42 protein-coding genes, 1 tRNA gene and 1 pseudogene (1 of these 44 cut by a window edge) are annotated in these 46,621 nt (G+C 73.6%); 16 read left to right on the forward strand and 28 right to left on the reverse strand.

Annotation, left to right across the window (positions count from 1 at the left end):
* The 6 genes from recF to ACK8OX_RS09160 all read right to left on the reverse strand — a co-directional run.
* Window positions 1-637, reverse strand: partial view of a DNA replication/repair protein RecF gene (gene recF, locus ACK8OX_RS09135; RefSeq protein ID WP_430663700.1) — the 5' portion only. Its footprint begins 599 nt before the window's first position; 637 of the gene's 1,236 nt are visible here — the first part of the coding sequence; its start codon is at window positions 635-637; its stop codon lies off the left edge, out of view.
* Between the two features lie 90 nt (window positions 638-727).
* Window positions 728-1,432: a DUF1194 domain-containing protein gene (locus tag ACK8OX_RS09140; protein WP_430663701.1), complete on the reverse strand. Its 705-nt coding sequence runs from the start codon at window positions 1,430-1,432 to the stop codon at window positions 728-730.
* A gap of 703 nt (window positions 1,433-2,135) precedes the next feature.
* Complete coding sequence (gene dnaN / locus ACK8OX_RS09145) at window positions 2,136-3,263, reverse strand: DNA polymerase III subunit beta (protein WP_430663702.1); 1,128 nt, start codon at window positions 3,261-3,263, stop codon at window positions 2,136-2,138.
* Between the two features lie 160 nt (window positions 3,264-3,423).
* Window positions 3,424-4,539, reverse strand: coding sequence for an NADH:flavin oxidoreductase/NADH oxidase (locus ACK8OX_RS09150; RefSeq protein ID WP_430663703.1), 1,116 nt, complete (start codon window positions 4,537-4,539; stop codon window positions 3,424-3,426).
* Window positions 4,536-5,345: a DUF2272 domain-containing protein gene (locus tag ACK8OX_RS09155; protein ID WP_430663704.1), complete on the reverse strand. Its 810-nt coding sequence runs from the start codon at window positions 5,343-5,345 to the stop codon at window positions 4,536-4,538. The genes ACK8OX_RS09150 and ACK8OX_RS09155 overlap by 4 nt, the downstream gene beginning before the upstream one ends.
* Window positions 5,342-7,258: a hypothetical protein gene (locus ACK8OX_RS09160; protein ID WP_430663705.1), complete on the reverse strand. Its 1,917-nt coding sequence runs from the start codon at window positions 7,256-7,258 to the stop codon at window positions 5,342-5,344. Before ACK8OX_RS09160 ends, ACK8OX_RS09155 begins: the two co-directional genes overlap by 4 nt.
* A 79-nt stretch (window positions 7,259-7,337) precedes the next feature.
* Between ACK8OX_RS09160 and ACK8OX_RS09165 the strand changes: the two genes are divergently transcribed.
* Window positions 7,338-8,786: an FAD-dependent oxidoreductase gene (locus tag ACK8OX_RS09165; RefSeq protein WP_430663706.1), complete on the forward strand. Its 1,449-nt coding sequence runs from the start codon at window positions 7,338-7,340 to the stop codon at window positions 8,784-8,786.
* A 263-nt stretch (window positions 8,787-9,049) separates the two neighbouring features.
* Here the strand turns inward: ACK8OX_RS09165 and ACK8OX_RS09170 are convergent, their stop codons facing one another.
* Window positions 9,050-9,757: a ribonuclease activity regulator RraA gene (locus tag ACK8OX_RS09170; protein ID WP_430663707.1), complete on the reverse strand. Its 708-nt coding sequence runs from the start codon at window positions 9,755-9,757 to the stop codon at window positions 9,050-9,052.
* Between the two features lie 127 nt (window positions 9,758-9,884).
* Between ACK8OX_RS09170 and ACK8OX_RS09175 the strand changes: the two genes are divergently transcribed.
* The gene (locus ACK8OX_RS09175) at window positions 9,885-10,187 is read left to right on the forward strand and encodes a hypothetical protein (protein ID WP_430663709.1); all 303 of its coding nucleotides are present in this window, start codon (window positions 9,885-9,887) and stop codon (window positions 10,185-10,187) included.
* 5 nt (window positions 10,188-10,192) lie between these two features.
* On the opposite strand, the gene ACK8OX_RS09180 is transcribed toward ACK8OX_RS09175, so the two are convergent.
* Genes ACK8OX_RS09180 through ACK8OX_RS09190 form a run of 3 tightly spaced genes read right to left on the reverse strand, consistent with a single transcriptional unit; the run spans window position 10,193 to window position 13,364 of the window.
* Window positions 10,193-10,480, reverse strand: a complete 288-nt coding sequence (locus ACK8OX_RS09180; protein ID WP_430663710.1) for a hypothetical protein — start codon at window positions 10,478-10,480, stop codon at window positions 10,193-10,195.
* Between the two features lie 56 nt (window positions 10,481-10,536).
* Window positions 10,537-10,929, reverse strand: coding sequence for a MerR family transcriptional regulator (locus tag ACK8OX_RS09185; RefSeq protein ID WP_430663712.1), 393 nt, complete (start codon window positions 10,927-10,929; stop codon window positions 10,537-10,539).
* Window positions 10,926-13,364: a heavy metal translocating P-type ATPase gene (locus tag ACK8OX_RS09190; RefSeq protein WP_430663714.1), complete on the reverse strand. Its 2,439-nt coding sequence runs from the start codon at window positions 13,362-13,364 to the stop codon at window positions 10,926-10,928. Before ACK8OX_RS09190 ends, ACK8OX_RS09185 begins: the two co-directional genes overlap by 4 nt.
* Window positions 13,365-13,515: 151 nt before the next feature.
* Between ACK8OX_RS09190 and ACK8OX_RS09195 the strand changes: the two genes are divergently transcribed.
* Complete coding sequence (locus tag ACK8OX_RS09195; protein ID WP_430663715.1) at window positions 13,516-14,520, forward strand: trypsin-like peptidase domain-containing protein; 1,005 nt, start codon at window positions 13,516-13,518, stop codon at window positions 14,518-14,520.
* 3 nt (window positions 14,521-14,523) lie between these two features.
* On the opposite strand, the gene ACK8OX_RS09200 is transcribed toward ACK8OX_RS09195, so the two are convergent.
* The gene (locus ACK8OX_RS09200; RefSeq protein WP_430663717.1) at window positions 14,524-15,573 is read right to left on the reverse strand and encodes a peptidase M14; all 1,050 of its coding nucleotides are present in this window, start codon (window positions 15,571-15,573) and stop codon (window positions 14,524-14,526) included.
* A 79-nt stretch (window positions 15,574-15,652) separates the two neighbouring features.
* On the opposite strand from ACK8OX_RS09200, the gene ACK8OX_RS09205 reads away from it, so the two are divergent.
* From ACK8OX_RS09205 to ACK8OX_RS09245, 9 genes are all read left to right on the forward strand, one after another.
* Window positions 15,653-17,236 carry an ABC transporter substrate-binding protein gene (locus tag ACK8OX_RS09205; RefSeq protein ID WP_430663719.1) on the forward strand — a complete coding sequence of 528 codons (1,584 nt, stop codon included), beginning with the start codon at window positions 15,653-15,655 and terminating at the stop codon, window positions 17,234-17,236.
* A complete protein-coding gene (locus tag ACK8OX_RS09210; RefSeq protein WP_430663721.1) occupies window positions 17,233-18,501 on the forward strand; it encodes a pyridoxal phosphate-dependent decarboxylase family protein in 1,269 nt (422 codons plus the stop codon). Before ACK8OX_RS09205 ends, ACK8OX_RS09210 begins: the two co-directional genes overlap by 4 nt.
* 25 nt (window positions 18,502-18,526) lie before the next feature.
* Window positions 18,527-19,558, forward strand: a complete 1,032-nt coding sequence (locus ACK8OX_RS09215; RefSeq protein ID WP_430663723.1) for an amino acid ABC transporter substrate-binding protein — start codon at window positions 18,527-18,529, stop codon at window positions 19,556-19,558.
* A 79-nt stretch (window positions 19,559-19,637) separates the two neighbouring features.
* On the forward strand, window positions 19,638-20,744 hold the full coding sequence (locus ACK8OX_RS09220; RefSeq protein ID WP_430663724.1) for an ABC transporter permease subunit: 1,107 nt from the start codon (window positions 19,638-19,640) through the stop codon (window positions 20,742-20,744).
* Entirely contained in the window at window positions 20,744-21,847 is a 1,104-nt protein-coding gene (locus ACK8OX_RS09225; protein ID WP_430663725.1) for an amino acid ABC transporter permease, read from the forward strand. Before ACK8OX_RS09220 ends, ACK8OX_RS09225 begins: the two co-directional genes overlap by 1 nt.
* 14 nt (window positions 21,848-21,861) lie before the next feature.
* On the forward strand, window positions 21,862-22,593 hold the full coding sequence (locus ACK8OX_RS09230; RefSeq protein ID WP_430663749.1) for an amino acid ABC transporter ATP-binding protein: 732 nt from the start codon (window positions 21,862-21,864) through the stop codon (window positions 22,591-22,593).
* Window positions 22,590-23,282: a GntR family transcriptional regulator gene (locus ACK8OX_RS09235; protein WP_430663726.1), complete on the forward strand. Its 693-nt coding sequence runs from the start codon at window positions 22,590-22,592 to the stop codon at window positions 23,280-23,282. Before ACK8OX_RS09230 ends, ACK8OX_RS09235 begins: the two co-directional genes overlap by 4 nt.
* A 370-nt stretch (window positions 23,283-23,652) precedes the next feature.
* Window positions 23,653-25,899, forward strand: a complete 2,247-nt coding sequence (pnp, locus tag ACK8OX_RS09240; protein ID WP_430663727.1) for a polyribonucleotide nucleotidyltransferase — start codon at window positions 23,653-23,655, stop codon at window positions 25,897-25,899.
* Between the two features lie 126 nt (window positions 25,900-26,025).
* On the forward strand, window positions 26,026-27,426 hold the full coding sequence (locus ACK8OX_RS09245; protein ID WP_430663728.1) for an NAD(P)H-dependent flavin oxidoreductase: 1,401 nt from the start codon (window positions 26,026-26,028) through the stop codon (window positions 27,424-27,426).
* Window positions 27,427-27,618: 192 nt separating this feature from the next.
* On the opposite strand, the gene ACK8OX_RS09250 is transcribed toward ACK8OX_RS09245, so the two are convergent.
* A tRNA-Gly gene (locus ACK8OX_RS09250) sits at window positions 27,619-27,693 on the reverse strand.
* A gap of 282 nt (window positions 27,694-27,975) precedes the next feature.
* On the opposite strand from ACK8OX_RS09250, the pseudogene metZ reads away from it, so the two are divergent.
* From metZ to apaG, 3 genes and pseudogenes are all read left to right on the forward strand, one after another.
* A pseudogene (gene metZ / locus ACK8OX_RS09255) lies at window positions 27,976-29,166 on the forward strand (O-succinylhomoserine sulfhydrylase); the annotation flags it as partial.
* 217 nt (window positions 29,167-29,383) lie between these two features.
* Entirely contained in the window at window positions 29,384-29,992 is a 609-nt protein-coding gene (locus ACK8OX_RS09260) for a LysE family translocator (protein WP_430663729.1), read from the forward strand.
* A gap of 57 nt (window positions 29,993-30,049) precedes the next feature.
* Window positions 30,050-30,457, forward strand: a complete 408-nt coding sequence (gene apaG / locus ACK8OX_RS09265; RefSeq protein ID WP_430663731.1) for a Co2+/Mg2+ efflux protein ApaG — start codon at window positions 30,050-30,052, stop codon at window positions 30,455-30,457.
* 6 nt (window positions 30,458-30,463) lie between these two features.
* Here apaG and ACK8OX_RS09270 read toward each other — a convergent pair whose 3' ends face one another.
* Genes ACK8OX_RS09270 through ACK8OX_RS09330 form a run of 13 tightly spaced genes read right to left on the reverse strand, consistent with a single transcriptional unit; the run spans window position 30,464 to window position 42,484 of the window.
* A complete protein-coding gene (locus tag ACK8OX_RS09270; RefSeq protein ID WP_430663732.1) occupies window positions 30,464-31,024 on the reverse strand; it encodes a DUF2585 family protein in 561 nt (186 codons plus the stop codon).
* Window positions 31,021-32,046, reverse strand: coding sequence for a cobalamin-independent methionine synthase II family protein (locus tag ACK8OX_RS09275; RefSeq protein WP_430663733.1), 1,026 nt, complete (start codon window positions 32,044-32,046; stop codon window positions 31,021-31,023). The genes ACK8OX_RS09270 and ACK8OX_RS09275 overlap by 4 nt, the downstream gene beginning before the upstream one ends.
* Window positions 32,043-33,035 carry an ABC transporter substrate-binding protein gene (locus ACK8OX_RS09280; protein ID WP_430663734.1) on the reverse strand — a complete coding sequence of 331 codons (993 nt, stop codon included), beginning with the start codon at window positions 33,033-33,035 and terminating at the stop codon, window positions 32,043-32,045. The genes ACK8OX_RS09275 and ACK8OX_RS09280 overlap by 4 nt, the downstream gene beginning before the upstream one ends.
* A 19-nt stretch (window positions 33,036-33,054) precedes the next feature.
* Window positions 33,055-33,858, reverse strand: coding sequence for an ABC transporter ATP-binding protein (locus tag ACK8OX_RS09285; protein WP_430663735.1), 804 nt, complete (start codon window positions 33,856-33,858; stop codon window positions 33,055-33,057).
* On the reverse strand, window positions 33,842-34,591 hold the full coding sequence (locus ACK8OX_RS09290) for an ABC transporter permease (protein WP_430663736.1): 750 nt from the start codon (window positions 34,589-34,591) through the stop codon (window positions 33,842-33,844). Before ACK8OX_RS09290 ends, ACK8OX_RS09285 begins: the two co-directional genes overlap by 17 nt.
* Window positions 34,592-34,600: 9 nt before the next feature.
* Window positions 34,601-35,566, reverse strand: coding sequence for a Bug family tripartite tricarboxylate transporter substrate binding protein (locus tag ACK8OX_RS09295; RefSeq protein ID WP_430663737.1), 966 nt, complete (start codon window positions 35,564-35,566; stop codon window positions 34,601-34,603).
* A 14-nt stretch (window positions 35,567-35,580) separates the two neighbouring features.
* Window positions 35,581-36,579, reverse strand: coding sequence for a Bug family tripartite tricarboxylate transporter substrate binding protein (locus ACK8OX_RS09300; RefSeq protein ID WP_430663738.1), 999 nt, complete (start codon window positions 36,577-36,579; stop codon window positions 35,581-35,583).
* Window positions 36,576-37,385, reverse strand: coding sequence for a sugar phosphate isomerase/epimerase family protein (locus ACK8OX_RS09305; protein ID WP_430663739.1), 810 nt, complete (start codon window positions 37,383-37,385; stop codon window positions 36,576-36,578). Before ACK8OX_RS09305 ends, ACK8OX_RS09300 begins: the two co-directional genes overlap by 4 nt.
* A complete protein-coding gene (locus tag ACK8OX_RS09310; protein ID WP_430663740.1) occupies window positions 37,385-38,560 on the reverse strand; it encodes a dihydrodipicolinate synthase family protein in 1,176 nt (391 codons plus the stop codon). The genes ACK8OX_RS09305 and ACK8OX_RS09310 overlap by 1 nt, the downstream gene beginning before the upstream one ends.
* 4 nt (window positions 38,561-38,564) lie before the next feature.
* Window positions 38,565-39,719, reverse strand: a complete 1,155-nt coding sequence (locus ACK8OX_RS09315; protein WP_430663741.1) for a Gfo/Idh/MocA family protein — start codon at window positions 39,717-39,719, stop codon at window positions 38,565-38,567.
* 14 nt (window positions 39,720-39,733) lie between these two features.
* Window positions 39,734-40,780 carry a dihydrodipicolinate synthase family protein gene (locus tag ACK8OX_RS09320; protein ID WP_430663742.1) on the reverse strand — a complete coding sequence of 349 codons (1,047 nt, stop codon included), beginning with the start codon at window positions 40,778-40,780 and terminating at the stop codon, window positions 39,734-39,736.
* 53 nt (window positions 40,781-40,833) lie between these two features.
* Window positions 40,834-41,472 carry a TetR family transcriptional regulator gene (locus ACK8OX_RS09325; RefSeq protein WP_430663743.1) on the reverse strand — a complete coding sequence of 213 codons (639 nt, stop codon included), beginning with the start codon at window positions 41,470-41,472 and terminating at the stop codon, window positions 40,834-40,836.
* Window positions 41,459-42,484, reverse strand: a complete 1,026-nt coding sequence (locus ACK8OX_RS09330; RefSeq protein ID WP_430663744.1) for an NAD-dependent epimerase/dehydratase family protein — start codon at window positions 42,482-42,484, stop codon at window positions 41,459-41,461. The genes ACK8OX_RS09325 and ACK8OX_RS09330 overlap by 14 nt, the downstream gene beginning before the upstream one ends.
* An 86-nt stretch (window positions 42,485-42,570) precedes the next feature.
* On the opposite strand from ACK8OX_RS09330, the gene ACK8OX_RS09335 reads away from it, so the two are divergent.
* Window positions 42,571-43,512: an SMP-30/gluconolactonase/LRE family protein gene (locus ACK8OX_RS09335; RefSeq protein ID WP_430663745.1), complete on the forward strand. Its 942-nt coding sequence runs from the start codon at window positions 42,571-42,573 to the stop codon at window positions 43,510-43,512.
* Between the two features lie 14 nt (window positions 43,513-43,526).
* Here ACK8OX_RS09335 and ACK8OX_RS09340 read toward each other — a convergent pair whose 3' ends face one another.
* From ACK8OX_RS09340 to ACK8OX_RS09350, 3 genes are all read right to left on the reverse strand, one after another.
* Window positions 43,527-44,699 carry a hypothetical protein gene (locus tag ACK8OX_RS09340; RefSeq protein WP_430663746.1) on the reverse strand — a complete coding sequence of 391 codons (1,173 nt, stop codon included), beginning with the start codon at window positions 44,697-44,699 and terminating at the stop codon, window positions 43,527-43,529.
* Window positions 44,696-46,192 (reverse strand): glycerol kinase GlpK, encoded by a 1,497-nt coding sequence (glpK, locus tag ACK8OX_RS09345; protein ID WP_430663747.1) that lies wholly within the window; start codon window positions 46,190-46,192, stop codon window positions 44,696-44,698. Before glpK ends, ACK8OX_RS09340 begins: the two co-directional genes overlap by 4 nt.
* Window positions 46,192-46,621 (reverse strand): hypothetical protein (locus ACK8OX_RS09350; RefSeq protein ID WP_430663748.1); only part of this gene is annotated, 430 nt, incomplete at its 5' end. The genes ACK8OX_RS09350 and glpK, both read right to left, overlap by 1 nt.

Below are 46,621 nucleotides of genomic sequence, written 5' to 3' on the forward strand. Positions count from 1 at the left end.
CCAGCGCCGCCAGCCAGCGGGCATCCCGCCGGCCCTCGGCCAGCAGGCGGTTGCGGCCGGCCATGGCGGTGTCATGCGCCGCCACCTCCCGCGCATGGCCCGGCTCCAGCGCCCAGACCAGGCGGTCGAGGAAGCGGCGGCGGCCGGAGGCGCCTTCCTGGAACAGCCGGTCCATCTGCGGGGTCAGCCAGACGGCCGCGGCGTGGTCCGCGAGGTCGGCGGCCGACCGCACCGGTTCCCCGTCGAGACGCCACCGGCGGCGGGCATCCGGCCCCTCCTCCCCCGCGGTGCCGGTGCCGATCTCGGCGCCGCCATGCGGGCCCTCGAAGCGGCCCCAGGCGGCCCAGGGCTGCGCGCCGGCGGCGGTGCGGCGGCCGATCTCGGATGCGCGCGCCCCCCGCAGGCCCCGCCCGGGGCCGAGCAGGCTGATCGCCTCCAGCAGGTTGGTCTTGCCCACGCCGTTCTCCCCGGCGATGGCCACGATCCGCCCCGCGAAGCGCCCGTCGAAGGCGGCGTAGGAGCGGAAGTCGGTCAGGCGGAGATGCGTCAGGCGCAGTGGCGGGGCGGGGGTCAGGGCAGCTTGTCCGGGCCGGTCGGCGCCACGCCATGCAGCGCCGCCGGCGCGGCGGCAAGCCATGGGACACGGGCATCGCCGCGGCGCCCCCCGAAGCTGGGCGAACGAAGACGGAACGTCAAGCCGCGGCGGGCCGGCCCGGCGGTGCCGCCCTCAACCCGTCGCGGTGTCGCCGCCGCGCCAGGCGATCTCCATCACCAGCTTGCGCCGGATCGCCATGTGGAAGGCGTCGAAGCCCTCGGCGGGCAGCGCGAAGGCGCCGGGGCCGCCGATCACCAGGTCGCGGTAATGCGCCTCCAGCGGGGGCGCGTCGGCGCCGGTGGAGGCGAGGTGCCGCGACGGGCCGCGCAGGATGGGCAGGCCGTTGATGGTGATCCCCTCCCCCACCGCCAGGTCGCGCTGGGCCTGCACCGGCTCGCCGTTGTTGTTCTCGCCGTCGCCGGAGATGTCGACCACCCGCCGTTCCGCCGCGAAGGGCGCGTCCCGCATCAGGCGGCGCGACGCGGCGATCGCGCCGGAGATGGAGGTCCAGCTGCCGACGCGCTGTGGCGCCGCGGCAAGGGCGGCCGCGAAGTCCTGCGCGTCCTCGGCCCCCGCGATCCGCGTCCAGGGCACCAGCACGCGCTGGTCCTCGGTGCCGGACCATTCGAGGTAGAGCATCGCGACCGCGCCGCAGGGGCCGGAGCGGATGGCGCCCAGCACGTCGCCGTCGCGCAGGGCGGCGACATAGCCTTCGCGCTGCATCCGCAGGTCGGCCGGCTGCATGGAATGGGAGATGTCGGCCGCGAGGATCAGCAGCAGGTCCACCTCGTCCGTCGAGGCGGCGGCCTGCGCGCGAGGCGCGCGATGGGCGAGCATGAGCCCGCATCCTGCACCGAGCAGGGCCCGTCGTCGCATTGGTTGTGTTCTCCCAGCGAGTCAGGTCCCGTTCATGGACCTGAACCCCCGGAAGCCGCGCGGGTTCACCGCGCTGTCGTGACGAACCTCCGCCCGCCGCGGAATCGCGGCAGCGTCACACCCGCATGGGCATCAGGACGTATAGGGCCTCGGGCTTCGCGCTGTCGGTCACGATCGTGGGGGCGGAACCATCCACTTCTGCCGCCCGACTCGTAGGTAGAAGTGGCTCTGTCTTGCGACAGAGCCACTCCCAATTATCTCCAGCTAGTCTGCTCGTGACGGCTCGGCGACGATCCAAACCACCATTGGCCAACCGCGCAAGCCGTAGTCATGTGCCTTCAGCACGCGACCACGTTGGGTTGTCCGTGTGGCTCGGAAAATCAGACCGAACCCTGGGAGCAGCTGCTGACGGGGCGATTTGCCCATACCAACCTCCGGGAGTCGTCCCCACCACAAGTGGCTTGACGGTGACTCGCAGACCGTTAGTGTCCGCGTGCTGTTTATAGCCAGCCGCTCACGCCACACTCCGCGCAACCGGGGACCTTGGTTGAGCGGCATCCTTGGGCGGTGCAGGGGGAATCGCCTGCACCGCTCTTTTTTCCTATATACTACGTCGCGACAGTACTCCTGTTTTGAGTAACAGCTTGCGACGTATGGGGCGGCATCAAACTCGCATAGGCATCAGGACGTACAGAGCTTCCGGCTTCGCGCTGTCGGTCACGATCGTGGGGGCGGAACCATCCGCGAAGCGGAATTCCACCTGGTCCACGATCTGGTCGGTGATGTCGTTCAGGTAGCGCGCCTGGAAGCCGATCTCGAGCGGGCCGGAATCGTAGCTGACCACCTCGCCGTCCAGCTCCTCCTGCGCCTGGCCGAGCTCGGCGCTCGCCGCGCTCAGCAGCAGGTGGTTGCGGTCCACCGACAGCTTCACCGGCCGCGACCGTTCGGAGCTGATGCCCGCGACGCGGGCCACCGCCTCGGCGAAGTCCTTCTTCTGGACCTTCAGCACCTTGTCGTTGCCGCGCGGGATCACGCGCTCATACTCCGGGAAGGTGCCGTCGATCAGCTTCGAGGTCAGCTGCACGGGGCCGAGGGTGAAGCGGATCTTGGTGTCGGACAGCGCGACCGCGATCTCGTCCTGCACTTCCTCGGCCAGCTTGCGCAGCTCGTTGATGGTCTTGCGCGGGATGATGACGCCGGGCATCCCGGACGCGCCTTCGGGCAGCGGCTCCTCGACGCGGGCAAGGCGGTGGCCGTCGGTGGCGACCGCGCGCAGCACCTTCGCGCCGCCGGCTTCCGCCGCGTGGATGTAGATGCCGTTGAGGTAGTAGCGCGTCTCCTCGGTGGAGATGGCGAAGCGCGTGCGGTCGATCAGTTCCCGCAGCTGGCCGGCGGGAAGCGCGAAGCGGTTGGGCAGCTTGCCCTCGGTCATGGAGGGGAAGTCCTCCACCGGCAGCACGGCGAGCTTGGCGTCGAAGCGGCCGGCGCGCAGCGTCAGCTGGGCGTCGCCGCCGGGGTGGTCCAGCTCGATCTTCGCGCTGTCGGGCAGCTTGCGCACGATCTCGTAGAGCGTCGCGGCCGGCGCGGTGGTGCGGCCGCCGCGCGCGACGGTGACGCCGGGCACCTCCTCCACCACCGCGATCTCCATGTCGGTGGCGGTGAGCTTCAGGCCGCCTTCCCGCGCCTCGAGCAGGACATTCGCCAGGATGGGGATGGTGTTCCGCCGCTCCACCACGCTCTGCACATGCGCGAGCGCCTTCAGAAGCACGGCCCTGTCCACGGTGAACTTCATGGCGCGCGATGTCCCGACGTGTTGGGGCGGTCCGCGCCGGCTCGCGCCGGCCCGGGCCGCCGCTGGCCCCGTTCCCCGCCTTCGCGGGTCGATCCTTCTAGCAGGCCGGAGTCGCGGTTTGAAGGCGGCGGCCCGAAGGAATTCGGGCCGCCCGCCCGTGCTACAGCGCGGGCATCGGCGCGCCGGTCTCGACCCGCATCCCCATCCGCGCGATGCCGCCCCAGCCGCGGTCATATTGCGGCGGGGTGCGGACCGCATCGGCCCGGCCCAGCGCCGCCGCGGCGCGCACCGGCCAGTAGGGGTCGCGCAGCACGGCGCGGGCCAGCAGCACCATGTCGGCCCGGCCCCCGGCGACGATCGCGTCGGCCTGGTCGGGCTCGGTGATCAGGCCGACGGCGGCCACCGCGACGCCCGCGCCCCGCTTCACCGCCTCCGCCCCCGGCACCTGGTAGCCCGGCGCCAGGGTGATCTTCTGCAGCTTCGGGTCGATCCCGCCCGAGGAGACGTCGACGATGTCGATCCCCGCCGCCGCGGCGCGGCGCGACAGCTCCACCGTCTCCTCCGTCGTCCAGCCGCCCTCCGCCCAGTCGGTGTGGGACACGCGCAGCGACAGCGGCATCGCGTCCGGCACCGCCGCGCGCACCGCGCGCACCACCTCGAGCGGCAGCCGCGCCCGGCCCTCGAAATCGCCGCCCCAGCGGTCGTTGCGGCGGTTCGACAGCGGCGAGAGGAACTGGTGCAGCAGGTAGCCATGCGCGGCGTGCAGCTCCACCAGCGCGTAGCCCGCCGCGACGGCGCGGCGCGCGCAGGCGGCGAACAGGCCGGGGATCGCCTCGACCTCGTCGGCCGCCATGGCGCGCGGCGCGGCGAAGCCCGACATCGCGATGTCGGAGGCCGAGCGCGTTTCCCAGCCAGGATCGGCCGGGCCGTCGAACCAGGCCGGCAGGCGCGAGCCCTTGCGCCCGGCATGGCCGATCTGGATCGCCGGCACCGCGCCCGCATGGGCGATGGCGGCGGCCAGCCGCGCATGCGGCGCGACCTGCCCATCCTCCCACAGGCCGAGGTCGCCGGGCGTGATGCGGCCCTCGTCGGTCACGGCGGTGGCCTCCACCATCACCATCCCCGCGCCACCGACCGCGCGCTGCAGCAGATGGGCCAGGTGCCAGTCGGTCGGCTTCCCGTCGTCGCCGGCGCAGTACATGCACATCGGCGACACGCCGATGCGGTTGGCCAGCGTGACCCCGCGCAGCGTCAGGGGCGAGAACAGGTCGGTCATCGGGCACTCCAGGGCGGAAGCCGGCCGAGCCGGCTTTCCATGATGAGAAGGGTGGGCGCGAAGCCCGGCGGCGGCGGCAGCAGCCGCCCGTCGGGCCCGGCGGGGAAGCGCGTCATCGCCACGGCGTCGGCCACGTTGCCGCCCACCGCCTCCACCGCGCCGGGGGGCGTGGCCAGGACGATGTCGCAATGCATCGGGCGGATCGCGCCGGTCTCGGCCAGGCGGTCCGTCCAGTGGCGAAGGGGCGCGCGGCTGCGGTCGAAGCAGAGCAGGTCGCCCGGCCGCGGCGCGTGTTCCTCCGGCGCGCGGGGGATGAAGGGCGCGGTGGCGGGGAAGCGGCGCGCATCGGCGATCAGCGCGTCGAGGTAGAGCGCATGGGTCGCGTTGGGCGGGAATTCCCGCGCATCCACCCCGGCGCTGCGGAACACCCAGGAGACGAAGGCGGCCGACCAGTAGGGCGTGGCCCAGAGGCCCGCCGCCCCGCCGCCCGCCAGCGCCGCGGCATAGCGGCGGCGGTTGTCCGGGATCGCGCCGAAATCCACCGGCACCGCCGTCCAGTAGGCGAGGACGCGGGGGAAGTTGGCCGGGTCGGATTCCAGGCCGGCCGGGGGCCCGGGCGCATGGGCCTCCCGCGTGACGGCGCCCCAGTCGCGCCATTCGGCCAGCGCGATGCGCAGCACGCGCTCCGCCGCGGCAGGGGGGTAGGGCAGCGGGGGATCGGCCTGCGGCGCCACCGGCGCGGCGCAGGCGGAGAGAAGGGCGGCCAGCGCGCCGAGGCCCGCCGCCCGGATGCCCCCCACCCTCACGCCCCGCTGGCGGCGGGGGCGGGGAAGGGCAGCGCCATCGTCACCGCTTCCGGGCACATCAGCGCCAGCGTCGCCGCCGACTGCGCCACCGCCCCCGCCGCCCCGCCGAGCGGCGAGGGCGCGACCTCCAGCACCATGCCGCGCGCCCGCACCAGCGGCCGCAGCAGGGCGACGCCCTGCCGGTGCAACTCCTCGGCCCGCGCGGCGGCGTCGGGCGACAGCGCCGGCGCGCCCGCCGCCGCGGCCAGCGCCACCGCGCCCGCGGCGCGCGTCGCCAGCGCCACGCCTTCCGCATGGTCGTCGATCGGCGCGGGCGGCGCGCCGGCCAGCGCGATGCCGTCCAGCGTCACGGTCCGCCCGCCGGCGAGCGAGGCGACCGGCCCCGGCCGGATGGCGCCGAGCGCGGCCTCGACCACCGGGCCGAAGCGCCGGGCATCCAGCAGCGCGCCGGCCCGCGCCAGGGCCAGCAGCGCCAGCGCATGCGGCACCAGCCGCGGCTCCCGCCCCTCCGCCTCGCGGAAGGCGCCGAGTTCGGTCTGCAGCGCCGCCAGCCGGGCGGCGAAGGCCGGCACCAGCGCGGCGCCGGCGCCGCCCGCCCGCGCCCAGGCCTCCGCCGCCATGATCGCATGGGCGAGCGCCGCCGCATCCGCCCCCGCCGCCTCCACCGCCCGCAGCCGCCGCTCAAGCCAGGCGGCGAGGTCGGCGCGGCGGTCCTCCGGCAGCGGGTCGGCATGGCCTCCGGCGGCGTCGTGCAGCAGCGCGGTCGCCACCGCGGTCAGCGCCGCCGGCTCCGGCGGCGCCGGTTCGAGGTCGAGCCCCGCGAGCCCGCCCGCCGTCATCCCCGCCGCCGCCGCTTCCGGCCCCGTGCCGGCCGCGAGCAGCCGGTCCTCCCGCACCACCAGCTCGCCCCCCGCGGGCAGGTCCACCGGGCCGTGGCGCAGCACCAGCCAATGCGCCAGCCCGCCGCTGCGCGAGACGACCTTCGCGCCCATCACCCGCGCCGGCTCCGCCGGGCGGAGATGCAGCGTCGGCGCGCCGGCCGGCCACCCCGCCTGGCCGAGCGAGAGCTGGGCCAACGCCGCGCCCTCGGTCCAGGCGAGCAGGCCGGGCTGCGGCGTCGGCCGCGCCGGCTTCCACGCGCCGCCGAGCAGCAGGCTCGCCTCGGCCAGTTCCAGCCCGGGCATGTCCATCCCGTCGAGCGCCGTCGTCAGCCGCAGGCGCGACAGGGCGTGGGCCGCACGGAAGGTGACCGTCAGGCGCAGCACCGGCGTGTCGGGCGCGATCGCGTAGCGGTAGGTGACGGTGCCCGCCTCCACCTCGCGCGGGGCCAGCCAGCCGGCGCGGCCGCGCAGCGTGCTGGTATGGCTCAGCACCACGCCGTCGCCGTCGCGCTCCAGCGCGAAGCCGGTGACGGCCTCCTCCACGTCGAGGCAGACGCGGTGCCGGCCGATGCGGAACTCCACCATGTTGCCGCTGTGGATCGCGGGGTGGCGGGGCGCGCCGGCGGACAGGCCCGCGGGGCCGCGCAGCTGCTGCTTCACCATCCCCGCGCCGAGGTCGCCGCTGAAGCGGTGGAAGGGGGTCACCACCTCGAAGTCGCGCGGATCGGCGCGCGTCACCTCGATGCCGCCGGCCGCCGCCGCGCGGCAGGGCACCGGCGCGTCCTGCATCGCGCGCACGAAGTCGAGCACGCCGTCGGCGAGGGCCGGGGCCCCGGCGCGGACCTCCGGCTGGAGCAGCAGCTCCGCCGCGCGGGCATTGGCGGCGGCGGCGCAGAGCCCGCCGCCCTCGCTCCCCTCACCTTCCGCCAGCGCCGGCAGGCGGCGGCCGCCGACCCGCACCTCGCGGAGCAGCGGGCCGGCCAGCAGCCTCACCAGGCGGTCACGGTCGGCGGCTTGGAGGAGGTTTCGCATGGCGGCGCTGGTATAGGGCGGCCGGCGGCCGGGCGTGAAGCTGTTGGGCGCCACCGGGCCGGGCGCTATGCTGCGGCCGATGGACAACCAGGATGGCGGCCGGATCTTCTTCCGGTCCGAGGTCTTCTCGCCGCGCGCCCCGGCGCGCCGCCGCGCCCCCACCGGGCTGACCGTCGCGGAGCCCGCGCGCGACATCCCCGTGCATGCCGCCTGCGACGTGCTGGTGGTGGGCGGCGGGCCGGCGGGCTGGGCGGCGGCGGTGGCGGCGGGGCGGCTCGGCGCGCGCACCATCCTGCTCGAACGGCACAACCACCTGGGCGGGCTGTCCACCGGCGGCCTCGTCGTCTGGATCGACCGGATGACGGGCTGGGACGGCAGCCTGCTGATCCGCGGCCTGGCGGAGGAACTGCTGGACCGCCTGCCGGGTGACGCCGTGGCCGGCCCCCCGCGGGAGGCCTGGGGATCGCGCGATGCCGCGACCGCCGCCTGGTGGGCGCTGCGCACCGCGGCCTTCCACGGCATCGTCACCCATTCCCCGACCGTCTGCCCCGAATGGCTGAAGGCCGCGAGCCTGGAGATGGCCGTCTCGGCCGGGGTGGAGCCGATCTTCCACGCCTGGGGGGCGGAGCCGGTGATGCGCGAGGGCGCGGTCGCCGGCGCGATCTTCGAATCCAAGCAGGGCCGCCGCGCCGTGCTGGCCAAGGTGGTGGTGGACGGCACCGGCGACGGCGACCTCTACGCCCGCGCCGGCGCCGCCTTCGCCGACGACATCGACGCGCGCGACATCCACCACTGCATGAACACCAGCTGGGTCTTCGGCGGCGTGGACATGCCCCGCTACCTCGCCTGGCGGGCCGCGCGGCCCGGGGAGTTCGCCGAGTTCATGCGGCGCGGCAAGGAGGCGGTCGGCTTCTTCGACAAGGCCTTCGCGAGCTGGCGGGACGACGTGGCGCTGTTCATGGGCCCGCGGCTGGCCGGCTATTCCGCGGTGGAGGTGGACGACCTGAGCGAGGTGGAGGTCCTGTCCCACCGGCTGATGTTCCGCCACCTGGACCGCTACCGCGCGGAAGCCCCCGGCTTTGCGGGCGCCTTCCCGATGCTGTCGGCACCGCAGCTCGGCGTGCGGCACGCCCGGCGGCTGCGCGGCGCGGAGCCGGTGACGCGGGCCTGGTGGGACGGGCGGGTCAGCCCGGCCGAGATCGGCGTCTCGCCGAGCCTCGGCCCGGCCTTCGCGCCCGTCTCGGTCCCCTATGGCGCGATCCTGCCGGAGCGGCTGGACGGGCTGCTCGCGCCCGGGCGGCACCTGGCCTGCGACGCGACCAGCCATTCCTTCCTGCGGGAGATCCCGCAATGCTGGCTGACCGGCCAGGCGGCCGGCGTCGCGGCGGCGCTGGCGGCGGGGCGCGGTGTGGCGCCGCGGGCGGTCCCGGTGGCGGAGATCCAGGCGGCGCTGCGGGCGCAGGGGGCGCATCTGCGGCAGGCGGAAGCCGCGCCTGCGACCATGGGCACGACGCGGCCCGCCACCTGACGCGCAGGGCCGGCACGGCTTTGGCAACGGCTTGCCAAGGCTTCATGTGGGGCTCACGTTTCCGTGATCCGGGGTCGCTTAGATTGTATTCCGTCAAGGCGGTGCCTCGACGTTTTCTCCCGGCGGTTCCGCACATGGTGTGCGGACCCAGACTTGGGGCCAGCGGTTCGCCGCTGGCCCCCTTTTTTTGTCCGCGATGGCCGCGCGCGGCGCCGGGAGGCTCCGGGGACATGCCCCGGCCACCCCGGGTGACCGCGAGGGCGTCACACCCGCCCGGCGGCCTTGTCGGCCTCGTAGCGGGCCTTGGTCTCGGCATTGGCGGGGTAGAGGCCGGGCAGGGCGAGGCCCTTGGCGACCTCCCCCATGATCCAGCCCTCCAGGCGTTCCTGCTCGACCGCGGCCTCGGTCACGGCGTCGACCATCGCCTGCGGGATCACCACCGCGCCGTCGCCGTCGGCCACCACGATGTCGCCCGGCACCACGGTGACGCCGCCGCAGCCGATCGTCTCCTGCCAGCCCACGAAGTTCAGCGCGGCGACGGAAGCGGGGGCGACGTAGCCCTGGCAGAAGACCGGCAGGCCGGTGCCGATCACGCCCTGCCCGTCGCGCACCATGCCGTCGGTCACCAGGCCGGCGACGCGCCGCTGGGCCATGCGGGCGCACAGGATGTCGCCGAAGATGCCGGCCCCGGTGCTGCCCATCGCATCGGCGATGGCGACGCAGCCCTCGGGCATGTCCTCGATCGCGGCGCGGGTGGAACGCGGCGAGGACCAGCTGTCCACCGTCGCCAGGTCCTCGCGCGTCGGCGTGAAGCGCAGCGTGAAGGCGGGGCCGACGATGCGGGTGAAGTTGCCCGGCACGATCGGCCGCGCCCCGGCCACGTAGCAGAAGCGCACGCCCTTCTTCAGCAGCACGGTGGTCAGCGTGGCCGTGGTCACGCCCATCAGGGCGGCCTTGGTGGCGGGGTTCATGGGCGGGCTCCGTGGGCCAGGGGAAGCCGCGCTTGAAGCGCCGGCCGCCATCCGCCGTCAACCGGGGGTCGCGCGGCAAACCCCGGCCGGGCCCCGGCGTTGCCATCGCCTTCCAGGAGCACGACGGATGGACGACAAGGACAGGATCGGCGAGGCCCGCGGCGCGGAGGATGCGCTGCGCCCCGAACGGCCGGGCGGCGAGCGCAAGACCACCGGCGAGACCGACCAGGCGGGCACCAACCCCGGCGGCGCGGCCGGCACCGAAGGCTCCCGCGGGCGGGACCACCGCGCGGCCGGCACCGTCGACGACCCGATCGCGGCCGGCGACGGCTTCGGCAGCAACGACTACCAGACCGGCGACCGCAGCGAGCTGTCGGCCCAGCGCGGCGGGCCCGTCGACATCTCCCGCGATCGCCCGAAGCGGCGGTAGCGCCGCTACTCCGCGGGCTGGGGCCGGGTGGCCTCGGCACCGCCCGGCGCCTTGCGCACCAGCCAGCGCCAGACGCCGAACAGGTTGAGCGCGAGCAGCACCAGGTTGGTCAGGCCGAGCTGGCTTTCCTGTTCCAGCTGCGCCGAGGCCAGCCAGCAGGCCGAGGCGGCGGCGAGCGAAGCGAAGCCCCAGCCCGTGAAGCGCCGCCCGAGATCGGCCGCGGTCATCCCCGCGCCGAGGATGGTGAAGGCCATCGCCGCCCACTTGAACAGTTCGGGCAAGGTGAAGTCCATCGTCGCGCCGCTCCCGTGATGCCGGGCGCGAACGCGACGTGGGGGCGGACGTTCCGTCAGCCGCCCCTGCCCTCCAGCTCCGCCAGGATGGGGCAGTCCGGCCGGTCGTCGCCATGGCAATGGGTGGCCAGGTGGCGCAGGCTGCCGGCCATGGCGGCCAGCGCGGCGGCCTTGCTCTCCAGCGCCTCCACATGCGCCAGCGCCATGCGCTTCACGTCGCCGCTCGCGCGCGAACGGTCGCGCCACAGCGCGAGCAGGCGGCGGATGTCCTCCAGCGGGAAGGCCAGGTCGCGGGCGTGGCGGATGAAGCGCAGCACCGCCACGTCCTGCGGGCCGTAGCTGCGATAGCCGTTGGGCCGGCGGTCCGCCTCGATCAGGCCGATGGATTCGTAGTGGCGGATCATCTTGGCCGACACGCCGGACCGCGCCGCGGCCTCGCCGATGTTCATGCCGGGCCGGCCGCGTCCGGCGGGGACGGCGGCCTCCACCTTGCCAGCAGCAGCGCATTCGCCACCACCGAGACCGAGGACATCGCCATCGCCGCCCCCGCGACGGGAGGCGAGAGCAGCCCCGCCGCCGCCAGCGGCAGGCCCAGCATGTTGTACGCGAACGCCCATCCGAGGTTACCCCTCACCTTGCCGTATGTCCTGCGCGTGATCTCGAGCGAGGCGGGAACCAGCCCCGGATCGCCGCGCATCAGCGTGATTCCCGCCGCCGCGATGGCGACGTCGGTGCCCGTTCCCATGGCGATGCCGAGATCGGCCGCCGCCAGGGCCGGCGCGTCGTTCACCCCGTCGCCCACCATGGCGACGCGGGCGCCTTCGGCCTGCCAAGCCTGCACCTGCGCGGCCTTGCCTTCCGGCAGCACCTCCGCCGCGACGCGGGCGATGCCGAGCCGCGCGGCCGCGGCTTCCGCCGCCGCCCGCACGTCGCCGCTCAGCATCGCGACGCCGACACCCATGCGCCCCAGCGCCGCGACCGCGCCGGCGGCGCCGGGCTTCGGCGCGTCCTCGAAGGCCAGCAGCGCCAGCGCGCGGCCGCCTTCCAGCAGCCAGGCGAGGCTGCGGCCCTCGGCCGCGTGCCCCGCCGCGAGCGGCCCGAGCGGCCCGGGATCGGCGCCGCGCTCCGCCAACAGGCGCGGACTGCCGAGCGCGAGCGCCCGCCCGCCGACGGCACCCTCCACGCCGCGGCCGGGCAGCGCGCGGAACCGCTCCGCTGCCGGGGCGGGCGCGCCGCCCTGCGCGGCCAGCACGGCGCGCGCCAGCGGATGCTCGCTGCCCGCCTGCAGCGCGGCGGCCAGCGCCAGCGCCTGCGCGGCATCGATGCCCCCGGCCGGGTGCAGCGCGGCCAGCCGCGGCCTGCCTTCGGTCAGCGTGCCGGTCTTGTCGAAGGCGACGAGCGTGACGGCCTTCGCGCGCTCGATCGCCTCGGCGTCGCGGATCAGGATGCCGGCGCGGGCAGCGGCGCCGGTGCCGGCCATGATGGCCGCCGGCGTCGCGAGGCCGAGCGCGCAGGGGCAGGCGATGACCAGCACCGCGACTGCGTGCAGCAGCGCCGCCTCGAACCCCGCCCCGGCCAGCAGCCAGCCGGCCAGCGTCAGCGCGGCGATGGCAATGACCACGGGCACGAAGGCCGCGCTGACGCGGTCCACCAGCTTCTGCACCGGCGCGCGGCTGGCCTGCGCCGCGGCGACCAGGGCGGCGACGCGCGACAGCACCGTCTCGGCCCCCACCGCGGTGGCGCGCAGCACCAGCCGCCCGTCCAGCGCCACCGTGCCGGTCGCGACGCGCGCGCCCGGCGACTTCTCCACGGGCCGGGATTCGCCGGTCAGCGCGCTTTCGTCGACGCCCGCCTCCCCGCCCTCGACCACGCCGTCCACCGGGATGCGTTCTCCGGGGCGGACCGCCACGCGGTCGCCGACGACGAGCGCGGCGGCCGGCACCTCGTGCTCCGCCCCCTCCGCGTCCAGCCGCCGCGCGGTGCGCGGGCGGAGGTCGAGCAGCGCGCGGATCGCGGCGCCGGTGCCGCGCTTGGCGCGCGCCTCCAGGTACTTGCCGAGCATGACGAAGAACAGGACGACGACCGCCGCCTCGAAATACAGGCCGTGCGCGTGGCCGCCGCCATGCCGCAGCAGCAGCCAGAGCGACATCAGGAAGGCGCTGCCGGTGCCGATCGACACCAGCAGGTCCATGTTGCCCGTGCCCGCCCGCAGCGCCGCCCAGCCCGAGCGGAAGAAGCGCGCGCCGAACCAGCCGAGCATCGGCACCGCCAGCGCCAGCTGCACCCAGCCATCCGGCATCCAGTCGAGCCCGAAGGGCATGGCCAGCATGCCGGGCAGGAAGGGCGCGGCGAGCAGCCCGGCCAGCACCAGGTCCCGCCGCTGGCGCGCCAGCTTCGCCGCGGCCGCCGCCTCCTCCTCCGCCGCATCGTCGGGCAGCGCGGCCAGCGCATAGCCCGCGCGCGTCAGCGCGGCGCCGAGCGCGGCATCGGGCACGCCGGCCAGCATCCGCACCGTCGCGCGTTCGCTCGCCAGGTTGACGCTGGCCGACAGCACGCCCGGCACCTTCGCCAGCGCCGCCTCGACGCGCGACGCGCAACTCGCGCAGGTCATGCCCTCGATGCCGAGCGTCCGCTCGACCTCCGGCACCTCGTAGCCGGCCTTGCGGACGGCCTCGGCCAGCGCCTGCGGCGTGGCGCCGCCCCGCACCTCGGCCAGCTCGCTGGCCAGGTTCACCTGCGCGGCGGTGACGCCCGGCACCTTCGCCAGCGCCTTCTCCACCCGCCCGGCGCAGCTGGCGCAGGTCATGCCCTCGATCGGGATGGCCAGGGCGGGTTCTGCGACGACGGGGGCCTCGGGCATCGAAGCGGGTGCGATCTTGTCCATGGTGCCGAGATGGGGCCTCCCATCATGGGAGGGTCAAGGGGCATCCCCGGCGGTGCGCCATCCTGCTGTGGCAAGGCCGCCGCTTCCTTGATCTGTCGCAACCGCGCGGCGCGCCGTTGACGCGGGCGCCCGCGGGTCCGACATGGCCGCCATGCACCACGCCCCGCTCGCCTTCCCGCTGCTCGCCTTCCTGACCCTTGCCGCGCCGCCGGGCGCGGCGCAGGCGCCGGCGCCCGACCCGGTGCGCATCGTCAACCGGACGGGGGCCGAGGCGACGGCGCTGCATGCGGTGCGCAGCGGCCGGGCGGACTGGGGCGGCAACCTGCTGAACCGCGGCCCGCTGCCGAGCGGGTCCGCCTTCAGCCTGCGGATCAACCCCGATGCCGGCTGCCGCTTCGATGTCCGCCTGGTGCTGGCCGACGGGCGGGAGAGCCTGGCGCGCGACCAGGACATCTGCGCGACGCCGCGGGTGGAACTGACCGCCGCCGCCGCGCCGCCGCCGCCGGTGGCGCAGGCGCGGCCGAACCAGAATGCGCGGCGCGTCTCCTCCGGCACCGGCTTCGCCGTGGCGCCGGACCGCGTGCTGACCAACCAGCATGTGGTGGATGGCTGCGACCGCATCCTGGCGCGCACCGCCGATGGCCGCTGGCTGGCAGCGGTGCCGCCGGCGCAGGTGGATGCGGCGCTCGACCTAGCCATCCTGAACATCCCCGGCAATCCGGGACCGGCGCTGGCCTTCCGCGCCACGCCCGCGGTGCGCCGCGGCGAAGGCGTGGTGGCCTATGGCTTCCCGCTGGCCGGGCTGCTCTCCTCCGACCCGAAGCTGACGCGCGGCGAGATCAACGGGCTGGCCGGGATCCGCAACGACCCGAACACCTACCAGATCAGCGCCGAGGTGCAGCCGGGCAATTCCGGCGGCCCGCTGCTCGACATGCAGGGGCATGTGGTGGGGGTGGTGGTCGCCAAGCTCGACAGCCGCCGCGTGCAGAACGTGGACAACGTGAACTTCGCGGTGAAGGGAGAGGCGGCGCAGGCCTTCCTGCGCCGCGCCGGCCTGTCCTTCCGCACCGAGGAGAGCCGGGGCGCCGACCGCAGCGCGGCGGATGTGGGCGAGATCGCGCATCGCAGCACCGTCTTCCTGCGCTGCGAGAGGTAGCGGTCAGGGAATCTCCGGCAGCGCCACGCCGCGCCCGTCGCGCCAGCGGCCGAAGCGCAGCGCGGTCAGCCCCGGCCGAGGCCGGCGCACGGGCAGCATCACCACCGCATCGTCATGCGGCGACCTGATCGCCGCCGCGCCGTCATGGCCGAGCAGAGTGCCGGCCCGGCGCACCAGGCACAGGTCGGGCCAGGACGCCAGCAATTCGCAGGCATCGGTGGCGGCGGTGACGGTGCCCGTCGTCTCGATCACCGCCGCCGGGCCTTCGGTCGCCATCGCCGCCCCACCGGGCATCATGCCGAGATGGACGAGGAAGGCGCGCGCCGCGCGATGCGCATTCGCCACCGTGCCCGCCACCCAGTGCTGGCCGCATTCCACCACCAGCGCCGTGCGCGTGCCGGACGGGTCCTCGAAGGGCGGCCAGTCGCGCATGCGGCGGCCGGCCGCATGCGGCAGGTCGCGGACCACGATGCGCGGGAAGCCGAGGGCGCAGGCGAAGGCGACGCTGCGGTCCTGCGTGCCGGCCAGCGCGAAGGCGGGGCTGGGCTGCTGCGTCGAATGCAGGTCCAGCAGGTGGTCCACCGTGTCGAGCCAGGGGCGCAGTTCGCGCGCGCGGTCCAGCTCGTCCCCCGCCGCGTCGCCGTCCAGCAGCGCGGGGTCCCAGACGCGGTTCAGGTCGCGGTCGATGTGGAAGGCGCGGTTGGGCTCGGCCGGGTTCCAGCGCGCATGGGCGCGCCAGTTGTGGAACAGCAGCGACAGCCGCCCGCGCGCCGGGCGCGCCCCGGCCCGCAGCAGCGCCGCCACGGCATGCGCGCCGGACCATTCCTCGCCATGCGTCAGGGCAACGATGGCGGCATGCGGGCCGGGCGCCGCGCCGTCGAGGCTCCACAGGAAGGGGATGCCGGCATTGCCCGCCGCCCAGGGCGCGATGTCGGGCGGCGCGCCTTCGATGGGGAAGCCATGCGGCCAGGGCGGGGTGGGGTTGGCGGGGCGCGGGTAGTGGGGGGAACGCGGATCGCCCACCCCGGCCGCAGCGGCGGCGCCGGTCAGCATGGCTGGCTCCGGAAATGCTTGTATGTGATCACATCCCGGGTCTAGCCTTCCCGTCAAGCAAGGATCGAGGGAGGCGGGCATGGCGCTGCGCGCATCGCGTCGCGGCCTGATCGGGGCGGCGGGCCTGCTGGCGCTGCCGGGCGTGGCCCGTGCGCAGCCCGCCGGCCCCGCGCTGACGGTCGCCACCACGGCCGAGGCGTCGTCCCTCGATCCGCATTTCCACGAACACGACCCTTCCATCACCGTCCATCGCCATGTCTTCGAATTCCTGGTGGGACAGGGCCCGCGGATGGAACTGCGGCCGGAACTCGCCCTGTCCTGGCGGGCGCGGGACCCGCTGAGCTGGGAATTCCGGCTGCGTCCGGGCGTCACCTGGCATGACGGGTCGCCCTTCACGGCCGAGGACGTGCTGGCGAGCTTCCGGCGCATCCCGCGCGTGCCGGGCAGCCCTTCCTCCTTCGCGGTCTATGTCCGCCAGATCACCGAGGCCGTGGCCGAGGACCCGCTGACCGTCGTGCTGCGCACCGCGGCGCCCTTCCCTCTGATGCCGAACTACATGGGCGCGGTGATGATCGCGCCCGCCGCGATGGAGCACGCCACCACGGGGGACTTCAACGGCCTGCGCGCCGCCATCGGCACGGGCCCCTACCGCGTGGCGGAATACGCGCGCGGCCAGCGCATCGTGCTGGAGGCCAACCCGCGCCACTGGGCCGGCCCGCCCGCCTTCGCGCGGGTGGTGGTGCGCCCGATCCCCGCGAATGGCCCGCGCGTGGCGGCGCTGCTGGCGAACGAGGCCGGGCTGATCGACCAGCCCCCGCCCTCCGACCTGCCGCGGCTGCGCGCCGGGCCGGGCACGGCGGTGGCGGAGAGCGTCGGCAACCGCGTGGTCTTCTTCGCCTTCGACCTGCACCGCGACCATCCGCCGGGCGTCACCGCGCCCGACGGCAGCCCCATCCCCAACCCCTTCCGCGACCCCCGCGTGCGGGAGGCGATGTCCCTCGCCATCAACCGCGACGCCATCTGCCGGGCGGTGATGGAGGGGATGGCGAGCCCGGCGAACCAATTCGTCGACCGCGGCGTCTTCGGCCATGTCCCCGACCTGCCGCCGCTGTCCTTCGACCCCGACCGCGCGCGGCGCCTGCTGGCGGAAGCCGGGCTGCCGCAGGGATTCCGCCTGACCATCCACGGCACCAACGACCGCCTGGTGAACGACGAGAAGGTGCTGCAGGCGCTGGCGCAGATGTTCGCCCGCATCGGCATCCAGGCGCGGGTCGACGCCCTGCCCTCCGCCGCCTTCTTCCCGCGCGCGGCGCAGCTGGACTTCGCGTTCTTCTTCAACTCCTGGGGGGCGGGATCGTCGGGCGGGCTGACCACCATGCGCACCCTGCTCGCCACCTTCGACCGGGAAGCGGGCTTCGGCGCCAACAACCGCGGCCGCTATTCGAACCCGGAGGTGGACCGCCGCATGCGCGACGCCTTCCGCACCATCGACGACGCCGCGCGCGAGGCGCTGCTGCGCGACGCCACCGCCATCGCCATGCGGGACTTCGCGGTGCTGCCGACGCATTGGATGTCCAATGTCTGGGCCACCCGCAGCAACGTCGCCTACGAGCCGCGGATGGACGGCTTCACCCTTGCCACCGGCGCGCGACCGCGCGCGTGAAGGAGACCACGCAGACGATGCTGTCCATCCCCGAGAAGGGCCGCCCCTGGGCCGACCTGAAGGCGGAGCTCGAGGCCGCGAAGAAGGACGACTTCAAGTGGCGCGAGGGCCGCATGGCCCTGTATTTCTACTACCTCAACGAGGAGGTGACGCGCGTCCAGCAGGAAGCCTACTGCGCCTACTGGACCGAGAACGCGATGGGCCAGCGCGCCTTCCCCAGCATGAGGAAGCTGGAGGGCGAGGTGCTGCAGATGGGCCTGTCCCTGCACCATGCCCCGGACGGCGCCGCGGCCACCTTCACCTCCGGCGGGTCGGAGAGCATCTTCCTCGCGCTCAAGACCGCGCGGGACTGGGCGCGGGAGACGAAGGGGATCGAACGGCCGAACATCGTCATCCCCCGCACCGGCCATCCCACCTTCGACCGCGCGGCGCAGCATCTCGGCATCCGCGTCATCCGCGTGCCGACCACGCGCAACGACTTCCGCGCCGACCCGGACGAGATGGCGAAGCGGATCGACGGCGACACCATCATGCTGCTGGGCAGCGCGCCGAACTACCCCTTCGGCGTCTTCGACCCGGTCGAGGCGATCGCGGCGCTGGCGCAGGCGCGGGGGCTGTGGATGCATGTGGACGCCTGCGTCGGCGGCTTCCTCGCGCCCTTCGTGCGCGAGCTGGGGCAGGAGATCCCGCCCTTCGACTTCGCGGTCCCCGGCGTCACCTCGATCAGCGCCGACCTGCACAAATACGGCTACGCGCCGAAGGGCGCGTCGATGATGATGCTGCGCGACGCGGCGCTGCAGCGCTTCCAGACCTTCGAGTTCAGGGACTGGGAACGCGGCGCCTACGCCTCCTCCACCGCGCAGGGCACGCGCGCGGGCGGCGCGGTGGCGGCGGCCTGGGCGGTGATGAACTTCCTCGGGCGGGACGGCTACGTCCACTGGGCGCGCGTCATCATGGACACGGTGGACAGGCTCTGCGCCGGTATCGGGGCCATCCCAGGCCTCACGGTGCTGGAGCCGCACGAGCTCTGCATCTTCGTCTACCGCTCGGTCGACCCCGCGCTCGACATCGGGGCGGTGGCGGAGGCGATGGGCGCGCGCGGCTGGTTCGTGGGGCGTCAGGCGGAGCCGCCGGGCATCCACATGCACCTGAACCCGGTCCATGCCGAGACGGCGGACATGTACCTGGCCGACCTGCGCGACGCGGTGGAGGAAGTGCGCGCCACCCGCGCCACCGCGGGGGAGCCGGCCGGCCGCACGTACTGAGAAGCCCAGCAAGGGAGGCGACGCGATGCGAAACTGGAGATCCTGGATTCTGGCCGCGGCCGCGGCGCTCGGCCTCGGCGCGGCGGAGGCGGCGGCGCAGGTGGCGCCGCAGCTCGACACCATCAGGCAGCGCAACACCTTCCGCTGCGGCGTCTACGACAACGTCCCCGGCCTGTCCGCGCTCGACGCGCAGGGCAACCGGGTCGGCTTCGACGTGGACTACTGCCGCGCGATGGCGGCCGCCATCCTCGGCGATCCCGCCCGCGTCGAGTTCCGCACCATGACGCTGGCGCAGGGCATCCCGGCGCTCCGCAGCGGCGAGGTGGACATGATCGCGCTGGCGCTGACCTACACCATCCAGCGCGACACGGAGCTCGGGCTCGATTTCGTCGGGCCCACGCTTTATTCCGGTCACGCCTTCATGGTCCACCGCCGCACCGGCGCGCAGCGGCTGTCCGACCTGAACGGCGCCACCATCTGCATCGTCGCGGGCGGCATCACCGACAGCCTGATCGCCGACTACTTCCGCGCGCGCAACATGACCTTCCGCCCGCTGGCGGTCGAGAACACGACGCAGATGTACACGCTCTACGAGGAGGGGCGCTGCGACGTGGTGACCTCGGAGGTGCCGTTCCTCGGGATGCGGCGGTCGCGGCTGCGCCAGCCGGACCAGCACATGATCCTGAACGAGATCTTCGCGAAGTCCCACATGGGCCCGATCGTCCGCGACGACGACCGCCGCTTCTCCAACGTCGCGCGCTGGGTCCACTACGCGCTGGTAAACGCCGAGGAGATGGGCATCACCCGTGCCAATGTGGACGCCATGGCGCGCGAGAGCCGCGACCCCGCGATCCGCCGCTTCCTCGGCGTCGAGGGCGACATCGGCCGCAACATGGGCCTGCCCAACGACTTCACCCAGGCGGTAATCCGCGCGGTCGGCAACTACGCCGAGATCTACGAACGGCACTACGGCATGGCGAGCGAGATCCGGCTGCCCCGCGGCCTGAACGCGCTGCCGGAGAATGGCGGCCTGCAATGGTCGCCCACCTGGCGGTGAGGCGCGCCGCGCCCTCCGCCACGCATCTCCCTCCCCCGTGACCGGGGGAGGGTTGCGCGCGCTGTGGAAGCGGCCGGGGGTGCGCGCCTTCGCGTGGCAGGCGCTGGCGCTGGCGCTCGTCGCCGGTGCCGCGGCGTGGCTGTGGGGCAATGTCACGGGCAACCTGGCGCGGCGCAACCTCGGCATCGACTTCGGCTTCCTCGGCAGCCGCGCCAGCTTCGAGTTCGGCGAGAACCTGGTCGGCTACCGTGGGGGCGACACCTTCCTGCGCGCCTTCCAGGCGGGGTTGGCGAACACGGTGCTGGTGGCGGTGGCGGGCATTGCGCTGACCACCGTGGCGGCTGTTGCGCTGGCGCTGATGCGGCTGTCGCCGAACCGGCTGGCGCGCAACCTCGCCTGGGCCTGGATCGAGCTGGTGCGCAACACGCCGCTGCTGCTGCAGCTGCTGTTCTGGCACCAGGTCACCATCCGCCAGCTGCCCGGGCCGCGGCAGGCCTGGGAAGTGCTTCCGGACGTCTTCCTGTCGAACCGGGGGCTCTACCTTCCCGCCATCCTCGCCCAGCCGGCCTTCGGGCAGGCGGCGGTCGCGCTGCTGATCGGCGCGGGGCTGGCCCTGGCGCTGGCGCGGCTGCTGCCGGAGGGGCGGCGCGGTCTCGCCTGGCTGGCATTGGCGGCGCCGCCCTTGCTGGTGCTGGCGCTCCTCGCCGACCCGGTCGAGGTGACGCGCCCGGCGCTGCGCGGCTTCAACTTCCAGGGCGGCGTCTCGCTCAGCCCGGAATTCGTGGCGCTCGTCGTCGCGCTCACGGTCTACCAGGCGGGCTTCATGGCGGAGACGATCCGCAGCGGCATCCTCGGCGTGGCCAGCGGCCAGGCGGAGGCCGCGGCCGCGCTCGGCCTGCGGCGCGGGCAGGCGCTTCGGCTGGTGGTGTTCCCGCAGGCGCTGCGCATCGTCATCCCGCCGGTGACGAGCCAGTACCTGTCCCTCACCAAGAATTCCTCGCTCGCCGTGGTGATCGGCTATCCGGACCTGGTCCGGGTCAGCCAGGTGACGATCAGCGAGACGGGGCGCGCGGTGGAATGCATCTCCATCCTGCTGCTGGTCTACCTGTCGCTCTCGCTCGGCACCGCGGCGCTGATGGGGCTCTACAACCGCCGCGTCATGGCGCGCGGCGGGGGCGCGCGGTGATGCCGGATGGCGGCCTGCCCCGCCGCACCCTGCCCGCGCCCGCGCGCGGCGGCTGGCGCCGCTGGACGGGCGGGCTGTTCGACAGCGTGCCGAATGCCCTCGTCTCGGCCGCGCTGCTGTGGCTGCTGGCGCGCGCGGGGATGGGCTTCTGGGACTGGGCGGTGACGCGCGCGAGCCTGGACGCGCCGAATGCCGAGGCCTGCGCGCGGGCGGGCGGGGCCTGCTGGTCCTTCCTGGCCGATCGCTGGCGGCTGATCCTGTTCGGCCCCTACCCCTATGCGCAGCAGTGGCGGCCGGCGCTGGCGCTGGTGCTGTTCGTCGGGCTGATCGCGGCCACGGCGGCGCCGGCCAGCTGGCGCGCGCGGGGGCGGGTGCGGGCGCTGGCGCTGGCCTGGCTGGCCGGCGTGCCCCTGGCGGGCACGCTGATGTGGGGCGGGGTCGCGGGGCTGCCCGTCGTGCCGTCGCGGCTCTGGGGCGGCCTGCCGCTGACGGTGATGCTGGCCTCCGTGGGCGTCGCGCTCGCCTTCGTGCTGGCGCTCGGCCTCGCGCTCGGCCGCGTCTCGGACATGCCGGCAATCCGGCTGCTGTCCACGCTCTACATCGAGTTCTTCCGCGGCGTGCCGCTGATCGCGCTGCTGTTCCTCGCGGCGATCCTGTTCCCCTACCTGGTGCCGCCGGACTGGACGATGGACACGCTGCTGCGCGCGCAGCTCGCCTTCGCGCTGTTCTTCGCGGCCTACATGGCGGAAGCGGTGCGCGGCGGGCTGCAGGCCATCCCGCGCGGCCAGTACCTCGCGGCCGACAGCCTGGGGATGACGTACTGGCAGGCGCGGCGGCGCATCATCCTGCCGCAGGCGCTGCGCCTGGTGATCCCGAGCCTGGTGAACATCTTCATCGCCGCCTTCAAGGACACCTCGCTGGTAGTGGTGATCTCGATGCTGGACCTGCTGGGCGCGGCCAATGCCTCGACCGCGCAGGCGCAGTGGTGGGGGCTCTACATCGAGCCCTACCTGTTCATCGCGGCCATCTACCTCGCCTTCTGCGCCGCCATGTCGGCCTACAGCCGCGGGCTGGAGCGGCGGCTGGGGGTGGGCGTGCGGTGAGCGCCATCGTCACCATGGAAGGCGTGCGGAAAAGCTACGGCCCGCACACCGTGCTGCCGGGGCTCGACCTGTCGGTGGCGCGGGGGGAACGGGTGGTGGTCTGCGGCCCGTCCGGGTCCGGCAAGTCCACCGCCATCGCCTGCATCAACGGCTTGGTGCCCCACGATGCCGGGCGGATCGTGGTGGACGGGATCGAGCTGGACCACCGCCGCGGCACCGCGCCCGAGATCCGGCGCCGGGTGGGGATGGTGTTCCAGTCCTTCAACCTGTTCCCCCACCTGACCGCGCTGGAGAACTGCACGATCGGCCCCGTCACCGTGCAGCGCCGCGACCGGCGGGAGGCGGAGGCCGAGGCGATGGCCCTGCTGGAACGCGTGCGCATCCCCGACCAGGCCGGCAAATACCCGGCCCAGCTGTCCGGCGGGCAGCAGCAGCGCGTCGCCATCGCCCGCGCGCTGGCGATGCGCCCGCGCGTGATGCTGTTCGACGAGCCGACCTCCGCCCTCGACCCCGAGATGGTGAAGGAGGTGCTGGACGCCATGGTGGCGCTGGCCGATACCGGCATCACCATGGTGGTCGTCACGCACGAGATGGGCTTCGCGCGGGAGGTCGCGCACCGGATCCTGTTCATGGACCGCGGCGAGGTCCTGCAGGACAGCCCGCCCGCCGAGTTCTTCGCCCGCCCCGCCGGGGCGCGGATGCGGGAATTCCTGGACCATGTCCGCCGCGGCGAGGGGCGGGGATGACGGCGCCCGAGGCGCCCGCCCCCCACCGTTCCCTGCGCGACCACGCGACGCGGGAGCTGCGCCACGCCCTGATGACCGGCCGCTTCGAGCCGGGCCAGCGCATGACCATCCGCGGGCTGGCCGAGGGGTTCGGGATGTCCATGACCCCGGTGCGCGAAGCCGTGGCGCGGCTGGCCGCGGAACGCGCGATCGAGGCGGAGCCGAACCGCTGGATGCGCATCCCCATCCTCACCGCCGACGAGTTGAGGGAGCTGCGCGACATCCGCGTGGCGCTGGAAGGCCTGGCGACCGAACGCGCCGCCGCCCGCGCCACGCCGGCGCTGCTGGCGGAGCTGGAGGCGCGGGAGGCGGAGATCGTGGCGCTGCGCCGGGGGGGCGACGCGAAGGCGCGGATCGCCGCCATCAACCGCCTGCACTTCGCCATCTACCGCGCCAGCGCCATGCCGGCGCTGGTCGAGATGATCGAGGGGCTGTGGCTGCGCAGCGGGCCCTATGTGAACCTGCTGTTCCCCGGCTATGTCGGGCAGGAGCGCGGCAGCCTCCGCGCCGCAACGCTCCGCGCGCTGGCGCGGGGGGACGCCGCCTCGGCCCGGCGCAGCATGGAGGCCGATGTGGGCAATGCGCTCGACTGGCTGATCGGCCAGGCCGAGGGCGCGGCCTGGCCCAGGGCGGCCGGCGGGGGCGGCTGACGGCGGGCGGCCTTTCCGCTGGCCTTTCGCGGGAGGACGTGCCACAAGCGCCCGCGGCCGGCCTCGCCAGGGGTGCGGCCCACGCTGCGATGGCAGCGGGTCTTCCTGAGGACCGCGCCGAGCCCGTGCCGGGCGATGGCGGCGCCTCCGGCCACATGGGTTGTCCCCATAGGGGCGGCTGTCCAGCACCTGGACACTGCCTTCCCATGCCGCCCGAGACGCCGAGCATCCCCCGTCCGGAAGGGGTGGGGCGGCGCCACCCCCGGAATTCCCGTGTCGTCGCGATCCATGGCCACCCGCGCGGAGACCCCGCCCGGGCGGCGACAAGCTTTGGTCCGGGGATGGTCCCCGCGGCCGAGAAGGACGACGCATGTTCGACAAGTATTTCCGCAAGGACATCTCCTGGGGCGGCCAGCTCCTGACGCTGGAGACGGGCAAGATCGCCCGCCAGGCCGATGGCGCCGTGATGGCCCGCCTCGGCGACACCATCGTGCTCTGCACGGTGGTCGGCAGCCGCAGCGTGAAGCCCGGCCAGGACTTCTTCCCGCTGACGGTGAACTACCAGGAGAAGGCCTTCGCGGCCGGCAAGATCCCGGGCGGCTTCTTCAAGCGCGAGGGCCGTCCCTCGGAAGCGGAGACGCTGATCTCCCGCCTGATCGACCGGCCGATCCGCCCGCTGTTCCCGGACGGGTTCCGCAACGAGGTGCAGGTCATCGCGACCGTGCTGAGCCATGACCTCGAGAACAGCCCGGACATCGTCGCGATGGTCGGCTGCTCGGCGGCGCTGACGCTGTCCGGCATTCCCTTCTTCGGCCCGATCGCCGCCGCCCGCGTGGGCTGGGTGGATGGCGGCTACGTGCTGAACCCGACCGCGGCGCAGCTGAAGCAGAGCGCGCTCGACCTCGTGGTCGCCGGCACCGCCGAAGGCGTGCTGATGGTGGAATCCGAGGCGCAGGAGCTGTCCGAGGAGATCATGCTCGGCGCCGTGGAATTCGGCCACACCTCCTTCCAGCCGGTGATCCAGGGCATCATCGAGCTGGCCGAGGTGGCCGCCAAGGACCCCTGGCCGCTGCCCGAGGAGAGCGACGCGGCGAAGGCGCTGAAGGCCCGCATCGCCGAGCTCGGCCGCGCGCAGATGGCCGAGGCCTACAAGGAGACCCAGAAGCTGGTCCGCCAGGGCAAGGTGGGAGAGGCCAAGAAGGCCGTTCTCGCCGCGCTCGAGGCCGAGGGTGCCGACACCGGCGCCGCCAAGGGCCTGCTGAAGGAGCTGGAGGCGGATGTGGTCCGCACCTCCATCCTCGACACCGGCATGCGCATCGATGGGCGCGACACGAAGACGGTCCGCCCGATCATGGCCGAGGTCGGCGTGCTGCCGCGCGCCCACGGCTCCGCCCTGTTCACCCGCGGCGAGACGCAGGCCTTCTGCGTGGCCACCCTCGGCACCGGGCAGGACGAGCAGATCATCGACGCGCTGGCGGGCGAGTACCGCGAGCACTTCATGCTGCACTACAACTTCCCCCCCTACAGCGTGAACGAGACCGGCCGCATGGGCAGCCCGGGCCGGCGCGAGGTGGGCCACGGCAAGCTGGCCTGGCGCGCCATCCACCCGCTGCTGCCGGAGAAGGACAAGTTCCCCTACACGCTGCGCGTCGTCAGCGAGATCACGGAGAGCAACGGCTCCTCCTCCATGGCGACCGTCTGCGGCACCAGCCTGGCGCTGATGGACGCGGGCGCGCCGCTGAAGCGCCCCTGCGCCGGCATCGCCATGGGCCTCATCAAGGAGGACCGCGGCTTCGCCGTGCTGTCCGACATCCTGGGCGACGAGGACCACCTCGGCGACATGGACTTCAAGGTGGCGGGGACCGAGGCCGGCATCACCGCGCTGCAGATGGACATCAAGATCACGTCCATCACCTTCGACATCATGAAGATCGCGCTGGGCCAGGCGAAGGACGGCCGCCTGCACATCCTGGGCGAGATGGCGAAGGGCATCAGCGGCGCCCGCGGCGACGTGGCCGCGACCGCGCCGCGGATCACCGTCATCAACATCAACAAGGACAAGATCCGCGACGTCATCGGCTCGGGCGGCAAGGTGATCCGCGAGATCACGGAGCAGACCGGCACCAAGATCGACATCGACGACGACGGCACCATCAAGGTGGCGGCGACGACGGTGGAGGCCGCGCAGAAGGCGATCGACTGGATCCAGGGCATCGTGGCCGAGCCCGAGGTCAACCGGATCTACAACGGCAAGGTGGTGAAGACCGCCGAGTTCGGCGCCTTCGTGAACTTCCTCGGCGCGAAGGACGGGCTGGTCCACATCTCCGAACTGTCGAACGAGCGGGTGCAGAAGACCACCGACATCGTCAAGGAAGGCGACCAGGTGAAGGTCAAGGTCATCGGCTTCGATGACCGCGGCAAGGTGAAGCTCTCCATGCGCGTGGTGGACCAGGCCACCGGCGCCGACATCACCGAGCAGGTCGGCGCCCGCCGCCCGCGCGAGGATGGCGAGGGGCGTGGCGAAGGCCGCGGCGACCGCGGCCCGCGCCGCGACCGGGGCGACCGTGGCCCCCGCCGCGAAGGCGGCCGCGGCGGCGACCAGGACGCAGCCGAGTAATCTTCCGAAACAGCGCGTGACCCCGACCCTCCCAAAGGGGGACGGGGCGCGCCATATTGTCGTCACCCCGGCGGGGGGCACCTTCCCCCCGCCGGGCGCTGCACAGTCACCGGAGCAAGGAAGTCCGTGAAGGCGATCAACCCGATCCGCATGGGCGGAGTCGAGGTGCTGCCCCTGGTCGAGGGCGGCAAGGGCGTGGCCGTCTCCAACGGCGCCACCTGCGGCGGCTGGGCGACGGGCGGCGGCGTCGGCACCTTCTCCGCCGTCAACGCGGACAGCTACGATGCCGACGGCAACGTCGTCCGGCAGGTCTATCACGGCCGCACCCGGCGGGAGCGCCACGAGGAGCTGGTGGCCTACGGCATCTCCGGCGGCATCGCCCAGGCGCGCGAGGCGTATGAGCGCTCCGGCGGGACCGGGCGCATCCACATGAACATCCTGTGGGAGATGGGCGGCGCGGAACGCGTGGCCCGCGGGGTGCTGGAAGGCGCCAAGGGGCTGGTCCACGGCGTCACCTGCGGCGCGGGCATGCCCTACCGCCTGGCCGACATCGCGCGCGACTTCGGCGTGCACTACTACCCCATCATCTCCTCCGCCCGCGCCTTCAACGCGCTGTGGAGGCGCGCCTACGGCAAGACGCGGGAATGGCTGGGCGGCGTGGTCTACGAGGACCCCTGGCTGGCCGGCGGCCACAACGGCCTGTCCAACTCCGAGGACCCGAAGCGCCCGGAGGACCCCTTCCCCCGCGTGCTGAAGCTGCGCCAGCAGATGCGCGAATTCGGCCTGGACGACGTGCCGATCATCATGGCCGGCGGCGTCTGGTGGCTGGAGGAGTGGGAGGACTGGATCGACAACCCCGACCTCGGCCCGATCGCCTTCCAGTTCGGCACCCGCCCGCTGCTGACGCAGGAAAGCCCGATCAGCGAGGCCTGGAAGCAGCGCCTGCTGACGCTGAAGCCCGGCGACGTGCTGCTGCAGCCCTTCTCCCCCACCGGCTTCTACAGCTCCGCCGTGCGGAACGAGTTCCTGCACGAGCTGGAGCAGCGGAACGAGCGGCAGGTGGCCTACACGACCGAACCGGTGGGCGACCACGTCGCGGAATACGGCGTCGGCCCGCGCCGGCGGAAGGTCTACCTCACGCCGCACGACCTGGCCCGCGTCGGCGAGTGGGAGGCGGCGGGCTTCGTCGAGGCGATGCGCACGCCCGACAACACGCTGATCTTCGTGACCCCGGAGAAGAGCCGGGAGATCGTGAAGGACCAGATCGACTGCATGGGCTGCCTGAGCGCGTGCCGCTTCTCGAACTGGTCGCAGCACGAGCCGGACTACAGCACCGGCAAGAAGGCCGACCCGCGCAGCTTCTGCATCCAGAAGACCCTGCAGGACATCGCCCATGACGGGGCGCTGGAGCGCAACCTGATGTTCGCCGGCCACAACGCCTACCGCTTCGGCGACGACCCGTTCTACTCCAACGGCTTCGTCCCCACCGCGAAGCAGCTGGTCGAGCGCATCCTGACCGGCCGCTGACACCCCGGCCGGCCCCGCAGCCTGGAACGTGATCCGCGCCGATGGAGGCACGGATCACGCCCCGGCCCCTTCCCCGAGCGGCCCGTTCGCCGATCCCGCCTCCCCGAACGGGGTGCCGTGCGGCCCGGCGCGCGCGGATCATCGCCGCCGGACCAGGGCCGGACGGGCAGCGGGGAGGCAAAGGGGGAAAGATGGAGCGGGCGATGGGAATCGAACCCACGACATTCAGCTTGGGAAGCTGACGTTCTACCTCTGAACTACGCCCGCAGCCGGAGGTGCCCCTTCATATCCGGCGCGGCGGCCCGGGGCAAGCGCGCGGCCGCCTTGACCTTCGCGGGGGCGCGGCCGTAAGCAGGGGGCGGCGGCGACGCCCCTCGCGATTTGTCCGGCCAGCTTGCGGCGAGGTCCTCCGGGTCCCCATCGGCATCCCCACGGGATGCGGCGGGTGAAAAACAAGCGCGCTAAACGGCCGTGGGACGGGCGCGGCTGCGCCCGCCCTCCCCCGGTCGGGGCCGGACGCCACGTTCACTGCGCGTCGAAGGTATCCCCATGGCCAAGTCCCTGCCGCCCCGCCCGCTCCGTCCCGCCACGCTGCTGGTCCGCGGCGGGCAGATGCGCACCGACCAGGACGAGACAGCCGAGGCGCTCTTCCTCACCTCCGGCTTCGTCTATGACAGCGCCGGACAGGCGGAGGCGACCTTCCTCGGCACCGCGAAGCACTACCAGTATTCGCGCTTCGGCAACCCGACGCTCACCATGCTCGAGGACCGGCTTGCCGCGTTGGAAGGCGCCGAGGCCTGCCGCCTGATGGCGACCGGGATGGCGGCCGTCCATGCCTCCATGCTGTCCCACCTCAAGGCCGGGGACCGCGTGGTGGCCAGCCGCGCGCTGTTCGGGTCCTGCCACTGGATCGTCTCCACCCTGCTGCCGCGCTACGGCATCTCGGCGGAGTTCGTGGATGGCGGCGACCTCGGCCAGTGGAAGGCGGCGCTGTCGCGGCCGGCGAACCTGGTGCTGCTGGAGACGCCGTCGAACCCGATGCTGGAGATGGTGGATCTCGGCGCGGTCTGCGACATGGCGCATGCCGCGGGCGCGATCGTGGTGGTGGACAACGTCTTCGCGACGCCGCTGCTGCAGAAGCCCATGCAGTTCGGCGCCGATGTCGTGGTCTATTCCTGCACCAAGCACATGGACGGCCAGGGCCGCGTGCTGGGGGGCGCGGTGCTGGGGCGGAAGAAGTGGGTGGACGAGGTGCTGCAGCCCTTCGTGCGCAACACCGGCCCGGCGATGAGCCCCTTCAACGCCTGGGTCATCCTGAAGGGGCTGGAGACGCTGCACCTGCGCCTGCCCGCCATGTGCCGCAGCGCCCATGCGGTGGCGGACTTCCTCGCCGAACGCAGCGAGATCGCGCGCGTGCTCTATCCCTTCCGCGTCGACCACCCGCAGCATGCGCTCGCCAAGGCGCAGATGGCGGCCGGCGGCAGCCTGGTGACCTTCGACGTGAAGGGCGGCAAGGAGGAGGCGTTCCGCTTCCTGGACGCGCTGCGGCTGATCGACGTGTCCAACAACCTCGGCGACGCCAAGTCGCTGGTGACGCACCCCGCCACCACCACCCACATGCGCGTCGGCGCGGAGGAGCGCGCGCGGCTCGGCATCACCGACGGCACGGTGCGGCTCTCGGTCGGGCTCGAGGATGTGGCGGACCTGATCGCCGACCTGTCGGAGGCGCTGGACGCCATCGCCCCCGCAGCCCCGCCGACCCGGCGCGTGGTCCTGCCGGTGGAGCCGGTGCCGCCCGCCCCGGCGGCCGAGCCGGAGCCGGCCGCCAAGCCGAAGCGCGGCAAGGCCAGGGCCGAGCCGAAGGCGGAACCGAAGCCCCCCGCGGCGCCCGACGCGACGCTGTTCGAACTGACCGCGCCGCTGCCCGAAGCGCCGCGCCGCAAGGGCTGAGCCGGCGGTGGACCCCGCCGCCTGGCTCACCTTCTGCGCGGCGGCGGCCGCGCTGGTGATGATCCCAGGGCCGACCATCATGCTGGTGATCGGCCAGAGCCTGGGCGGCGGCGCGCGCAACGCGCTGCCGCTGGCGGCGGGCGTCGCGGCCGGCGACATGGCGGCGATGACGCTGTCGCTCGCCGGGCTCGGCGCGGTGCTCGCGGCCTCCTCGGCGCTGTTCGGCGCGCTGCAATGGGTGGGGGCGGCCTATCTCGTCTGGCTTGGCCTGCGCATGTGGCGCGCACCCGTGACGGTGGAGGCGGCGCCGCCCCTGCCGCCGGCGCGGGCGATGCGGCAGGCCTTCGTCGTCACCGCGCTCAACCCGAAGGGCATCGTCTTCTTCGTGGCCTTCGTGCCGCAGTTCATCGACCCCGGCCGCGGCTTCGCCGGGCAGGCGGCAATCCTGGTCGCCACCTTCTGCACCCTCGCCGCGTTGAACGCCTTCGGCTACGCGATGCTGGCCGGGCGCCTGTCGGGGGCGGTGCGGCGGCCGGCGGTGCGGCGCGCGCTCAACCGGCTGGGCGGGGCGGTGCTGGTAGGCGCCGGCCTGGCGGTTGCGCTGCGCCGCGCCTGAGCGGCCTTGATGCCGCCACCGGCGCGGCCGAGACTGCCGGCGGATGAGGATGCGCCCATGCCCGACGACTACAGCGCCACCACCCGCGACATCCGCGTCTCCGTGCGCGCCTTCTACCTGGCCGACCAGTCCGAGCCGGAGCGCAGCCACTTCGTCTGGGCCTACCGCGTCTCCATCCGCAATGGCGGCCGGCAGGCGGTGCAGCTGCTGAAGCGCACCTGGATGATCACCGACGGGCTGGGCCGCACCCAGCAGGTCCATGGCGAGGGCGTGGTGGGCGAGCAGCCGGTGATCGAGCCGGGGCAGAGCTTCGAATACACCTCCGGCACGCCGCTGCAGACGCCGTCGGGCTTCATGCGCGGGCTCTACCACATGGTGGTCGCCGCCACCGGCGAGCCCTTCGACGTGACGATCCCCGCCTTCAGCCTGGACAGCCCGCACCAGCCGACCAGCCGCGTGCACTGAGGGGCGCTACCCGCCCGCCTGCCAGGCGCGCACCGCCTCGAGCGGCCAGAGCAGCATCAGCACGTTCAACGCCAGGTTGTCGCGGATCGCCCAGCCCACGCCGATCTCGAAGGCCAGGGCCAGCGCCACCGTCGCCCAGGCCGGCAGCCGCGCGGCGAGGGCGAAGCCCGCCAGCATCCAGCCGATGTCGGAGACGGAATTGACGACGCTGTCGCCGAAATAGTCGAGCGCGATGGTGGCTTCCCGGTAGCGCCGGATCACCGCATCCGTGTTCTCGGCGATCTCCCACGCCGCCTCCGCCAGCGTCGCGATCGCGGCGCGCGGCCAGAGGCCGAGCCGCCCGGCGAGGAGGTGCAGCACCGCGTAGAACAGGAAGCCGTGGGTGACGTGGGACGGCGTGTACCAGTCGATCAGGTGCTGCGAGTTCTCCGCGCTCGCCACCTGCCAGTGCCAGGGCCTGACGTAGCCGCAGGTGCAGATCGGCACCCGGCCCATCGCCAGCAGCACCGCCGCGGTGGCCGCGACGATGCCGAGGATGACGAGGAGCCAGGCGCCGCGCCGCGTCACGCCGCCTGCTTCGCCGCGCGGCCCTCGTACAGGTCGCGCCCGGCCACCAGGGCGCGGATCTTGGCGTCCGCGATGCTGCGCTTCAGCATCCAGAAGCCGCAATCCGGGTGGATGTAGCGCACGCGGCCGGGGCCGATCACGCGTTCCGCCCGCTCGATCGCGCGCGCGATGTCGTCGGCGCTCTCGACGTCCGTGCGCTTGATGTCCACCACGCCGAGGCCCATGCCGATCCCGGGCCGAAGCTCCCTGAAGACGGCCAGCTCCTCGGCCGGGCGGTGGGCGTTCTCCATCACGATGTGGTCGGCCTGCAGTGCGTTGAGGTAGCCCATCAGCCGGTCCCAGCCGCCGCGCTGGATGCTCTGCCCGCCATAGTTGCCGAAGCAGAGATGCACGGCGGCCTTGCCCTTCACCGCGCGCAGCACGCGGTTGATGGCCTCCGCCGCCCAGGGCGCCTCGTCGGGGCTGCCGGGCAGGTTCGCCTCGTCCACCTGCACCACCGCGGCGTCGCAATGTGCCACCTGTTCGGCCAGCACGTCGGCGATGGCGAAGGCCACCTTCTCCACGCTGCCGCCGTAGTGGCGGTCGATCAGCGTCTTGGCCAGCATGTGCGGCCCGGTGACGGTGAACTTCAGCGGCTTCCGCGCGAGGCGGGCGGCGCGGGTGCAGGCCGCCGGCAGGTCCAGCGTGCCGTGCCCGATCGGCCCGTCCACCACGCCGGGCGGGCGCATGCGGAAGGCCATGCCGCGCTGCGCGCGATAGGCCAGCACCTCCTCGAAGGTGGCGTCGTTGCGGATGCCGGACATGGGGCGGGTGAAATACTCGATCATCCCGTTGGTCTCGGGATGGTTGACGTCGAAGCGGTACAGCTCTCCGTCGCAGACCAGGTCGATGCCGGCGGCTTCCTGGGTGGCGATGACGACGCGCGTGGCATCCGCCAGCGCCGTCTCGGACGGCAGGGCGACGAGCCAGTCGGGCGTCGGGTAGCTGCCGACGGTGGTGGTCTGGATGCGTGGCGTGCTCATCGTGCGGCGGCCCGGTGCGAAGGGATGGCGGGGTCGAGCAGGTCGTTGGTGAAGACCTGCGCGGGCTGCATCTCCGGCGCGTTGAAGGCGGTGCGCACGCCATCGATGGTCTGCTGCATCCGCGCCGCGTCCATGCCGCCCAGCGCGCGTCCGCCCGCCGGGTCGTCCTGCATCAGTTCCGCCACCAGCCGCCAGGACACGGCGAGGTCCTCCACGCTCGTCGCCGCCGGGCCGGCCACGGCGGCGACGCAGGGCGCGGGGTTCGTCAGGCAGGCCTGGTAGGCGCGCTGGGTGGTGCGGATGAAGCGCCGCGCCGCATCCGGGTTGGCGCGCATCCAGGGGCCGTTGAGGAAGAAGGCGTTGCCGTAGGGGTTGAAGCCGATGTCGCGCGTCAGGACGAAGCCCAGGTCCTCGCCGAAGGTGCGTTCGTAGATGTAGTGGACGTTGTAGAAATGCGTCGTCGCCTCGATCGCGCCGGATTGCAGGGACGCGACCTTGGCTTCCGGCGCGATGTTCACCCAGGTGACCTCGTTGGGCTGGATGCCGACGGCGCGGGCGATCATCGGCCACATCACGCGGGCTGCGTCGGCCGGTGGCGCGCCGAAGCGGCGGCCGCGGAAGTCCTGCGGGCCGCGGATGCCGGAGCTGCGGCGCCAGTAGATGCCGTAGGGCGACTGGGCATAGATCATCATGCCCGCGACGAGGTCCGCGCCCTGCCCGCGCGCCTGCAGCGCCGCCGGCGTGTCCACGATGCCCGCCTGCGCCTGGCCCGACCCGGTGCGCTGCGCCGCGAAGCCCGAACCGCGGCCGTTCTCGATGGTGAGCGCGATGCCGGCGTCGCGGTACATGTTCTGCTGCTGCGCCCAGTAGAGCGGCGCGTGGTCCGCACCCGGCAGCCAGTTCAGCACCAGCGTCACGCGGTCCTGCGCCGCGGCGGGCGCGGCGAGGCCGAGCGCCGCGGCGGCGGCGAGCATCATCCTGCGGATCATCGTCCCGTTTCCTTCCCCGTCATGTCATGCCCAGCCTTTCGTAGACACGGCGCGCGAGCGCGCCGAATTCCGGCGTGTTGCGGACGGCAAGCTCCCGCGGTTCCGGCAGGTCCACGGCGAAGAAATCCGCCATCCGCGCCGGCCCGGCCGTGAGCACCGCGACCCGCGTCGCGCAGAACACGGCTTCCTGCACGCCATGCGTCACCAGCACGACCGTCTTGCGGCTGGCGGCCCAGATGCGGCGAAGCTCCAGGTTCATCCGCTCGCGCGTCAGCGCGTCGAGCGCGCCGAAGGGCTCGTCCAGCAGCACCAGCTTCGGGTCATGGACCAGCGCGCGCGCCAGGCTGACGCGCTGCTGCATGCCGCCCGACAGCTCGTAGGGGTATTTGCCCTCGGTGCCGGCCAGCCCGACCAGCGCCAGCAGGTCGCGCGCGCGGTCGCGGGCGGCGGCCATGGGCAGGCCCAGGATCTCGGCCGGCAGCAGCACGTTGTCCAGCACGCGGCGCCATTTCAGCAGCAGCGGCTGCTGGAAGGCGACGCCGATGTCGCGCCCGGGGTCGAAGCCGGCATCGCCGATCCGCAGCTGCCCGGCATCGTGCCCGTGCAGCCCGGCCAGGATCTTGAGCAGCGTGGACTTGCCGCAGCCCGACGGCCCGACCAGCGCCAGCAATTCCCCTTCCGCGACGTCGAAGGTCACGTCGCCGATCGCCACCGTCTCCCGCCCGCCCGCGCGATAGGTCTTGGCGACGCCGCGAAGGCTGAGGAAGGGCGGCGCCGCATCGGCCCCGCGGGGCGCGAGGAGGGGGTCAGCCGAGGCGCGCATCTTCGGTCACCACCGCGCGTTCCAGCGCCACCACCGCGGCATAGATCGCGACGCCCACCAGGGTGATCAGGATCAGCGCCATCACCATCGCCGGCGTGTCGAGCGTGCCCTGCGCCGCCATCATCACGAAGCCCAGCCCCGCCTCGCTGCCGATGAACTCGCCCACCACCGTCCCGGCGATGGCCAGCACGGCCGCCACCCGCATGCCGCTGAACAGGTAGGGCAGGGAGGAGGGGAGCTGGATCTTGCGGAAGACCTGCCAGCGCGTGGCGCGCACGGTGCGCACCAGGTCCAGCAGCTCCGGCTCCACCTCCGCCAGGCCCCGCGCGGTGGTGATGACGATGGGAAAGAAGGAGATGACGAAGGTGATGGCGATGTTCGGCACCAGCCCGTAGCCGAGCCAGACGATGAACAGCGGCGCCAGCGCGACCTTCGGGACCAGGTTCAGCGTCACCAGCAGCGGCATCAGCGCGCGCCGCAGCGCGGCCGACCAGGTGAAGACCACGGCGAGCGCCACGCCCACGACCACCGCCAGGATGAAGCCGCCGAAAGCCTGCGCCGCCGTCATCAGCAGGTGGCGCGGCCAGTCGATCTGCGGGGCGGAGAGCGCGCGCAGCGTCTCCAGCGGGCCCGGCAGGATGAAGCGCGGCACGCCGCCCCATGTCGTCGCCCAGGCCCACAGCCCCAGCACCGCGAGATGCGCGAGGATGGCGGGGCCGTGGCGACGCAGCATCACGGCCCGTCAGCTCACCGTGATGCGGCCGTCGCGCACGACGCGGCCCCATTTCTGGTTCTCGGCGCGGATGAAGGCGGCCAGCTCCTCGGGCGTGGAGAAGGCGGGGTCGGCGCCTGCGGCGGACATGCGGCTGCGCACCGCGGGCTGGGTCATCGCCTCCCGCACCGCGGCGGCAAGGCGCGCGACGGCCGGCGCGGGCGTGCCGGCCGGCGCCATCACCGCGCCCCAGGACGTGGCCTGCGCGCCGGGCAGCCCGGCTTCCGCCACCGTCGGCACGTCCGGCAGCAGGGCGTGGCGCGCCGTGCCGGTGACCGCCAGCGCGCGGATGCGGCCGTCGCGGATCTGGCCGATGGAGCCGGCGATCTGGTCCACCAGGACCTGCACGTTGCCCGCCATCAGGTCGTTCATCGCCTGGCTCGACCCGCGATAGGGCACATGCGTCAGCTCGATCCCGGCGGCGAGGCGGAACAGCTCGGTCGCGACATGTGTCGTCGTGCCGGCGCCGGAGGAGGCGTAGTTCAGCGCGCCGGGCTGCGCCTTCGCCAGCGCGATCAGTTCCGGCAGGGTGCGCGCCGGGACGTTGTTGGCGACGCTGATCACCAGGTCCGAGGCGAAGGCCATCGAGACGGGCGCGAGGTCGCGCTCCACGTTGAAGGGCATGGTCGCGTAGAGATGCGGCGCGATGGCCAGCAGGCCGGTCGCGCCCATCAGCAGGGAATGGCCGTCGGGCGCGCTGCGGGCCACGTTCTCCGCGCCGATGAAGCCGGCCGAGCCGGTGCGGTTCTCCACCACCACCGGCTGGCCCAGCGTCTCTCCCATGCGTTCGGCGAGGATGCGCGCCGCGACGTCGGTGCTGCCGCCGGCCGCGAAGGGCACCACCAGCCGCACCGGGCGGGCCGGCGCCCAGGCGGGCTGGGCGGCGGCGGCGGCGGGCAGCAGCAGGGCGGAGGCGAGCAGCGTGCGGCGATTCATGGGGCGGGTCCTTCTCAGTTGACGGTGATGCGGGCCTCGCGCACCACGCGGCCCCATTTCTCCGTCTCGGCCCGCATCGTCGCAGCCAGTTCGGCCGGCGTCGAGGACACCGCATCCGCCCCCGCCGCCGCCAGGCGCTGCTGCACGCCGGGCTCGGCCAGCGCCTCCCGGATCACGGCGGCCAGCCGCTCCACCGCCGGCGCCGGCGTGCCGGCGGGCGCCATCACCGCGCCCCAGGAGGTCGCCTGTGCGTCCGGCAGGCCGATCTCGGCCATCGTCGGCAGGTCCGGCAGCACGGCGGACCGGCGCGGCCCGGTCACCGCCAGCGCGCGCACGCGGCCGGACTGGATCATCGACAGCGCGGAGGGAAGCTGGTCCAGCATCACCTGCACGTTGCCCGCCACCGTGTCGTTCAGCGCCGGCGCGCTGCCGCGGTAGGGAACGTGCTGCATCTCCACCCGGGCGGCCAGCTTGAACAGTTCCGGCACCAGGTGGGTGGAGCTGCCGTTGCCGCCCGATCCGTAGGACAGCTGCCCCGGCCGGGCGCGCAGCAGCGCCAGGAAGTCCTGCGCCGTCTGCGCGGGGACCGAGGGGTGGACGATCAGCACATGGTCCGTCGCGAAAGCCATGGAGATGCCGGCCAGGTCGGTCGCCGGGTTGAAGCCCATGTTGGTGTAGAGATGCGGGTTGATGGTCAGCGTGCCCGTCGTGCCCATCAGGATCGAATGGCCGTCCGGCGCGCTGCGGACCACGTTCTCCACGCCCACGTTCCCGCCCGCGCCGGTGCGGTTCTCCACCGTCACCGGCTGGCCGAGCTTCTCCTGCATGCGTTCGGCCAGCACGCGCGCCACCACGTCGGTCGCGCCGCCCGGCGGGAAGGGCACGACGAAGCGGAGCGGGCGGGCCGGCGCCCAGCCCTGCGCGCGCGCCGCGGCGGGCGCGGCCAGCGCGGCGGCGAGCAGCGTGCGGCGCGTGGTGCGGATCATCGTCGTCTTCTCCCGGTTCGTGGTCACACCGCGGTCTCGTGCCGCTGTTTCAGCAGGGGCAGGACCGCCTCGGGGTCCTGCTGCCACCAGTGCCGCGAGAGGATCTCCACCTCCGCGAAGCCGCCGGCATAGCCCGCCCCTTCCACCATGGCGCGGATGGCGGGGATGTCGATCACGCCCTCGCCGGGGATCCCGCGGTCGAGGACGGTGTCGGTGGTCGGCACCTTCCAGTCGCAGACATGGAAGGCCGCGATCCGGCTGCCCGCGCGCGCCACCTGCCGCGCCAGGTCCGGGTCCCACCAGACATGGTAGACGTCGAGCGCGACGCCCGCCCCCGCACCCAGCCCGTCGCAGAGGTCGAGCGCCTGGCCCAGCGTGGACAGCACGCTGCGGTCCGCGCAGGTCATCGGGTGCAGCGGCTCGAGCGCGATGGTCACGCCGGCCGCGCGCGCCTCCTCCATGATGGCGTGCAGGCCGTCACGCACCATCGCCCGCGCGCCCGGCAGGTCCTTCGAACCGGGCGGCAGACCACCGCAGACCATCACCAGGCAGCGCGCGCCGAGCGCGTGGGCCTCCGCGATGGCGCGCCGGTTGTCCTCGATCGCGGCCGCGCGGCCGGCGGCGTCGGCGGCGGGGAACATGCCGCCGCGGCACAATCCGGTGACGGTGAGGCCGGCGTCGCGGATGCGCCGCGCCGCGGCCTCCACCCCCATCGCGTGCAGCACGTCCCGCCAGGGGGAGATGCCGGGGATGCCGTGGCGCGCGCAGCCCTCGATGCAGTCGGCGAGGCCCCAGCGTTCCTTGACCGTGACGGTGTTGAGGGAAAGCCGCATCACGCCACGCCGTGCACCGCGAGCAGGCTTCGCATGCGGCCGGCCGCCATTTCCGGGTCGCGCAGCAGGCCGGCGCGGTCGGCCAGGCGGAACAGCTCGCTGAAGTGGCGGATGCTGCGGGCGCTCTGCTGCCCGCCCACCATGGTGAAGTGGTCCTGGTGGCCGTTCAGCCAGGCCATGAAGACCACGCCCGTCTTGTAGAAACGGGTCGGCGCCCTGAAGATGTGGCGGCTGAGCGGCACGGTCGGCGCCAGGATGTCGTGGAAGGTGGCCAGGTCGTTGCGCTGCAGCGACGCCAGCGCGCCCCCCACCGCCGGCGCGATCGGATCGAAGATGCCGAGAAGGGCGTCCGAATACCCGTGCTCGTCCCCCGCGATCAGCTCGGCGTAGTTGAAGTCGTCGCCGGTGTACATCCGCACGCGGCCATCGCCCCCCTTCTGCGGCAGGCGGCGGCGCATCGCGATCTCCTTCCTGTCGTCGAGGAGGCTGATCTTCACGCCGTCCACCTTGCCGGCATGGGCGTGGATCACCGCCAGCGCCGTCTCCATCGCCGCCATATGGTCGTGGCTGCCCCAGTAGCCTTCCAGCGCGGGGTCGAACATCTCGCCCAGCCAGTGGATGATGACCGGCTGCTTCACCTGGGACAGGATGCGCGCATAGACGCGTTCGTAGTCGGCCGGCGACCGCGCGGCCTTCGCCAGGGCGCGCGAGGCCATCAGGATGATGCGGCCGCCCATCGCCTCGATCGCCTCGCACTGCTCCTCATAGGCGCGGATGACGTCGTCCACCGTGACGTCGGGGCCGGGGGCGAGGTGGTCGGTCCCCGCCCCGCTGGCCATCACCGCGCCCGGCACGTCCTTCATGGCGTCGAGCGAGCGGCGGATCAGTTCCTGCGCCGCCGCCCAGTCGAGCCCCATGCCGCGCTGCGCCGTGTCCATCGCCTCCGCCACGCCGAGGCCGAGGGACCACAGGTGCCGCCGGAAGGCGATGGTGCGGTCCCAATCCATCTTCGCATCCAGCCAGGGGTCCTGTTCGGCCAGCGGGTCGGCCACCACATGCGCCGCCGCCAGCGCCACGCGCGGGAAGGGCGGGGTCGCCTTCGGGAAGTCGCGCGGCGCGCTGGTGGCGAAGGCTTCCAGCCTGCCTTCGGCGTTCGGCAGCGTGATGGTGGGCATGGCGTCAGACCTCCAGCTTCGGCAGGTCGATCCAGCGGCGCTCGGCCCAGGACCGCAGCCCGGCTTCCGCCAGCTGCACGCCCTTGGCGCCTGCCAGCAGGTCCCAGGGGTAGCTCTGCACCTCGCCTGCCAGGTAGCGGAAGAACAGTTCCCACTGCACGCGGAAGCCGTTGGGATAGGGCTGCGTGTCCGGCACCTCCTGCCAGCCCTGGTAGAAATCGATCGGCTGCGGGATGTCGGGGTTCCAGACCGGCTTCGGCGTGTTCACGCGGCTCTGCGTCCAGCACTTCTGCAGCCCCGCCACGGCCGAGCCATGCGTGCCGTCCACCTGGAAGGTGACGAGGTCGTCGCGGCGCACGCGCGTGACCCAGCTGGAATTGATGTGCGCCACCACGCCGCCGGCAAGCTGGAAGGTGGCATAGGCGGCGTCGTCGGTGTCGGCGTCATACGCCTTGCCCTGTTCGTCGTGGCGCACCGGGATGTGCGTGGCGCCGAGGCAGGACACCGCCTCCACCTCGCCGAACAGGTTGTCCAGCACGTAGCGCCAGTGGCAGAGCATGTCGAGGATGATGCCCCCGCCTTCGGCCTTCTTGTAGTTCCAGGACGGGCGCTGCGTCGGCTGCAGGTCGCCCTCGAACACCCAGTAGCCGAATTCCCCCTTCACCGAGCAGATGCGGCCGAGGAAGCCGCTGTCGATCACCATCTTCAGCTTGCGCAGGCCCGGCAGGAACAGCTTGTCCTGCACCACGCCCGCCTTGATGCCCTTCCGCTTCGCCAGCCGCGCGACCGCCATCGCGTCCTCCAGGCTGTCGGCGGTCGGCTTCTCGCAGTAGACGTGCTTCCCGGCCTCGATCGCCTTCGTCAGCAGCCCCGCGCGCAGCTGCGTCGTCGCCGCGTCGAAGAAAAGCTCGTCCTTCGGGTCGGCCAGGCAGGCATCGAGGTCGGTCGAGACGCGCGCGATGCCGTGCGCGCGGGCCAGCGCCTCCAGCTTCTCGCGGTTGCGGCCGACCAGGACCGGGTCGGGCATCACGCGGTCCCCGTTCGCCAGGGGCACCCCGCCATCCTTGCGGATCGCCGCGATGGACCGGATCAGGTGCTGGTTCATCCCCATCCGGCCGGTGACGCCGTTCATGATGAGGCCGATGCGGCGTTCCGCCATGGTCTTCGGTATCCCTAGGAAAGCCAGGTGTTCAGGTTGGCGCGGACGAAGTCGTCATCCGTCAGATCGGGGTAGCGCAGCGCGGCGGCGGAGATCAGCTCCGCCTGGCCGGGCGACAGCCCTTCCTTCGGGTCGAGGCACCAGGTGCCCTCCAGCAGGCCCTGCCGGCGCAGCACCTCGTGGCAGCCCGCGATCACGCCATGGAAGCCGTTCGCCACGTCGAAGACCACGGCATTCATCTCCGTCACCTGCGCGTCGAGCGCCAGCAGGCCGGGCGTCGCGGCGGCGCCGCGGCAGCGCGCATGCAGCCCGACCGCGGCCCGCGTCCAGACGCTCCAGTGGCCGAGCAGCCCGCCGAGGATGCGCAGCGGCGCCTCGCAGCCCGGGGCACGGATCGCGAAGGGCGTCAGCAGGTCGCCCACGATGTGGTCGTCATTGCCGGTGTAGAGCGTCACGCGCCCCGCCGCGCCGGCCTCCGCCACGCCGCGCAGCACGTCGAGCGTGGCGTAGCGGTTGAAGGGCGCGATCTTGATGGCGACCACGTTGTCGATCCCGCAGAACCGCTTCCAGAAGGAAGCCGGCAGCGGCAGGCCGCCCACCGCGGGCTGGAGGTAGAAGCCGACCAGCGGCATCTCCTCCGCCACCGCGCGGCAATGGGCGATGATCTCGTCCTCCCCCGCGCCCTTCCAGGCCGCGAGGCTCAGCAGCACCGCGTGGTAGCCCAGCGCGCGGGCCAGCCGCGCCTCCCTCACCGCCTGGTCGGTGCGGCCGATGGCGCCGGCGACCAGCACCACCGGCTGCCCTCCCTCGGCCGCGGCTTCCGCCGCGATGCGCAGCACCGGCTCGAACAGGCCGACATCGCGGATGGCGAATTGCGTGGTGTGGACGCCGACGGCAAGCCCGCCCGCGCCGGCCGCGAGGTAGTAGCGGGACAGCGCCTTCTGCCGGCGCGCGTCCATCTCCCGCCGCGCGTTCAGCGCCAGCGGATGGGCCGGGATCGCGCAGCCGTCGCGCAGGCGGCTCAGCACGCCGTTGGGCCAGTCCTGCCAGCGCAGACCCACGCCAGTCCTCCCAGGTAACCGTTCGGTTACCTAAGCCCGGCGCCGCCGCGCGGTCAAGGTCGCAGGTAGCCCAGCACCACCTCGGCGACATGCGCCTCGCGCGCCGCGATCGCGGCCTCGGTGTCGAGCGCGGTGCCGAAGATGGTGGACAGCGTGTGCCGGTTCGCCACGTAGAAGTGACCGAGCGCGAGGATGGAGATGTAGAGCTGCATCGGGTCCACCCCGGCGCGGAAGGCGCCCGTCGCCTCGCCGCGGGCCAGCACGCTGCGGATCGCCTCCAGGATGGGGGAGTAGAGCGCCGGCACCTGTTCCGACCGGCGCAGATAGGCGGCGCGGTGCAGGTTCTCCTGGTTGAGCAGGGCGACGAAGTCCGGGTGGCGGCTCGTGTAGCGCAGGTTGAAGGCGACCAGCCGCGCCATGGCCTGCGCCGGCGGCAGGCTGTCCACCTCCACCCCGCGCTCCTCCTCGCGCTTGGCGGCATAGGCGCGTTCCAGCACCGTCAGCCACAATTCCTCCTTGCTGCCGAAATGCGCGTAGAGCATGCGCTTGTTGGCGCCGGCGCGGGCCGCGATCTCGTCCACCCGGCTGCCGGCCAGTCCCTTCTCGGCGAATTCCGCCAACGCGGCGTCGAGGATGCGCTGGCGGGTCGCGGCGGCGCGCGGCGACAGGGTGCCTGGGTCAGAACCTCCCATCCCGCACCTCGAACTTGGTGGGCTTGCCGAGCGCGCGGCCGCCGCGCGCCACCCACTCCGCCACCCAGTCCACCATCGTCAGCAGCGGCACGGTCGGGTAGCCGAAGGTCGCGAAGGCGCGCGCCGCGTTGGACAGCAGGGCGGCCGCCGCCTCCTCCCCCTCGAAGACGGGCACGCGGTCCATCCGCGCGGCGAACTGCCGCGCCAGCCAGCGGACCGAGACCGTCTCCGGCCCCGTCACGTTCAGGATGGGGCAGGCCGCATCCGCCCGTGCCAGGGCGCGCAGCGTCCAGGCATTGGCGTCCCCCTGCCAGATGACATTGGCATGGCCCATCGCCAGCGGCACCGGCGTTCCGGCCCAGACCTTCGCCGCGACGTCGTGCAGCACGCCGTAGCGCAGGTCGATCGCGTAGTTCAGCCGGATGCCGAAGCAGCGCGTGCCGCGGGATGCGGCGGCGTGCTGGAAGGCGCGTTCGCGGCCGAGGCAACTGGCCGCATAGTCGCCTATCGGCGCGGGCGCGGCGTCCTCGTCCGGCGCGGGGCCGTTCACGGGCCACATCGGCAGGACGTTGCCGGTCGAGAAGAACACGATGCGCGACGCGGCATAGCGCGCGGCCACGCGGGCCGGCAGCTGCACGTTCATCGCCCAGGTCAGCGCCTCGTTCCCCGTGCTGCCGAACTTGCGCGCGGCCATGAAGACCACGTTCGGCGCATCCGGCAGCGCGGCCAGCGCCGCGTCGTCCAGCAGGTCGGCCGACAGGCACTCGATCCCCCAGCCCTGCATCCTCTCCCGCAGGCCCGGCTCGCTCCATCGCGCCACCGCGACGACGCGCCGCGCGGGGTCGGCCCGCTTCGCCATGCGGCAGAGCGTCGGGCCCATCTTGCCCGCCGCGCCCAGCACCAGGATGTCGCCCGGCGCGGCGGCGAGGTCCGCCACCAGCGCCGGGTCCGGGCGCGTCATCACCTCCTCCAGCTCCGTCTCGTCGGCGATGCGCGCGGGCCAGCCGGCCATGTTCCCCTCCTGGCGTGTTCGGGGCAGCATGCGGCGGGGCCGGGCCTTTCGCCAAGCCGGCCCGACCCTGGGGGAGATCGAACGCCATGACCTGGCAGCAGAGCCTGCGCTACCCGGACCCCGCGATCCGCGCCCTCGACCCGTCCTTCCGGCGCTACCACCTGCCGCTGAGCGCGGTGGAGCGGCTGTGGACCGGCGGCCGCTGGGGCGAGGGGCCGGTCTGGCTCGGCGACCAGCGCGTGCTGCTGTGGTCCGACATCCCGAACGACCGCGTGCTGCGGTGGGAGGAGGAGACGGGCAACGTCTCCGTCTTCCGCAAGCCGTCGAACAACGCCAATGGCCACACGCGCGACCGCCAGGGCCGCGTCATCGCCTGCGAGCATCTGGGGCGCCGGGTGATACGCCACGAATACGACGGGTCGGTCACGGTGCTGGCGGACAGCTTCCAGGGCCGGCGGCTGAACAGCCCGAACGACGTGGTGGTGAAGTCCGACGGCAGCATCTGGTTCACCGACCCGCCCTTCGGCATCGGCGGCTACTACGAGGGCGAGAGGCACGCGCCCGAACTGCCGCACACCAATGTCTACCGCATCGACGGCGCGACGGGCGCCGTCACGCTGGTGGCGGACGACATCAACCATCCGAACGGGCTCGCCTTCAGCCCGGACGAGGGGATCCTCTACGTCGTCGAGAGCCGCGCGGAGCCGCGCAACATCCTCGCCTACGACGTGGACGGCGCGCGGCTGCGCAACCGCCGCACCTTCATCGCCTGCGCCGCGGGGGAGACGCCGGACGGCTTCCGCGTGGACGTGGACGGCAACCTGTGGTGCGGCTGGGGGATGGGCGGGCCGGGGCTGGACGGGGTGAAGGTGTTCAACGCCGCGGGCGCGCCGATCGGCTTCATCGACCTGCCGGAGCGTTGCGCCAATGTCTGCTTCGGCGGGCGCCACCGCAACCGCCTGTTCATGGCCGCCGCGCAGTCGCTCTATTCGCTCTACGTCAACACCCAGGGCGCGCCGGGGGGGTGATCCGGGCGGGCGGGTCAGCCCGCCAGCGCCTCCCGCAGGGCCAGCCCCAGCGGCACCAGGTCGGCCTCCGCCAGCGCCAGCGGGTTCACCACCAGCACGCCGTCCCGCAGCCGGCCCTGGTTCACATGCACCGCCGGGTCGCGCGCGCGCAGCCGCGCTTCCGCGGCATGGGCCGCCGCGGCGTCCGCGCAGCGGACCAGCAGCAGCGGCACCGGGCCGTCGGCAATCTCCCCGCCGCCGCCCATCGCGGCCCGCACCGCGGCGAGCCGCGCGCGCAGCCGCGCGGCGCGGGCCGCATCGCCTTCCGCCACGAAGCGCCGCAGCGCGACCAGCAGGCCCGCGACTTCCTCCTTCCCCGCCTTGCAGGCGCGGCCGATGCCGTGCTGCGGCAGCCAGGGCAGCGCGGCATTGCCGGCGAATTCCGGCGGCAGGCGGAACTGCCCCTCCGGCAGGTCGAGGTCGAGCATCTGCAGCAGGGCCGAGGCGACGAGGTCGCGCCGCCCGGCGAGGATGCCGCTGGCCTGCGGCCCGCCGATGGCCTTGCCGCCGGAGAAGCAGACGAGGTCCGCGCCCTCATCCAGGAAGTGGCGCAGGTTCGCCGCCGGCGGCAGCTGCGCCGCCGCGTCCACCAGCACCGGCACGCCCGCCGCATGCGCCACGCGCACCACATCGGCCAGGGGCGGCTCGCTCCATGGCTGCGCCACCCACAGCACGCCGGCGGTGCGCGGCCCGATCGCGGCGGCGAGTTCGGCGGCGGAGGCATCGCGCACGCCCGCGCCGCTGAAGCGGTCGGGGATGCCGACCTCGACGATGCGCGCCCCGGCCACGCGCAGCGCGCGGTCGTACATGTTGCGCTGGCTGCGGGCCATGACGAATTCGTCCGGCGCCGGGCCGCCCGGCAGCGCGTCCATCGCGCCGATGTCGAGCCGCGCGCGGCAGGCCGCCGCGCCGAGCAGCAGCGCCGCCCCGGCGCCGGAGGTGACGATCCCCGCCTCCGCCCCCGTCGCCTGCGCGATCGCGCGCGACGCCGCGGCCTGGAGCGCCGGCATCTCCACGCAGGCCGCGGCCGCCTCCGCCATCGCCGCCGTCACCTCGGGGTGCATCATGCCGCCGGACAGGCGCGTGCCGGTGCCCGCCGCGTTGATGATGCGCGGGACGCCGAGCGCGGCGTAGATGCCCGCGCTCATCGCGTCAGCACGCGCCGCACCGCGTCCTTCCACAGGGCGTGGCGCCGGTCGGCCTCGGCCCGCGGCATGGCCGGCGCGAAGCGGCGCTCCAGCCGCCAATGCGCCACCTCCGGCCCCGGCGGCGGCAGCAGCCCGGCCTGCAGCCCGGCCAGGTAGGCGGCGCCGAGCGCCGTCGTCTCCCGCACCGCAGGCCGGTCCACCGGCGCGCCGAGCAGGTCGGCCAGGCACTGCATCGTCCAGTCGGACGCCACCATGCCGCCATCGACGCGCAGCACGCGCGGCGCGCTGCCCGGCGCGGCCTGCCAGTCGGCCTCCATCGCCTCGACCAGGTCGCGGGTCTGGAAGGCCACGCTCTCCAGCGCCGCGCGCGCGATCTCGGCCGGCCCCGTGCCGCGCGTCAGGCCGAGGATGGCGCCCCGCGCGTCCGCATCCCAGTAGGGCGCGCCGAGCCCGACGAAGGCCGGCACGAAGACCACCTGCTGCGACGGGTCGGCCTGCCGCGCCAGATCGTCGCTCTCGGCCGCGTCGGCGATCAGCCGCAGCCCGTCGCGCAGCCACTGCACGGCCGCGCCGGCGATGAAGATGGCGCCTTCCAGCGCATAGACCCGCCGCCCGCCGAGCTGCCAGGCCAGCGTCGTCAGCAGCCGGTTGCGGGACGGGACGAAGCTGTCCCCCGTGTTCAGCAGCGCGAAGCAGCCGGTGCCGTAGGTGGACTTCACCATCCCCGGCGCGAAGCAGGCCTGGCCGAGCATCGCCGCGTGCTGGTCGCCGGCCATGCCGCGGACCGGCACGGCGGCGCCGAGCAGCGCGGCATCGGTCGTGCCGAATTCGGCGGCGCAGTCGCGCACCTCCGGCAGGATGCCGCGGGGGATGCGGAACAGCCGCAGCAGATCCTCGTCCCATTCGCCGCGGCGGATGTCGAACAGCATGGTGCGCCCGGCATTGGTCGCGTCCGTCGCATGCACGCGCCCGCCGGTCAGGCGCCACAGCAGGAAGCTGTCCACCGTCCCGAAGGCGAGCGTGCCGCGTTCCGCCGCGGCGCGGGCGCCGGCGACGTTGTCCAGCAGCCAGGCCAGCTTGGTGGCGGAGAAGTAGGGGTCGCAGAGCAGTCCCGTGCGCTCCGCGATCAGCGCCTGCGCGCCTTCCTCCGCCAGCCGCGCGCAATGCGCCGCGGTGCGGCGGTCCTGCCAGACGATGGCGCGGTGCAGCGCGCGGCCGGTCGCGCGGTCCCACAGCAGCGCCGTCTCGCGCTGGTTGGTGATGCCGATGCCGCCGAGGTCGGCGGCCGCGACGCCGCCCCGCGCCAGCGCGCCGCGCAGCACCGCCAGCGTCGCCCCCCAGATCTCCTCCGGCTCGTGCTCGACCCATCCGGGGGACGGGTAGTGCTGCGCCAGCGCGACCTGTTCCGTCGCCAGCGGCGCCAGGTCCGGCCCGTGCAGGATGGCGCGCGTCGATGTCGTCCCCTGGTCGAGCGCGAGCAAGGCTCCCCGCATCACCCTCTCCTCCACAGCAATGCGGCGGCCAGCGCCACCGCCAGCACCGGCGCGGCCAGCGCCTCCGCCCCCGACCATGCCGTGCCGCGCGGCAGGACCGCCGCCGCGGCCTGGACCGCCGCCAGCAGCAGCAGCGGCGGCAGCGCCCATGCCGGCCCGGCGCGGTCCGCGATGGCCGCCACCAGCGCCGCCAGCACCGGCACGAAGCCGGCGCCGAGCATCGCCAGCCGGAAGGACCACAGCGCCTCCGGCGGGATCAGCCCGGCGGCCACCGGCGCGCCTTCCACCATCAGCCCCAGCAGCACCGCCGCCGCGCCCAGCAGCAGCAGCGCCGCGCCAAGCCGCGCGGCGGAGCCGCGGGGCCCGGCCGCCACGACACCGAGCCCCGGCAGCGCGACCAGCAGCGCCAGCAGCGGCACCGCCGGCGCC

This window comes from Falsiroseomonas sp. CW058, from assembly GCF_050563535.1.
GTDB lineage: Bacteria > Pseudomonadota > Alphaproteobacteria > Acetobacterales > Acetobacteraceae > Falsiroseomonas.

Coding starts and splice junctions, on each gene's coding strand:
- ACK8OX_RS09275 (WP_430663733.1), bottom strand. CDS start 32,046: ATGAGCACGCCACGCATCCAGACCACCACCGTCGGCAGCTACCCGACG.
- ACK8OX_RS09340 (WP_430663746.1), bottom strand. CDS start 44,699: ATGAGCGCGGGCATCTACGCCGCGCTCGGCGTCCCGCGCATCATCAAC.
- ACK8OX_RS09280 (WP_430663734.1), bottom strand. CDS start 33,035: ATGATCCGCAGGATGATGCTCGCCGCCGCCGCGGCGCTCGGCCTCGCC.
- apaG (WP_430663731.1), top strand. CDS start 30,050: ATGCCCGACGACTACAGCGCCACCACCCGCGACATCCGCGTCTCCGTG.
- ACK8OX_RS09305 (WP_430663739.1), bottom strand. CDS start 37,385: ATGCGGCTTTCCCTCAACACCGTCACGGTCAAGGAACGCTGGGGCCTC.
- ACK8OX_RS09175 (WP_430663709.1), top strand. CDS start 9,885: ATGGACGACAAGGACAGGATCGGCGAGGCCCGCGGCGCGGAGGATGCG.
- ACK8OX_RS09165 (WP_430663706.1), top strand. CDS start 7,338: ATGGACAACCAGGATGGCGGCCGGATCTTCTTCCGGTCCGAGGTCTTC.
- ACK8OX_RS09310 (WP_430663740.1), bottom strand. CDS start 38,560: ATGCCCACCATCACGCTGCCGAACGCCGAAGGCAGGCTGGAAGCCTTC.
- ACK8OX_RS09315 (WP_430663741.1), bottom strand. CDS start 39,719: ATGGCGGAACGCCGCATCGGCCTCATCATGAACGGCGTCACCGGCCGG.
- dnaN (WP_430663702.1), bottom strand. CDS start 3,263: ATGAAGTTCACCGTGGACAGGGCCGTGCTTCTGAAGGCGCTCGCGCAT.
- ACK8OX_RS09325 (WP_430663743.1), bottom strand. CDS start 41,472: ATGGGAGGTTCTGACCCAGGCACCCTGTCGCCGCGCGCCGCCGCGACC.
- ACK8OX_RS09150 (WP_430663703.1), bottom strand. CDS start 4,539: ATGACCGACCTGTTCTCGCCCCTGACGCTGCGCGGGGTCACGCTGGCC.
- ACK8OX_RS09215 (WP_430663723.1), top strand. CDS start 18,527: ATGCGAAACTGGAGATCCTGGATTCTGGCCGCGGCCGCGGCGCTCGGC.
- ACK8OX_RS09330 (WP_430663744.1), bottom strand. CDS start 42,484: ATGGCCGGCTGGCCCGCGCGCATCGCCGACGAGACGGAGCTGGAGGAG.
- glpK (WP_430663747.1), bottom strand. CDS start 46,192: ATGCGGGGAGCCTTGCTCGCGCTCGACCAGGGGACGACATCGACGCGC.
- ACK8OX_RS09195 (WP_430663715.1), top strand. CDS start 13,516: ATGCACCACGCCCCGCTCGCCTTCCCGCTGCTCGCCTTCCTGACCCTT.
- ACK8OX_RS09190 (WP_430663714.1), bottom strand. CDS start 13,364: ATGGACAAGATCGCACCCGCTTCGATGCCCGAGGCCCCCGTCGTCGCA.
- ACK8OX_RS09180 (WP_430663710.1), bottom strand. CDS start 10,480: ATGGACTTCACCTTGCCCGAACTGTTCAAGTGGGCGGCGATGGCCTTC.
- ACK8OX_RS09185 (WP_430663712.1), bottom strand. CDS start 10,929: ATGAACATCGGCGAGGCCGCGGCGCGGTCCGGCGTGTCGGCCAAGATG.
- ACK8OX_RS09205 (WP_430663719.1), top strand. CDS start 15,653: ATGGCGCTGCGCGCATCGCGTCGCGGCCTGATCGGGGCGGCGGGCCTG.
- ACK8OX_RS09290 (WP_430663736.1), bottom strand. CDS start 34,591: ATGCTGCGTCGCCACGGCCCCGCCATCCTCGCGCATCTCGCGGTGCTG.
- ACK8OX_RS09200 (WP_430663717.1), bottom strand. CDS start 15,573: ATGCTGACCGGCGCCGCCGCTGCGGCCGGGGTGGGCGATCCGCGTTCC.
- ACK8OX_RS09285 (WP_430663735.1), bottom strand. CDS start 33,858: ATGCGCGCCTCGGCTGACCCCCTCCTCGCGCCCCGCGGGGCCGATGCG.
- ACK8OX_RS09235 (WP_430663726.1), top strand. CDS start 22,590: ATGACGGCGCCCGAGGCGCCCGCCCCCCACCGTTCCCTGCGCGACCAC.
- pnp (WP_430663727.1), top strand. CDS start 23,653: ATGTTCGACAAGTATTTCCGCAAGGACATCTCCTGGGGCGGCCAGCTC.
- ACK8OX_RS09225 (WP_430663725.1), top strand. CDS start 20,744: ATGCCGGATGGCGGCCTGCCCCGCCGCACCCTGCCCGCGCCCGCGCGC.
- ACK8OX_RS09160 (WP_430663705.1), bottom strand. CDS start 7,258: ATGCGAAACCTCCTCCAAGCCGCCGACCGTGACCGCCTGGTGAGGCTG.
- ACK8OX_RS09230 (WP_430663749.1), top strand. CDS start 21,862: ATGGAAGGCGTGCGGAAAAGCTACGGCCCGCACACCGTGCTGCCGGGG.
- ACK8OX_RS09140 (WP_430663701.1), bottom strand. CDS start 1,432: ATGCTCGCCCATCGCGCGCCTCGCGCGCAGGCCGCCGCCTCGACGGAC.
- ACK8OX_RS09335 (WP_430663745.1), top strand. CDS start 42,571: ATGACCTGGCAGCAGAGCCTGCGCTACCCGGACCCCGCGATCCGCGCC.
- ACK8OX_RS09295 (WP_430663737.1), bottom strand. CDS start 35,566: ATGAATCGCCGCACGCTGCTCGCCTCCGCCCTGCTGCTGCCCGCCGCC.
- ACK8OX_RS09170 (WP_430663707.1), bottom strand. CDS start 9,757: ATGAACCCCGCCACCAAGGCCGCCCTGATGGGCGTGACCACGGCCACG.